The sequence below is a fragment of the Streptomyces flavotricini genome (genome assembly GCF_020639365.1).
In the GTDB taxonomy this organism is placed as follows: domain Bacteria; phylum Actinomycetota; class Actinomycetes; order Streptomycetales; family Streptomycetaceae; genus Streptomyces; species Streptomyces flavotricini.
Map to the genome: position 1 here is coordinate 3,576,035 of NZ_JAINUL010000001.1, position 55,484 is coordinate 3,631,518.

Sequence of the window (55,484 nt, forward strand, 5' to 3'; positions counted from 1 at the left end):
TCGCCCCGACCTCCTCCACCACGTTGTCCACGACCACGTCGATGGCGGCCATCCGGTCCACGACCCCCGAACCGCCGAGCGGCCCCTCCTCCGGCAGCATCACCGGGGTCCGGCCGGTGACCGCGAGCGGCTCCCACGAGGTCGACAGCATCATCGCCTCGCCCGCGTCGCGGAACACGTACCGCGTCCGCATCACCCGCTCCCCCGGCTCGATGCCGAGCCGTTTGGCGATATCCGCCGGCGCGGCCGCCTGCTCACTGCCGGACTCCCACGTGCCGCGCGCACCCGCCTCGGCCTGCTCCTGCCGGAACGGCGTCGACGGCCCGCCCGTGCGGTATCCGGAGCGGGCGACCCGCCTGGGCACGGGCTGCTCCCGCACGTACGTACCCGACCCGGAACGGCCCTCGACCAGCCCCTCCGCCATGAGGACCTTGCGCGCCTCCAGCGCCACGGTGTCGGAGACCCCGTACTCCTCGCGGATCCGGGCTTGCGAGGGGAGCCGGGCGTGCGGGGGCAGGGACCCATCGACGATCTTCCGTCGCAGATCCCCGGCGACGCGCAGATAGGCCGGCTGCTCACCGAAAGTCACTGGCCACTCCCATCAGCTTGACAGACAGCTACACCCTGGCAACCGACGGTTGTACATCGCAAGCGAAGGCCAGAGTTTCACCCGAAGTGATGAAGCCAGGTCACTGAAACCGGTTACCCCGCGTTACGGCGCGCTATCCTCGACGGCCGAGTCCTCAGGGTCGCCGTCCGAGCCGTCGGACTCCCCCGCCAGCCATTCCGGCACCGTCATCGAAAGCCCGTACGCCCCGCGCAGCACCTTCTCCGTCTCCACGGACTGCGCGGCCGAGGCCTCGTCCCACGCCGTCTGGAACTCCGCCGGCTTCGTCGCCCGCGCCGCCCGCTGCCACCCCGCGCGCGCCGCCTCGACCCCCTTGAGCTGCGCTCCGGCCGGCCCGGCCAGCTCCGGCCGCTCCCGCACCCCGTCCAGCAGCCCCGCCTCCACGCCCAACGCGCGGTCCACCGCGACGGCCCACTCCCGGTACCGCGGGAGCGCCTCGTCGATCTCCTCCTCCGGCTGGCCGCCCAGCGCCAGGTCGGCCTCGTTCATCACGCGCAGGAAGGACACCTGCTCCGGCGTCAGCATCGTGGCGTCCTTGCGGAGGCTGCCGCGGTGCTCCTGCTCCGCCGTGCCGATGACGCAGAGGAGCCGACGGTCGCCGCCGCTCCAGGACTCGGGCGTGGGCACGAAGTAGAACATCTCCGCGTACGGGGGCAGCGCCCAGGTGTCCATCGCGTACGCGTCCTGCGCCTTCCAGCACGCGTCCACGGCGGTCCGCCGCAGCTCGGGCGTGCCGGGGAAGGCGCCGCCCGCGAGCCGGGTCGAGGAGGTGACCTCCCCCTCGTGCGGCTCGGTGCACGCGGTCTTGTAGATGAACGGGCGCTCGGCGAGCAGGTCCCCGCCGGGGACGTTGAAGCACTCGCCCCGGCGCATCTCGTCCATGGCGGTCAACTCGCCCTCGACGTCCTCGTACTGCTCGACCGTGTCGAGCCGGCCGAAGAGCCGCTCGCCCACCCGGTCCGCGACGAGGACCAGGGCCGCGGTCATCGCGAGCGACACCACCAGTCCCGTGATCGCGAGCGCCCTGCCCCGCTCCCCCTTCCGGGCGATCTGGACGAGCGCCACGACGGCGAAGACGACGCCGAGCGGCGGCAGGCACAACAGCCCGACCAGCAGCGACGCGAGCGCGAAGCCGTTCAGCACCGGCTCCGCGGAGGCCTGCTGCGCGGGCGGAGGGAGCCAGTAGGGCGGCGGCGGGGTGCTCACGGGGCGAGGGCTCCATCACGGGAGGTGCACGAACGAATGCGCGAAATAGTACGCAGCGGGGGCGACCGTCGTAACGGTCGCCCCCGCGGTTTCCGTGCGTCACACGCGCCTCACATGTGCCTCAGAACTGCAGCGCCCAGGAGTCGATCTTCCCGGTGTCGACGTTGGCGTTGTCGTTCACGCGGAGCTTCCACACCCCGTTGGCGACCTCGGAAGAGGCGTTGACGGTGTACGTCTTGACGATGTTGTCCGCGCTGCCGCCGCTGCGGTTGTGCAGGTTGTAGACCGAGCCGTCAGGGGCGACCAGGTCGACCTTCAGGTCACCGATGTACGTGTGCTTGATGTCGACCGAGACGCTGAGCGCCGCCGGGGCGTTGCCCGCGACCCCGCTGACGGTGACCGGCGATTCGACGGTCGCGTTGTCGTTGACCGCGTAGTCGGCGGTGTTCTCGAAGCGCTTGCCCGGGTTCGGCGGGGTGGTGCCGCCGCCCACGTACAGCAGGCGGTTCGGGGAGCCGGAACCGGGACCGGTCACCACGTTCGGCGTGGCCGCCGCCACCAGGCCGTCGCGGACCTGCGCCGGGGTGCTCGCCGGGTTCTGGGAGAGGTACAGCGCCGCCGCGCCCACGACGTGCGGCGTGGCCATCGAGGTGCCCGAGATGGTGTTGGTGGCGGTGTCGCCGGTGCCCCACGAGGAGGTGATCGAGGAGCCGGGGGCGAAGATGTCAAGGATGGAGCCGTAGTTGGAGTAGCTGGCCTTCGCGTCGGTGCTGGTGGTGGCACCGACCGTGATGGCCTCGGCCACGCGCGCCGGGGACTTGCTGCTCGCGTCCGTGGACTCGTTGCCCGCGGCGACGCCGTACGTGATGCCGGAGGCTATGGAGTTGCGGACGGCGGTGTCGAGCGCGGAGTCGGCGCCGCCGCCGAGCGACATGTTCGCCACGGCCGGCTTGACGGCGTGCTGGGTCACCCAGTCGATGCCGGCGACGACCTGTTCCGTCGTACCGGAGCCGTTGTTGTCGAGGACGCGGACGCCGACGATCTTGGCCTTCTTGGCCACGCCGTACGAGTTGCCCGCGACGGTGCCGGCGACGTGCGTGCCGTGGCCGTGGCCGTCCTGGGCGGTGTTGTCGTTGTCGATGGCGTCGAAGCCGTAGGAGGCGCGCCCGCCGAACTCGGTGTGACTGATGCGGACGCCGGTGTCGATGATGTACGCGGTGACGCCCTCGCCGGCCTTGTCCGGGTAGGTGTAGCCGTTGTCGAGCGGGAGCGGGTGCTGGTCGATGCGGTCCAGGCCCCACGACGGCGGGCTGGGCTGGGTGCCCTGGGCGTCGTCGACGGTGAACGTGCGGTTCTGCACGACGGACTTGACCGCCGGGTCGGCGGCGAGCTTCCTGGCCTGGGCCTCGGAGACCGTGACGGAGTATCCGTTGAGGGCGGCGCTGTACGTACGGCCGATCGTGGCGCCGTACCGGCGGGCGACGGCCTTTCCGCTGTCGGCGGTGGACCGGGCGGCCGAGTCCTTCAGGGTCACGATGTAGCTCTCGGCGACCGCGCCGGGGGCTCCGGCGTTCTCGATGACGCCCTGGGTACCGGCATCGGCGGCGGAAGCGGGTAACGCGCCGGCCGCGCCCAGCGCGAGGGCGGCGACGGCGATCGCGCTGAGGCCGGCGATCTTCCGGCGGGTGTGACGCATCACGGACATGTGGGGGGTCCTCCTCGTCGGTGACATGAAGAGCGGCATCCGGGGCAGCGGGCGCAATGATGGGCATGCCCATGACAATGACACCCGTGTTCTGCCGGCTGCCGCTGCCGAAAGGTTGACGCACCCTCTCGCAATCCCACAAGAGGACAACGAACGCTTAACATCCGTGCCATACAACGGCCATGAACGAGCAAAGGCGCTCCGCACATGACGCACGCACTCCCCGGCTACGTCTGCCCCGAAGACGCCACGCGCGCCGACGCCCGGACGGCCCCCTGGTGCTGCCCGCTGTGCGGCGGGCCGTGGGATCTCGACTTCACCCCGGATCCGGCCAGTCCGCTCGAACCGGCCGCCGGGCCCAACTCGCTCTGGCGCTTCGGCTCCGCGCTGCCCCTGCCGGGGGCGTTCTCCGTGACGCTGTCGGAGGGGAACACTCCGCTGGTCCCGCTCGCGGAGCGCATTCACGCCAAGCTGGACTTCCTGATGCCGACCCTGTCGTTCAAGGACCGGGGCGCCGTGATGCTCGCGGAAGTGGCCCGGCGGCTGGCTCCGGAGCGGGTGGTCGCGGACAGCAGCGGGAACGCGGGGACGGCCGTGGCGGCGTACTGCGCGCGGGCCGGGCTGCGATGTGAAGTTTTCGTGCCCGAGGGCACCTCGGAGAAGAAGACGGAGCAGATGCGGGCGCACGGGGCGGCGGTCCGCGTCGTGCCGGGGGACCGGGAGGCCGCGGCGGTGGCGGCCCGGGAGGCCGCCGACCTCCCCGGGGTCTTCTACGCGAGCCACGTCTTCAACCCGTACTTCCTGCACGGGACGAAGACGTACGTGTACGAGGTGTGGGAGGAGCTCGGCGGCCGGCTCCCCGAAACCCTCGTCGTCCCCGTCGGCAACGGCACCCTGCTGCTGGGGGCCGCGCTGGCGGTGGGGGAGCTGGCCCGGCGCGGGGTGAAGCCGCCGGCCCTGATCGCGGTCCAGGCGGAGGCGGTGTCCCCGCTGGCCGCGGCCTTCGCCGCGGGCGCGCAGGACGCCGATCCGGTGGACCGGCGGCCCACCCTGGCCGAGGGGATCGCGATCGCGGCCCCGCCGCGGGCCCGCCAGATCCTGGCGGCGGTCCGCGCGTCCGGCGGCACCTTCCTGACCGTCCCGGACACGGCCCTGCGCGCGGCCCGGCAGGACCTCGCCCGGCGCGGCCTCTTCGTGGAGCCGACGGCGGCGGCGTGCTGGGCCGCGGTCGGCCCGCTGGCCCCCGCCGACCCCCTCCAGGGCCGTACGGCGGTCCTCCCCCTGTGCGGGGCGGGCCTCAAGTCCGGTCCCGTGTAGGCCGTGCCGCCGCCGCGATCCGGGTACGCGTCGGAAAATCGCCAGCCCGAGTCGGGCATGCTCTGATGAACTGGGCCGATGACCACCACCGTTGATCTCGCCCGCCGTTTCGCCGCACTGCACGCCCCCGCCGCGCCGCTGGCCCTGGCCAATGCCTGGGACGTCCTCAGCGCCCGGCTCGTCGAGGCCGCCGGCGCCCCCGCCGTCGCCACCACCAGCGCCGGGGTCGCCTGGTCCCTCGGCACGCCCGACGGGGACGCCCTGAGCCGGGACCGCGCCCTCGACCTCATCGCCCGGGTGGCCGCGGCCGTCTCCGTCCCGGTCACCGCCGACATCGAGGGCGGCTTCGGCGCCGACCCCGCCGGGGTCGGCGAGACCGTCACCGGGGTCATCGAGGCCGGCGCGGTCGGCATCAACATCGAGGACGGCACCCGGGCCCCCGCCGACCACGCGGAGCGGGTGGCCGCCGCCCGGGCCGCCGCCGACACCGCCGGCGTGCCGCTGTTCATCAACGCCCGCATCGACACGTTCCTCTTCGGCCTCGGCGAGGAGGACGAGCGCCTCGACGAGACGCTCGCCCGCGCCGCCGCGTGCCTGCGCGCGGGCGCCTCCGGCATCTTCGTCCCCGGCGTGAACGACGTGGCCACCGTCACCGAGCTGGTCAAGGGCATCGACGCCCCGCTCAACCTCCTCGTCGGCCCCGGCGCCCCGGCCGTCGCCGAGCTCGGCGCCCTCGGCGTCGCCCGCGTCAGCCTCGGGTCCGGAGTCGCGTCGGCCGCGTACGACGTGGTCCGCCGCGCCGCCGAGGAGCTGCTCGCCGGCGGTACGTACACCGCGCTCGACGGGGGCCTCCCCTACGGCGAGCTGAACGCCCTGCTCAAGGGCTGAGACGCCGGCACCGGGGGGGAAACCCGGGGAGCGTGGACGCCCCGACGAACCTAGGATCCCGTCATGCACACCTCGGAGACCGCCGGGAGCGGGCCGGCGCCCCGATCCGCACCCCGCGGGGTCGGCGGGGCCGTCTGGACCGCGCTCGCCCTCGTCTACGTCGTCTGGGGTTCCACGTACCTCGCCATCCGCGTGGTCGTCCGGACCATGCCGCCCTTCCTCTCCGCCGGAGCCCGCTTCATCACGGCCGGCCTGCTGCTGCTCTGCCTCGTCGCCTGGCGGTACGGGCCGGGCGCGCTCCGGGCCACCCGTACGCAGGCGGGCTCCGCGGTGCTGGTGGGCCTGCTGCTGGTGCTCGGCGGCAACGGACTCGTCGTCCTCGCCGAGACCTCGGTGCCGTCGGGCCTCGCCGCGCTGCTGATCGCCGCCGTGCCGATGTGGCTGGTGGTGCTGCGCAGCGCCACCGGGGACCGGCCGCCGCTGCGGACCCTCGGCGGCGTGCTGCTGGGCTTCGGCGGGCTCGCGGTGCTGACCGTCCCGGGCATCAGCGGCGAGGTGCGGCTCTCCGGGGTGGTGCTGGTGATCGTGGCGGCCGTGCTGTGGTCGCTCGGCTCGTTCTCCGCGTCGAAGCTCTCGCTGCCGGACAACCCGTTCGCGGGCAGTGGGTACCAGATGCTCGCGGGCGGGGCGGGCGGCATCGCCGTCGGCCTGCTGCGCGGCGAGCACCGCTCGCTGGACTGGGGCGCGTTCTCCACCGCCTCCTGGCTGGCGCTGGGCTACCTCGTCGTCTTCGGCTCGCTGATCGCCTTCACGGCGTACGTGTGGCTGCTGCAGGCGGCGCCGCTGTCGCTGGTGGCCACCTACGCGTACGTCAATCCGGTCGTCGCCGTCGCGCTGGGGGCGCTGATCCTCGACGAGGCCCTGACCGTGCCGATCCTGGTCGGCGGCGCGATCGTCGTGGTGGCGGTGTGCGTGATCGTCAGCACGGAACGCAGGCGGTGAGCGGGAAGGGCCGTGCGCGGAGGCGGGCAGTGGCCGGAGCCGCCCCGGGCCTCAGTCCCGCGCGGCCCGCTCGTACAGCGCCTTCGCCTTCTCGTCGAACAGGGCGGCCGTGGAGTCCACGTCCGTGTCCCCGCCGCTGAGCACCCCGATCAGCCGTCCCGGGTTCCCCGGACCGCCGCGGTCGGCGATCCACGGGCTGCCGCTGGTGCCCGACCAGAAGCCCGCGCAGCCGATGTAGAGCATCGCCGGGTCCTCCTGGTCGTGACTGGTCTGGGTGGTGCAGGAGACCGGCTTGTTCTGCGGGTTGCGGTCCGACTCGGGGTAGCCCACGACCGTGACCTCGCGTTCGTACCCGGAGGTCCAGTCCGGCTTCGGGGCCTCGTCGGCGCCGCCGACCGCCTGCTGCACGGTGCGGCCGTCCTCGTCCGGCGCGATGCTGAGGAAGGCGAAATCGGCGGTGTCCTCGCCCCATTTGGTCCACCGCTCGTCCACGTGGACCGCGCGGACCTTCCACACGCCCAGCGGCTGGCGTCCCCCGCCCTCTCCGGTGAAGGCGGGTGCGAAGGAGAGCTCGCCGATGGCCATGCCGTCGTGCGCGAGCGCTCCGGGCTCGCCGCCCTCGCCGGCGGGGGCCACGCAGTGCGCGGCGGTCGCGACGACGGTGCCCTTCGGGCTGTCGACGACGCTCGCCGTGCACCAGTGCTCGCCGTTCGCCATGAGCACGCCGACACCGGGGAAGGCGTGCACGGCGTTCAGGTCCTCGTCCGTCGCCTTGACGAAGCCGACGGCCAGGGCCGCCGCCACGGTGGCGGCGGCAGCGGCGAGGGCGCCCCGGACGAATGCTTTCATCGCACGGCGGGGTCGGGCGTCGGTGCCAGCATGACCTTGCTGATCCACTCCAGAGCGCCCTCCCTCATACCGCGGACGTACGACTTCCCATTGTGCTCACCATCCTGGATCACCTGGAGCGTGGTGTGCACGGGTCCCTTCCCGTAGTCCTTCATGAACTTCTCGGCCTTCTCGCGGCCGGTCTCCTTGGTGCCGATCTGGAAGTTGATGTAGACGTCCGGACCACCTTCCTTGATCAGCTTCTCGGCGAGCTTCTCGGGGTTGTTCTCGTCCATGGCCTGCGTGTTCCCCTTCCACAGCGGGGAATCGGGGACGATGTCGACCCCGCTCGCGATGGCCGCCTTGAAGCGGTCGGGGTACTTCAGGACGTGCTTGAACGCGCCGAATCCGCCCGCGGAGGAGCCCATGAAGGCCCAGCCGTCACGGGAGGTGAAGGTGCGGAAATTGGCCCTCGTGAAATCCGGGATGTCCTCGGCCATCCAGGTGCCCATCTTGGGCTCGCCGGGGATGTCGGAGGCGTCGAAGTGGTGCTTGGTGTCCGCGTTGTGCACCGGCATGATCAGGATGAAGGGCAGGCTGGTGCCCGCCTTCGCCCCGTCGCTCACGGCCTTCTCCAGCCCGAGGCCGGGGCCCGTGCCCCAGTAGTTCGTGGGGTAGCCCCTGCCGCCGGGCAGGGAGATCAGGACCGGGAAGGCGCTCTTGGCGTACTGCGGGTCGTCGTACTGCTTGGGGACCCACACCCACACGTCGCCCGTGAAACCGGACTTCGCGCCGGTCAGGGTCGTGCGGCCGATCTGCGTGCCGTCGGGCATCCGGTAGGTCCGGACGAACGAGGCCTTCGGCCCGGTCGGCATGCTCACCCCCGGCCGGATCTGCTCGGCCGCCGCCGCCGACTCCTGGACCTTCCCGAAGGAGACCGGATCCCCTATGTCCGAGAAGAGCCCGTACTTGTACGCTGCGGCGCCGCCCCCGGCGGCGAGTGTGAACGCCAGGGCTCCGCTGATCAGAAGCCTGCGGCGCTTGGGACGGCGGCGGCCCGTGGTCTGCGGGCCTTCCCCGGTCATGAGGTCGCCGTCACCCTGAAGCTGGTCATGCTGCACGGATTTGTCCCGTTCCTTCTCCGGCGCTCCCGAAGAGCGCGGGTCGGACCGATCGGTCCCCCTTCACCCCTTACAGAGGTGTCAACGATCGGATGGGTTGCCTGGGACCGGTGGGACGTGGTGCGTGCCACGCCGGTCCGCGGCTCCGTGCGTACGGGCCGGTCAGCCGGGCACGGGGCCGGGCTGCCGGGGGGCGGGGCGGCCGGCCGGGGCGCGGCGGTCAGCCCGTGGCGGGCTGCGGCGCCTTCAGGACCTTGCTGATCCACTCCAGGGAGCCTTCCTTCATGCCCCGGACGTAGTGCCAGCCGTTGTGCTCGCCGTTCTGGATGTCGCGGATGGTCATCTTCACGGGGCCCTTGCCGTACGACTGCTGGAACTTGACCATCCGCTCCCTCCCGGACTCCTTGGTGCCGATCTGGAAGTTGATGAAGACCTCGGGGCCGCCCGTGTCGATCAGCTTCTGCGCGAGCCGCTCGGGGTTGTTCGCGTCCATCTCCGCCTGGTGGCCCTTCCAGAGCGGTGAGTCGGGCACGATCTCGCCGCCGCTGGCGATCACGGCCTTGAACCGGTCCGGGTACTGCAGGACGGTCTTCATGCCGACGAAGGCGCCCGAGGAGGAGCCCATGAAGGCCCAGCCGTCGCGGGACTTGTACGTACGGAAGTTGGCCTTGGCGAAGGCGGGTACGTCCTCGGCGATCCAGGTGCCCATCTTGGGCTGGCCGGGGATGTCGGCGCCGTCGTAGTAGTACTTGCTGTCCGGGTTGAGCACCGGCATGACCACGATGAACGGCAGGCTGGTGCCGGCCCGGACGCCCTCGCCGATGGCCTTCTGGAGGCCGAGGCTGCGGTCGGACCAGTAGTTGCTCGGGAAGCCGTTGCCGCCCGGAAGCGCGATGAGCACCGGGAAGGCGCTCTTCTCGTACTCCGCCTCGCCGTACTCCTTCGGAGTCCAGACCCAGACGTCGCCCTCGAACCCCGACTTCGCGCCCGCGAGACGGGCCTTGGCGATGACCGTGCCGTCGTCCAGCTCGGCGGTCTGCCTGAAGTCGGACCTCGGACCGGTCGGCAGCAGTACGTCCGGATCACCGCCGGGCGAGGCGGAGGGCGACGGCGCACCCGGGGAGGGCTCGCCCGCGCCGGGTGCGGCCGGGGCGGACGCGGGGGCCGGGGCCTTGCCGAAGCTCACGGACCCACCGCTGCCGGAGAACCAGTCGAGCTTCCAGGCGGCGGAGCCGGCGCCGCCGAACAGGAGCGCGAAGGCCACGGCGGCGGATATCCACCTCGCGCGGCGGGAGCGTCTGGCGGGCGGGGACTGGTGCACGAACGTGGCTCCGAACGGTCATCGCTGCCCCGGGCGGGACAGAGCGGCTGGGTACTGCGTCGGGTCTGATGCGCGGATCAGACCTCACCTCTGGGCGTCGAGCACCTCGGCGCACCGCCCGAGCAGGCCGATCAGCTGCTCCCGCTCCTGCGCCGAGAACGCGGCGGCGAGCGCCCGCTCCACCCGTACGGCACCGGCGTCGGCGAGCTCCATCGCGGCCCGGCCCTCTTCCGTGAGCCGGGTCTCGAGCACGTTGCGGTGCCATTCGTGCGGGGTCCGCTCGATGAGCCCGCGCTCCTGGAGGTTCTTCAGCACGGTGTTCATCGTCGGCGGGGTCACCCCGCACAGGCGGGCGAGCGCGGCGGCCGAGATCCCGGGCTTCTCGGAGAGCCAGAGCAGGGCGGCGTACTGCGGAACCGTTACCGCGGCCGGCTTGAGCGCGGCGTTCTTGGCCGCGAGGAGCGCCTGTTCGGCGCGCTTGACGTGCGAGCCGATGCGCTCCCCGGGAGGCATGGAGGTCATTGCTGCATCCTAAGGCCCTTGCATGCATTAGAGCTCTAACATATCTTCGTGCTCACCCAGATGAAAGAGGACACCTGCCGTGCTGAAGAAGCTCCTGCCCGCGACGCTCCTGACCCTGACCACGGCTCTCACGCTGGGAGCGATCCCGGCGGCGCACGCCTCGCAGGCGACCCCGGCCGCCGCAGCGGCCGCAGCGGCCGTACCGTCCGCGTCACCCGCGTCACCGGCCGGCGGCCTGATCTCCACCGCGTTCACCCTCCCCGGCGAGAAGGCCTACCCCGAGGGCATCGCCACCGACCCGCGCACCCACACCGTGTACGTGGGCTCGTACGCCGACGGCACCGTCTACCGGGCCCGCCCCGGGCAGCGCACCGCCGAGGTGTTCCTGCCCGCGGGCACCGACGGGCGCCACACGGCGAACGGACTGCGCGTGGACGCCCGCGGCCGCCTGTGGGTGACCGACTCCACGGCCGGGGTCGCCGTCTACGACACCGCGTCCGGGCGCCGCCTGGCCCACTTCGAAGTCGCCGGGAACGGCCCCCTGTTCGTCAACGACCTGACCATCACCCCGGACGGCACCGCCTACCTGACGGACAGCGTGCGCTCGGTGATCTACCGGGTCACCCCGGACTTGCTCGCGGCCGGCTCGGGCGCGCTGTACCCGGCGTACGACCTCAGCGGGCACCTCACCCCGTCACCGGCGGGCAGCTTCGCCCTCAACGGCATCGTCTCGGACCCGGCGGGCCGCTTCCTGCTGGCCGTGGACATGACCGCGGGCGACCTCCACCGCATCGACCTGCGCACCGGCGCGATCTCCCGCGTCGCCCTCCGGGGCGGGGACCTCACCCACGCCGACGGCCTCGACCTGGCGCCCGACGGCACCCTGAGGGTGGCCCACAACACCACGAACACCCTGACCCGGTGGCACGTCAGCCCCGATGGCACCCGGGCCCGGCTGACCCGTACGATCACGGACCCGTCGCTGCAGATCCCGACCACGCTGAGCCACACCCCGGGCCGCACGCTCGTGGTCCGCTCCCAGTTCGACAAGGGCGGCCCGATGGGCCCGGGCACGCCGACGGCCTTCACGATCGCCTCGGTCCGCGGGCTGTGACGCACCGCTCGCACGGCGGGCTTCAGCCGGCGGCGCCCAAGCGGGCCTGTTCCTCCTCGACGATGCGCCGGGCCAGCGAGGTGTCCGAGACGTCGACCGCCTCCGGCGCCGACTCCGCCACCGCGCTGCGCCGGGCGTACGCGTCGAAGAGCCGGGCCTTGCGGTCCAGTACCTCCAGCATCCGCTGGTCCACCCCGTCGGTGGCGAGCAGCCGGTGCACCCGTACCGCGCGCACCTGGCCCATCCGGTGCGCGCGGGCCACGGCCTGCGCCTCCGTGGTCGGCTTGGCCTGCGGCTCGCACAGGATCACCACCGACGCGGCCTGGAGGTTGATCCCGATGCCGCCCGCCTCGATCTGCGCGAGCAGCACGGCGTGCCCGGCCGCCTCGCCGAACCCGTCGACGAGCCGCTGGCGGCGGGCCGGCGACACGCTTCCGGAGATCGGCCCGAAGAGCAGGCCGCTGCCGCCGCCGCCCGCCGACGGCTGCCGGCCGAGCGCCTCCTCGACCGCCCCGAGCACCTCGCGGAAGGCGGAGAACACCACGACCTTCAGCCCGTTGGCGGCGGCGTCCGCCACCAGCTCGCGCAGCCGCGCCAGCTTCGCCGACTTCTCCGGCCTCGCGTACGCGGCCCTGCGCATCGCCATGAAATTGCCGGCCCGCACCGCCACCCGGTAGGCCTCCCGGTCGGCCGCGCTCAGCTCCTCCCATTCGTCGGTCCACTGGATCCCGGGCAGCTCGGCGAGTACGTCGCGCTGGTTGCGCCGCAGGTACGCGGGCGCCACGGCCCTGCGGAACGCCTTGGATCCGGCCACCGCGTCGAGCTCACCGGTCCCGGGGGCCACGTCGGGCCGCAGGATCCGTACGAGACTGCGGAACTCCGCGACCCGGTTCTCCATCGGGGTGCCGGTGAGGAAGAGGACGTGCGTGCAGCGCCCGGCCCAGGCGGCGACCGCGAGCGAGCGCTGCGCCCGCGGGTTCTTGACCTGGTGCGCCTCGTCCACGACGAGCATCCCCAGCTCCTCGGCGGCCGGCTCGGGGAATCCGGTCAGCGCCTGGAAGGTGGTCACGGCCACCCCTCCCTCCCCCCGCCAGTCCGCGAAAGCGTCGTGGCGGCCGGGGCCGTGCAGGGCGACCGCGCGCAGGGTGCTGCGCGCCTCGATCTCGCGGGTCCAGTTGATCAGGACGCCGGCCGGGCAGACCACGAGGAAGTGGCGGTGCCCCTGCGCCGCGAGGTGCGCGAGGGCGGCGAGTGCCTGGATCGTCTTGCCCAGTCCCATCTCGTCGCCGAGGATCACCCGCCGCTGGGCGAGGGCGAAGCGGGCGCCGAAGGACTGGTACCCGCGCAGCGAGACGCGGCGGTGCGTGCCGTCGAGGGCCTGGGCGCGGACGCGTTCGGCCAGCGCCTCGGGCAGGAACCCCTGGGCGGCGGCCGGGTCGGCGCCGCCGCCGGGCCGCTCGGTGACCTCCGCGAGCAGGCCGTAGTACTCGGCGGAGCGCAGCTCGAAGTCGACCCAGGCCGCCGCCTCGTCGGCGGCCGCGCGCAGCAGGTCGACCGAGGCCTGCCCGAGCAGGACGGGGACGCCGTCGGCGGCGGCCCGCCCGGTCCGCCGGCCGATCTCGGTGAGGGCGGCGAGGGCCCGTTCGCGCCGCTCCCGCCCCGCGAACCAGCCCCGAAGCCGTCCGGCGGCGGGTGCGGCGTCGGCGAGCAGCGGTCCGAGCCCGGCGTCCAGGGCGGTGGCGGCCTCGACGGCCCGGCGGGCTTCGGGGCCGGCCTCGACGAGCGGGTACAGGGCGGCGACCAGGGCGGTGGTCCGGGGCTCGGGACGGTCCACGTCGAGGTGCACGGCCACGGTCTCCCCGACGGCCTCGGCGAGCTGCCGCGCCGCGCCGAGCGCCTGGTCGGCGGTCTGCTGCCCGATCCCGGGGATCTGGCGCAGCCGGTGGCGGCCCGCGTCCAGGACCCGCTGCACGGTGTCGAACCCGGCCGCCTCGATGGCGGCCACGGCGGCCGGCCGCAGGCGCCCCTCGGTGACGTGGGCGAGCCGGTCGGCGGGGATCCGCAGCAGCTCGGAGCGGGCCAGGTCGGCGTGGATCGGAGCCCAGGCCTCCCGTACGGCGTCGACGGCCCGCCGGTGGTCGGTCAGCAGCGCACCGGCCGCGGCGTGCAGCCGCTCGCCCGCGCCGATCGCCTCGGCCACCGCCCTGCGCCGCATGCCCCTCACCCCCCGACTGCTCCCGACCGCGCCGGGTAACGACTGCAGGCAACCTACCCCCGGCGGCGGGGTCGGCCGCGCCCCGCGGGCGGCGGGCGGGAGAGCGCGGACGGGAGCGGGAGCGGGGAGAGGAGCAGAATGAAGGGGTGTTTCCGCACGAACCCGAATCAATCCATTCGGGGAGGCCGAACGTATCCACTGACGTGCAGAGAATGGGCCTCCCGCTCGGGCGTGCGCCGGACGAAGCGTTGCTGTCGGGCCTTGCGACGGGTGATCCCGAGATCGCCGTCGCGTTCGTGCGCCGCTTCCAGCGCACGGTCTTCGGCGTGGCCATCGCCGTGGTGGGCGACGCCCAGCTCGCCGAGGACATCGCACAGCAGACGTTCGAGCGGGCGTGGCGGCACGCACAGGTCTACGACTCGCGCCGGGGGTCCGTACGGACCTGGCTCACGGCGATCGCGCACCACCTGGCGATCGACGCGGTCCGGGCCCGCCGGGCCAATCCGGTCGCCCCGGAGGATCTGGACGCCCTCCTCGACATCGTGACGCAGACGCCCGAGCAGCACGCCGTCGCGGCCGAGACCTCGGCCGGCGTACGGGCGGCGGTGGCCACCCTGCCCCGGGAGCAGGCCCGCGCCCTGGTGATGGCGGGCATCTACGGGTTGACCGCGCAGCAGATCGCCGACATGGAACACGTCCCGCTGGGGACGGCCAAGACGCGGATCCGCACTGCGATGCACAAGCTCCGCAGGACCCTGGGGGCCGAGGAGAGCCTGCGATGAGCGAGATGACCTGCGAGCAGCTGAGGGAACTCGACGCCGAGCTGGCGCTGGGCATCCTTCCGGCCCGGGAGCGCGCCCGTGCGGTCGCCCACCTGGACCAGTGCCCCGGCTGCCGGGAGCACATCGAGCAGCTGGCGCTGGTCGGCGACGACCTGCTGGGGCTGCTCCCGGGAACGGAGCCCCCGGTCGGCTTCGAGAGCCGGGTCACGGCCCTCCTCCAGCCGCCGGCTCCGGACCCCGCCCCGGCGCCGGCGCCGGCTCCCGCGGCCCGGCGGTGGCTCCTGCGGCCCCGGCTCCTGCGGCCCCGGGTCGCGGCCGCGGCGGCCGCCCTGGCCGTGGCGTGCGGCTTCGGCGGCTGGGCGGCGGGCACGGCCATCCAGGCCTCGGCGCCGCCCCCGTCCCCGACGGCCCGCGCGAACGCCCAGCTGCTCCAGGCCGCGCTGGTCACCGGCGGCCGGGAGGTGGGCCGGGTGTTCGCCCACCCGGGCGCGCGGGGCTGGGTGTACATGTCGGTGGACCTGGAGAAGCCGATGCCCGAGATCAGCTGCGTCCTCGACCACAAGGACGGCACGATGACCCGGCTGGGCACGTTCTCGCTCCAGGACGGCTACGGCTACTGGGTCGCGACGACCGACGTGAACGCCACCACCCTCGCCGGCGCCCGCCTCCTCACCCCGGAAGGCTCGGTCCTCGCCTCGGCCCACTTCGCCTGAGGGCCTTCCCCTCCGCGTGTCACAGACCCGTCATTTCCCACCCGGCGGGTCCCCGTCGCGACGAGCATGGCCGGATGCGCACACACCACACCGCCGTCCTCCTCACCACCGCCGGACTTCTCGCCCTCACGGCCTGCCAGGACCTGGCGGCCTCCGGCGGCACGCCGGCTCCGCCCGCCTCGTCGGGCTTATCCGCCTCCTCCAAGGCCCCCGGCTCCGCGGCGAAGACCGCCACCGTTCCTCAGCTCGTGGGGAAGGGGCTCCAGAGCGCGCAGGACGAGTCCCAGGCTGCGGGGTTCGCCCTGCTGAAGTCGCACGACGCGCTCGGCCGCGGCCGGCTCCAGGCCGTGGACCGGAACTGGAAGGTCTGCTCGCAGAGCCCTGCCGCCGGCGCGACCGTCCCGACCGGCACGACGCTCGACTTCGGCGCGGTGAAGCTCGAAGAGAGCTGTCCGGCTGCGGACCCGGGGCCGCAGCCGGAAGCGGGCGGGACCATGCCGGACTTCGCCGGCAAGTCCATGAAGGTCGCCCGTGCCGCACTGCCGTCGAACACGAGCATCACCGTCAAGGACGCGGCCCAGAGCCGGATGGTGGTCCAGGAATCGAACTGGAAGGTGTGCTCGCAGGATCCGAAGGCGGGTACCCGGCTGGCCGGTCAGCCTGTTGCGTTCACCGTGGTCAAGTTCGCGGAGACCTGCCCCTGAGCCCTGCCCCTGGGACCGAGCCCTGCCCCTGGGACCTCCCCCCGGGCCCACCGGCCCCCTGACCGACCGCTCAGGTGACGGTGAGGGTCAGGGTGGCCGGGGTGGTGGTCGGGCGGGGGACGGTGATGCGGGTGGTGCCCGGGCGGACCGCGCGGAGCTCCCATTCGCGGTGGCCCGAGCCCGTCACGTTGCTGACGCGGATCAGCAGCACCGCATCGCCCCGGGCGGTGGGCTGCGGGCCGCCTTCCGGGAGGGGCAGGCGCAGGCGGGCCGTCTGCCCGACCGCGAGCCGCCCCGCGAAGCCGTCGTCGGCCCCGGTGAGTACGCGGCCCTGCGCCGGGGTCGGCGCGCCGGCCGCCGTGGCGCTCGTGCCGCCGCTGACGCCCGGGGCGCGCGTACCGCCCGCCGGTTCACCCGTACCGCCCGTGCCGTCCGTACCGCCCCTGCCGCCCGACTCGTGCGTCCCCTTCTCCGGCGGACGCGCCCGGCCGCCCCCGCACCCCGTGAAGAGGGCGAGGGCGGCGAGGCACACCAGGCGGCGGTCAGCCACCGTCACGCACGTTGAAGCGCAGCAGTACGTCGGCCTGCTTCAGCAGCTGGTCCCGCGTCGACGCGGGGTCGTTGTAGACCGCCTCGGCGTTGGCCACCGCCGCCCCGAAGGTCGAGTCCGTCTTCCAGTCGCCGTTGGTGTCGACGGGCGTGGACAGGTCGTACGACCCGTTCGCGAAGTTGAGCCACGCCGCGAGCAGCTGCTGCGAGATCAGCGGCCTCGGCTGCGGCGATCCCGAGCTGAGGATCGCGTACGCCTGGGCGTCGGTCAGCGGTCCGTACACGGCGCTCATGAACGAGGCCACGCCGAGCAGGCAGGCCCGCTGCGCCGCCGTGAAGTGCTTCGGCGAGGGCCCGCCGAACTCCTTCATCCAGTAGGCCTGGTTGTGCGCCCGCTCCGTGTTGCCGGTGGTGATGACGGAGGCCGTGTCGGAGGCGGAGCCGCCGTCGTCGTCCGTGCTGGTGAACGTCAGCGTGGACAGGCACGCGGCCGGGTACGCGTGGGACTTCGCCGCCGTCACGTCGCGCGGCTGGATCGAGGGGCTCGGATCCGGGTCGGTGGCCGGCGGGTTCACCAGCGAGACCAGGTCGTCCGAGGTTCCGTCGCCCCAGAGCCATTTCAGGGTCAGGTCGTCACTGCCCGGGTCGGCCGACGCACCGGTCACGGCGACCGGCGTGCCGGCGTGGGCGATGAAGGCCTTCTGCCCGTTGTACGTGGTCTGCCCGTCGCCGGAGATCGCCGCGGTCGGGTCGGTGTTGGCGATCGTCGCGTCGACCGTCCGGCAGGTGCCGGTGTCGTCGTCCCTGCCGCAGACCTCGATGGGGAAGGTCCCGTCGTCCCCGTACGTGTGCTCCGCCGTGAAGCTCAGCGTCGCGTCGGGGCGGTCGTTCTCCGGTGTGCCGGTGAGCTCCTGCGGGCCCGCTCCGTCCTTCCAGTCGACGGTGGCGGTCAGCGGGTCGAGCCAGCCCGGGTCGCTGATCTTGCCCGTGAGGGTGATCGGGCCGTTCTCCCCGGCCGGGGTGACCGGCTGGAGCGTCACGACCGGTGCGGCGTTCGCGACGGTGACCGTCGTCGAGTCGGTGTCGGTGTTGCCGGCGGCGTCGGTCACCTTCAGCCCGACGGTGGAGACGCCGTCCTGGCCCACCGCGCTGAAAGCGGTGGTGACCCCGGTGGCGTCGTCGTACTGGCCGTCGTTGTCGAGGTCCCAGGCGTACGAGGTCAGGTTCCCGGCCGACGGAGCGGTCCCTTTGGTGGAGCCGGCCGCGCTGAGCGTGACGTCCCTGCCCTCGTTCGTCGTGTACGGACCGCCCGCCTTCGCGGTCGGCAGGCAGGCGGCGGGGACGGTCTCGTCGGCGGTCACGGTGTTCTGGTCGGCGCTGGACGCGGCGTTCGCGCCCATGCCCCGGCCGGCGAAGACCCGCCACAGGAGGCACTGGTCGGCGCCCGCGTTGCCGGCCATGTCGGCGGCGAGGATGCCGTCGCGCGCGTCGAGGTAGCTCGGCGTGGTGACGGTGCTCTTCATGCCGTCGATGACGAGCTGCTGGGTGAACGCGACGCCCTTCGCCTCGCGGATGTCGTACATCGTCGCGGCCCAGATCTCGCCGTTGCGGTGCACGCCGCGGGCGGGGTTGAAGGTGCCCCACTTCTCGGTGGACGTGTCGTAGGCCTGCGAGCGGATGCCGGTGGCGGTGTTGCCGGTGACGTACTCGCCGACCGTCGCGTCGCCCCACTTGAGGAAGGAGATCGTGTCGCTCCAGCCCTCCCCGAGGGCGCCGGTCTGGGAGCCGTCGCCGAGGTTGCCGCCGCCGACGAGGCGGCTGGACACGCCGTGTCCGTACTCGTGCGCGATCACGTCGCCGTCGAGCGAGCCGTCGCGGTACGGCCGGCCCGGCGGCTGCCACATGTACATCTGCATGCGCGGGCTGGAGCCGTCCCCGGGGGTGCCGAAGTTGGCGTTGTTCGTGCAGCGGATCTTGTTCGGCGGGGTGGCGTCGTCGAGGCAGCCGAGGTCCCAGCCGTCCTGCGCCTCGGCCAGGACGGGGTCGTTGCCCGAGCCGCCGCGGCCGAAGTTGTTCACCTGGAAGTTGCGCGACGCCTCGTCGAAACCGAGGTCGTAGAGGTAGTCGTGCATCACGTTGGTGTAGTAGAAGAGCTGCGTGATGACCGGGTTGACGTCGGCGTCGAGGTTGGCCTGCGTGGCGCTGGCGTTGGTGCGCCAGGTGTCGTTGAACGTGTAGTCGAAGTGCTGGTGGTTCGGGTCGCCGCTCGCCGGGGACTGCGGGCGCAGCGCGTCGTTCCCGGTGTCCGGCACCAGGTTGTCGCCGTCCTCGTCCCGGTACGCGTTGGCGTTGTTGCCCTGCGTCAGCCGGTCCGCGACCCAGGAGCCGTCGCGGCCGGTGAACGGTGTGACGGTGCGGGTGGCGCCGCTGATGTCGGGGTGCTGGGCGGTGAAGACGGTGCCTTCGGGGCCGGCGTGGTGGTACCGGCTCTGGCGGCTCAGGACGCGGCCGTCGGCGGCGTCGACCACCGTCTCGTACCAGGACGTGCCCGAGACCTCGATGTCGGTGAGCCAGGCGGGGCGCAGCTCGCGGCCGGAGTCGGTAGGGAACCAGACCAGTTCGGCGGTCACGTCGTTGGGCTTCGTGAGCCGCTTGGCGTAGACGTTCTTGAACTTCTGCCGGCCCTTGTCGCGGTTGTCGGTGCCGGCCAGCGCGTGCTGGGGCTCCGCGCCCTGGGCCTCGGCCGCCTGGTCGAGGGCCTGCTTGGCCGTCAGCTCGACGTTGCCGGCCGGCTCGGCGGTCACGACGGCGCCCCCGAGGATGACGAGGCGGCCGCGCTTGTCGACGGTGGCGGTGAGGAGCGCGCCGTGGACGCGCATCCCGTCGATGCTCTGGCCGATCGTCACCTGCCGCGCCCCGTTGTGCTCGGTGGGGTACGAGGAGACGACGACGAGCGCCTCGGCCTGCTCGGCGGTGAGCCCGAACTCCCCGCGGTGGTCGCGTACGTAGGCGAGCGCGACGTGCTCGGGAGCCTGCTTGGACGGCGGGGTCAGGTACCCCCCGGAGTTGAAGATCATCCGGGCGTGCCCGGTGGCGGGGTCGCGCCGTACGGTGGGATCGGCGGGATCCGCGGCGCCCGGGGGCGCGGCGGCGGCCAGTCCGGGGGCGAGGGCCAGCAACAGGCCGGTGGTGGTCACCGCGGTCCACAACCGCGTGCGGAATCGCCATCTGGTCACGGCCTGAGCCTCCCGAGCGCCCACGCTCCCCCCGGGTCTGCTGTCGAGACCGCGTGCGCTCCGTGACCCTACTCACCAAGATCCACCCGTCAACGAGCCCCGCCGCCCACCCGCCCAGCCCAACCCCATCGCCCGCACCCCGGTCCGTGCCCCTTCCGGGCCCCGGCTCCGGGGCGGCTCACGAGCCCTCCACGACCCCCTCGGCTTCCACACCGGCCTGCGCAAACACGGGTCTTCCGGGTCACCCTCCAGCGCCCAGTGCCCTTCGAGATCAGCCTGGACATCAACGAGCTCACACCGCCCCGAAACAGCTGAAAAGTCAGCGCGGGAATGCAAGCGCGAGCGAGGGGTCACTGCGGATTCCCGCCGCTGCGTACCGGCATCGTGTACACATGGGACACTCGGTACGCTTGTGCACATGACGCAGCCACTGCCCATGGAGTCCATCCGCGATGTCCGTGCGCATCTGGCCGAGGTCGTGGAGCGAGCCGATCGGGACGACGTGCCCACCGTCATCACTCGCCGCGGCAAGCAGGTCGCCGCGATCGTCTCCATCGAGGTGCTGCGCAAGTACCAGGAGTGGGAAGAGCGCGAGATCAACCGGATCATCGACGAGCGCATGGCCAACCCCGCGCCCGGCGTCCCGATCGAGGACGTCATGAGGGAGACGCTGGCACGCGGTGAGTGAGTACCGAACCGTCTTCCGCCCCGAGGCACAGGCCGAGCTCAGGAAAATCCCTCGCGGCATGGCGCTGCGCATCCTGGCCGAGCTGACCGAGCTGGAGACAGACCCTCTCGGATTCGACACCACCGCGCTCGTGTCGCGGCCCGACCGCCGGCGCCTACGGTTCGGCGACTACCGCCTCGTCTACACGATCGGCAACGGAGAACTGCTGGTCTGGGTCGTTCAGGTGGGACACCGGTCCACCGTTTACGAGACCTGAGCGCCGCTGACCCACGTCAGAGAATCCGGCACCCACCCAGCACGGTGACGACGAAGGGGCCGGACTCGACAGAGTCCGGCCCCTTCTGACCTGCACGCTCGCCACGTCAGCGACGTGGCGCCAATTCATCCGCTCAGACGTTGAAGCGGAACGCATAGCGCAACGCTCCCACCTGCGGAAACGTGGTTTTTGGCGGGCCGAGTCAGCACAGAATCAGCACGGGAGTACAACCGTTACGCCGGATCGCCATCGTCACTCAACGGCGCCATAGGGATCTCAGGGAGGGCGCGTTCCACCAAGTCGGGAACGTCAGCGTCCGACCGGCGCTCCGAGTCCTGCCATTCAACACTCCGCTGAATCTGCTGACTCAACTCGTCAAGCGACCGCGCCTGCCGCCCCAGCGCTTTCACGGTCTCCCCAAAGTGTTTGGCGACCTGATGCGCGCTCCACTCCACAGAGTCGGTCTCAAGGGCGCTATCCCTAAGGGCATCAAGATCCACTGTGTAGGTCAGCGTGCCCACACGGCCGAAGGGGCCGTCCGCGTCAACCTGGAACTCGTACACCTTGGGCAGTTCCGAGGAGAAGAGTTGATGGCCTACATCCATGACGAAGGGAATGCGGCGCTTGGGGGGAAGGGTTGCGATGCGCCGACCAACAGCACGGTTGAGGGTCTCGGCCCGCTCGGCACCCAGAGTGGTCTGGAGCGGAGGACTCACCGAGATGCGCACGTTGCGGGCCAGCGTCTGGCCGATGTTCTCGATCACCAGCACAAGCAATGACGAACCAGGGATGCGGGGCCTGATGTCGACGATGACGTACGGTTCCGCCTGCTCGCGTTGGGCCCTCTCCGTGAGGGCGTTGGCCTCGGCAACCGCCCTCGCCTGGCGCCGGTTGTAGACGAGAGACCAGAACGCGGCCGTCGTGGAGAAGATGAGAGCCGCCACGGAAATGACCACCGTGGCGATCTGAACCGATGAGTCGCTCATGACCGGATGCTAGGCAGGTGGCTGATTGCAGCGTGGAAAGTTGCCGAAAATCATCCGGCTGAGATCGTCTGCTCCCCAGCCTGAGCTGCTGACCGCTACCGTGAAGCCATGACCGAACTGCCCGACTGGATGCGCCCGCCGCGCGCGGAAGGCTGGTTCGCGGAGGACTTGGACCGCCTCCCGGAAGCACCGCGCCACACCGAGCTGATCGACGGAGCCCTCGTATTCATGATGTCGCCCCAGCGCTGGTGGCACGGAGAGATCGTCACCGACCTCACGTTGGCTCTCAGGGCGCAGGCCCCAGCGGGCTTCAGGGTCGGCCGGGAGATGACCATCCGCCTCGATGCCCGGAACCGCCCGGAACCGGACCTCGTGGTGACCACGGCCCCGTACGACCCTGACTGCACCTGGTTCGCTCCCGAAGATGTCCAGCTCGTCGTCGAGGTCGTCTCGCCGGAATCCGCCCACCGCGACCGGACCGTCAAGCTTCGCAAGTACGCCGAGGCCGGCATCCGGCACTACTGGTGCATCGAGGACGAGGACACCGTCCCCGCCGTGCACGTCTACGAGCTCGACGAGCCGACCAGCTCGTACGCGCCGGCAGGAATCTTCCGCCACACGCTCCAGCGATCCCTGCCGTTCGAGATCAGCCTCGATCTGGACAAGCTGGCACCGGGCCAGTCAGCCTGACACCGCGATTCCAAGTCAGCACCAAGTCAGCACGGGAATACAGAAGGGATCGGACTCAACGGAGCCCGACCCCCCTGGCCTGCACGTTTGACTAACTAGCTAACGCACAGTATGGACGCCGCTACACGTTGAAGCGGAACTCGACCACGTCGCCGTCCTGCATGACGTAGTCCTTGCCCTCCATGCGGGCCTTGCCCTTGGCGCGGGCTTCGGGGACCGAGCCGCATTCGACCAGGTCCGCGAAGGAGATGACCTCGGCCTTGATGAAGCCGCGCTGGAAGTCGGTGTGGATCACGCCGGCCGCCTCCGGGGCCGTGGCGCCCTGCTTGATCGTCCAGGCGCGGGTTTCCTTCGGGCCGGCCGTCAGGTAGGTCTGCAGGCCCAGGGTGGCGAAGCCGACACGGCCGAGGGTGGCGAGACCCGGCTCGTCCTGGCCGACCGACTGGAGGAGCTCCAGGGCCTCCTCGTCGTCCAGCTCCGAGAGGTCCTGCTCCAGCTTGGCGTTCAGGAAGATCGCCTCCGCCGGGGCGACCAGGGCCGACTGCTCCGCCTTGAACGCATCGTCCGTCAGCTCGTCCTCGTCCACGTTGAAGACGTAGAGGAAGGGCTTCGTGGTCAGCAGGTGCAGCTCGTGGAGGAGGTCGCCCTGCTCCGTGCCCTTCGTGATCCCGTGCGAGAAGAGCGTGTCGCCCGCCTCGAGGATCTTCTGGGCCTTCTCGACCGCCGCCAGGACCGCGACCTTGTCCTTCTGGAGGCGGGACTCCTTCGTCAGGCGCGGCACCGCCTTCTCGATGGACTGCAGGTCGGCGAGGATCAGCTCGGTGTTGATCGTCTCGATGTCGTCCTTCGGCGAGACCTTGCCGTCGACGTGCACGACGTTCTCGTCCTTGAAGGCGCGGATGACCTGGCAGATCGCGTCCGACTCACGGATGTTCGCGAGGAACTTGTTGCCCAGGCCCTCGCCCTCCGAAGCCCCGCGCACGATGCCCGCGATGTCGACGAAGTCGACCGTCGCCGGCAGGACCCGCTGCGAGCCGAAGATGCCGGCGAGGACGGCCAGACGCGAGTCCGGGACACCGACGACGCCGACGTTCGGCTCGATGGTGGCGAACGGGTAGTTGGCCGCCAGCACGTCGTTCTTGGTCAGGGCGTTGAACAGGGTCGACTTGCCGACATTCGGCAGGCCGACGATTCCGATCGTGAGCGACACGTTGGCGACTTCCCGTAGCTGGAGGGGGCGGCGGCCCGGGAGTGGGCCACCGGACAGTTTACTTTCCGATGAGTGGCAGTCGTTGTACGCGTGTCCCCACACCGATACCGCGCTCGGCCCGCCTAGCGTGGTGGCGTGGAGCACTACAGGACGCGTTCGGTGGATCACCCGCAGCGACAGCAGCCGGAGCGGCAGCAGCCGCGCCGCCCGGCCCCGCCCATCGGCGGCGTGCCCGCCCAGGGCGGCCGCCCGCGGCCCGCGCCCGCCCGGCGGCTGCCGCGGCCCCGGCTGACCGGGCTCGGCGGCGGACTGTTCGCCTGCGTCGCGATGACCCTGGCCGCCGGGATCGCCTGGCTGCTCTTCGGCGGCTCGCTGCTCGCGTACGGGCTGCTCTTCCTGCCCGTCTCGGCCGCCACCGCCCTCTGGGTGCGCCCGGCCGACCTGATCACCGCGCCGATCTCCGCGCCGATCGCCTTCGCCGTCGGGGTCTGGCCCCTCTCCGGCGGCTCCGGCGGCTTCGGCGCGGAGGTCATGGGCATCGTGTCCGCCCTGGCCCTGCACGCGGGCTGGCTGTACGGGGGGACCCTCGTCTCCGCGCTGATCGTCGTCGTACGGAAGGCCGTGCAGATCTCGCGACGCAGGCTCCCCCGCCGGACCGCCTGACCCGCCGGACCGGCCGACCCGCGAGAGCGCCCGACCCGCCGCCCCGTCCTAACCCGCCGAGCCGCGCGCCGCCATCGCCGCGCCCACGATGCCCGCGTTGTTCTGGAGCTTCGCCGGGACGATCTCGGCCCGTACGTCCTCGATCAGCGGAAGGAACTTCTCCGGCTTGCGGCTGACGCCGCCACCGATGATGAAGAGGTCCGGGGAGAAGAGCATCTCCACGTGCTCCAGGTACCGCTGCACCCGGTGGGCCCAGCGCTCCCAGGTCAGGTCCCCGTCCTCCTTGGCCTTGACCGACGCCCGCTTCTCCGCGTCGTGGCCCTTCAGCTCCAGGTGGCCGAGCTCCGTGTTCGGCACGAGCCGGCCGTCCGTGAACAGCGCGCTGCCGATGCCCGTGCCGAGCGTCAGCATGATCACCGTCCCGCCGCGGCCCTTGCCCGCGCCGTACGTCATCTCCGCGATCCCGGCCGCGTCCGCGTCGTTGAGCACCGTGACCGGCTGTCCCCCGAGCCGCTGCGAGAGCAGGGTGGCCGTGTCGACGCCGATCCAGCCCTTGTCCATGTTGGCCGCCGTACGGGTGACCCCGCCGGTGACCACCCCCGGGAACGTCACCCCGACGGGGCCGTCCCAGCCGAAGTGGCGCACCACCTCGACGACGCAGCCGGCCACCCCGTCGGGGGTGGCCGGCTGCGGTGTCAGTACCTTGTGGCGCTCCTGCGCCAGCTCGCCACGGTCCAGGTCCGCGGGAGCGCCCTTGATCCCGGAACCACCGATGTCCACGCCGAAGATCTGCATGGGATCACCGTACGAAACGAAGCGGGCTACTTCTCGGCGACCAGCGAGGCCGCTTCCGCGCGCAGGTCGCGGCGCAGCTCCTTCGGCAGCGAGAAGACGATCGACTCCTCGGCGGTCTTGACGATCTCCACGTCCGCGTAGCCGCGCGCGGCGAGCCACTCCAGGACCTCCTCGACCAGTACCTCGGGTACCGAGGCGCCCGAGGTCAGGCCCACCGTGGTGACGCCCTCCAGCCAGGCCTCGTCGATCTCGCTCGCGAAGTCCACGAGGTGCGCGGCCCGCGCGCCGGCGTCCTTGGCGACCTCGACGAGGCGGATCGAGTTCGAGGAGTTCTTCGAGCCGACGACGATGACCAGGTCGGAGTCGGCGCCCATCACCTTCACCGCCGCCTGCCGGTTCGAGGTGGCGTAGCAGATGTCGTCGCTCGGCGGCGAGACCAGCAGCGGGAACTTGGTCTTCAGCGCGTCGACCGTCTCCATGGTCTCGTCGACCGAGAGCGTGGTCTGCGACAGCCAGACGACCTTCGACTCGTCGCGGACGGTGACCTTCTCCACGTCGTGCGGGCCGTCGACGATCGTGATGTGGTCCGGTGCCTCGCCCGAGGTGCCGATGACCTCCTCGTGGCCCTCGTGGCCGATGAGGAGGATGTCGAAGTCCTCGTTCGCGTACCGGATGGCCTCCTTGTGCACCTTGGTGACCAGGGGGCACGTCGCGTCGATCGTCGCGAGCTTGCCGCGCGCCGCCTCCTCGTGCACCACCGGGGCCACGCCGTGCGCGGAGAACATCACGATGGAGCCCTCGGGCACCTCCTCCGTCCGCTCGACGAAGATGGCGCCCTTCTTCTCCAGCGTCTGGACGACGTACTTGTTGTGCACGATCTCGTGGCGGACGTAGACCGGCGCACCGTACTGCTCGAGGGCCTTCTCGACGGCGATCACGGCTCGGTCCACGCCCGCGCAGTAGCCGCGCGGGGCGGCGAGCAGGACGCGTCGGGAAGCGGGAACAGGGGCGGCAGCAGTCATGCGGTCCATCGTACGGGGGTCTCCAGGAGGCCGGGCGTCGCCCGTTCGGCACAGACTGGGGCGAACGTACGAACCGACCGCCCCCCGGAGGAATGATGGCGTCCGTGACGGACCCCGGTACGGCGCCGAAGGCGGCCCTCCGACGGAGCCTCGGATTCCGCGATCTGGTCGTGTACGGGCTCCTCTTCATCGCCCCCATGGCCCCGGTCGGGGTCTTCGGCACGCTCGACGCGAAATCGCACGGTGCCGTCGCGCTCGTCTACCTCTGTGCGACGGTCGCGATGGCGTTCACGGCCTTCTCGTACGCGCAGATGGTCCAGGTGGCCCCGCAGGCCGGCTCCGTCTTCACGTACGCCCGCAAGGGGCTCGGCGAGGGTGCCGGGCTGATCGCCGGCTGGATGGCGATGCTCGACTACCTGCTGATCCCGGCGGTCGCGTACCTCTTCTCCGGGATCGCGATGAACGCGCTGGTCCCGGAGGTTTCGCGGTGGGTGTGGACCGCGCTGGCGGTGCTGGTGACCACCGGGCTGAACCTGTGGGGCGTGCGGGCGGCCGCGCGCGTCGGCTTCGCGGTGCTGGCGATGGAGATCGCGGTCTTGCTGGTGTTCGTGGTGGCCGCGGTGACGGTGCTGGTCCGGGACGGGTCGCAGCGCGGCTGGCTGTCGCCGCTGACCGGGGACGGGGCGCCGGGCTTCTCCCCGGCGGCCGTGCTGGGCGCGGTGTCGGTGGCGGTCCTCTCGTACCTCGGCTTCGACGCGATCGCCTCGTTCGCCGAGGAGGTGACGGGGGGCTCGGCGCGGGTGGCGCGGGCGGTGCTGTTCTGTCTGGCGCTGGCCGGGGTGCTGTTCGTCGTGCAGAGCTACCTGGCGGCGCTGCTGATGCCGGTGTCCTCGGCGCAGCTGGCGGCCGATCCGGCGCAGCAGGGTCCTGCCTTCTACACCGCGGTGGAGTCCTCGGTCGGGAACTGGCTGCACGATCTGGTCGCGGTCAGCAAGGCGATCGGGGCGGCCTTCGCGGCGCTGGCGGGGCAGGCGGCGGCGGGCCGGCTGGTGTTCGCGATGGCCCGCGAGCGGCGGCTGCCGGGGGCTCTGGCGCGCACCTCGGACGGGACCCCGCGGCCGGCGCTGCTGGTGGCGGCGACGATCACGCTGGTCGCGGCGGTGTGGGCGGCGCGCCGCGACGACGGGCTCGACCAGCTGGTCTCCGTGGTGGACGTGGGAGCGCTGGTGGCGTTCACGCTGCTGCACGCTTCGGTGGTGGGCTGGTTCGTGGTGCGGCGCGGGGCGGGCCCGCCGAACTGGTGGAAGCACCTGGTGATGCCGGTGCTGGGGGCGGCGGTGACGATCGCGGTGATCGTCGAGGCGGCCTGGACGGCGCAGCTGGTGGGCGCGGTCTGGCTGGCCGCGGGACTGGGGGTCCTGGCCGTCCAGGGGACCCGGCGGGACGGGGCCGGGGGCACGTCCGAAGGCTGAGGCGGCGCCCGTCGCCGCGGGCCGGGGGCGGGTCCGAGCGCCGGGGCGGCGCCCGTCGCCGCGGGGCCGGCCGGCTCCCGACACCACCGCCGGCCCCTGAGACGGTGTCAGTGTGGCTGTCGGCGCGGGCGGATAGCCTGCGCACATGGGTCTGAATACGTCGGCTGACGCGCCGCTGCCGGTCGGTCAGGTGTCCCGGCTCATCGGGGGCTGGATCGACCGGCTGGGCCAGGTGTGGGTGGAAGGGCAGATCACGCAGCTCTCGCGGCGGCCGGGGGCGGGGGTGGTCTTCCTGACGCTGCGCGACCCGTCGCACGACATCTCGCTCAGCGTCACCTGCTACCGCCAGGTCTTCGACGAGGTCGCGGACGCGGTGACGGAGGGCGCGCGGGTCGTCGTCCTGGCCAAGCCGGAGTGGTACGCCCCGCGCGGGCAGCTGTCGCTGCGGGCGACCGAGATACGGCCCGTCGGCATCGGCGAGCTGCTCGCCCGGCTGGAGAAGCTCAAGCGCTCGCTGGCCGCCGAGGGGCTGTTCGCGCTGGACCGCAAGAAGCCGCTGCCCTTCCTGCCGCAGCTGATCGGACTGGTGGTCGGGCGGGCCTCGGCGGCCGAGCGCGACGTGCTGGAGAACGCCCGGCGGCGCTGGCCCGCGGTCCGCTTCGAGGTGCGGAACGTGGCGGTCCAGGGAGTGAACGCGGTGCCCCAGGTGATCCGGGCGGTCAAGGAGCTGGACGCCCTGGACGAGGTCGACGTGATCATCGTGGCCCGTGGCGGCGGCAGCGTGGAGGACCTGCTGCCGTTCTCCGACGAGGAGGTCGTACGGACGGTCGCGGCGGCCCGTACGCCCGTGGTCTCGGCGATCGGGCACGAGCCGGACTCCCCGCTGCTGGACCTGGTCGCGGACCTGAGGGCCTCCACGCCCACGGACGCGGCGAAGAAGGTGGTCCCGGACGTGGGCGAGGAGCTGGAGCGGGTACGCCAGCTGCAGGGCCGGGGGCTGCGGGCGGTGCGCGGGCTGCTCGACCGGGAGGAGCGGGGGCTCACGCACGCGCTGGCCCGGCCGGTTTTCGTCCATCCCCAGCGGATGGTGGAGACCCGCGAGGCCGAGCTGGAGGCCCTGCTGGGGCGCACCCGGCGGACGCTGGGGCACCTGCTGGACCGGGCCGATTCGGAGCTGGCGCACACGCTGGCCCGGGTGGTGGCGCTGTCCCCGGCGGCGACGCTGGAGCGCGGGTACGCCGTACTGCAGCGGGCGGACGGGCACGTGGTGCGCTCGCCGGAGGAGGTCTCGGGGGACGAGGTGCTGCGGGCGCGGGTGGCGGAAGGCGAGTTCTCCGTACGGGTCGCGGGGCCGGACGCCGGGTGAACCGGCCGCGGCCCAGGAGCACGGAACATATTCGATGCACTGCACACATAAGGCGGAACGGGAATGACTGAAACCGATACCTCGTTGGGGTACGAGCAGGCCCGGGACGAGCTCATCGAGGTCGTCCGCAAGCTGGAGGCCGGCGGGACGTCGCTCGAGGACTCCCTCGCGCTCTGGGAGCGCGGCGAAGAGCTCGCGCAGGTCTGCCGGCACTGGCTGGAGGGCGCCCGCGCCCGGCTCGACTCGGCGCTGGCGGCCCGCGAGGCGGGGGCCGGCGAGGCCGGCGGCGCCCGCGAGGGCGGCGGGGGTGACGAGCGGGACGCCTGATCGGGCGGTCAAACGTGACGTGAGTCATCTTCCAGCAGATTTAGTTGAAAATTCTACAACTTCCGGCTTAGAGTCGAGGCATCGCTTCACCCCCGCATGTATGGAAGAAGGCTTTCCGATGTCTCTCGTTCTCGACGCCGCCGCTCAGGACCTGCTGTTCCGCGAGGCCCGCACCGCCAACTCGTTCTCCGACGAGCCGGTGACCGAGGAGCAGGTCCAGGCGATCTACGACCTGGTGAAGTTCGGCCCCACCGCCTTCAACGGCACCCCGCTGCGCATCACCCTGGTCCGCTCCCCCGAGGCCCGCGAGCGCCTCGTGAAGCACATGGCCGAGGGCAACCAGGCCAAGACCGCCGCCGCGCCGCTCGTCGCGATCCTCTCCGCGGACAACGAGTTCCACGAGGAGCTGCCGCGCCTGCTGCCGCACTTCCCGCCGGCCAAGGACATGTTCTTCTCCGAGCGCCCGGTGCGTGAGCAGTCCGCGCTGGTGAACGGCGCCCTGCAGGCCGCCTACTTCATCGTGGGCGTCCGCGCCGCCGGCCTGGCCGCGGGTCCGATGACCGGCGCCGACCTCGCCGGCATCCAGAAGGAGTTCCTGGACGCCGACCACACCCCGATCATGGTCGTCAACATCGGCAAGCCGGGCGCCGACGCCTGGTTCGACCGCTCCCCGCGCCTGGGCTTCGACGAGGTCATCACCACCGTCTGAGTCGGCCGCGTACGCAGAAGGCCGCTCCCCGGGATTCCGGGGAGCGGCCTTCTCGCATGCACCTGCTCAGATCACCGCCGGGTCACTGCTGGGCACCCTGCTTGGGGTCCTGCTTGAACTCCAGCGCCGCCGCCATCGCGCCCAGGTCCTCGAAGGAGGCGGTGCCGGTCACGACCGTGGCGTACCCCTGCTCCTGCCGGACGAGGGCGTCGTACTTCTCGCCCTCCCAGCGCTCCCAGACCAGGTCGCCGATCTGCTGCGTCTGCCCGGTGGCCTTCGCCTGCTGGGTGATGCCGGCCAGGTGCTTGGCCGAGGCGTCACTGGACTGCTCGATCGCGACGTACTGGTCCTTCGGGTCCAGGAAGCCCAGGTGCCAGGCGTTCGCGGCCTTGCGGTCGTACCTGACCGAGGTCGCGCGCCACTCCTTCGGGAGTCCCGCGGGCGCGGCCACCGGATACGGCGCGGCGCGGCGCGCGGTGATCGTCTCCACCCGGTAGTCGACCACGTGTGTCGGATCGGCCTTCTCGTCATGTGGGACGAAGATGTAGATCCCCGCTACGACGATGCCGATCACCGCCAGCGACCGGACCATGTCCCAGACCGTCTGCTTGCCCTTCATACCTGCCACGCCACCATCGTCCCCCATGACCGGGAGTGATCTCCGCCGGGGTGGGGCGCGGCGGCCCCCCGGGTCCGCGTGCGCTCCGCAAGACGCCCGCTCACGCCAACCGCGTGACCGATATACCGCTCATACGTGACCCGGCCTGCTCAATTTGTCGACGTACCGATAGAGTTCCAGCACCCTCACTTCCCGGCCGTCGCCGTACAGAAAGGTGCGCTCCGATGACCGAGCACAACCTGCCGCCCCAGCTCGAAGTCTCTCCGGAGGCCCCCGACCGCAACCTCGCCCTGGAACTCGTCCGGGTGACCGAGGCCGCCGCCATGGCCGCGGGCCGGTGGGTCGGGCGCGGCGACAAGCTCGGCGCCGACGGCGCCGCGGTCAACGCGATGCGGACCCTGATCTCCACCGTCTCGATGAACGGCGTCGTCGTCATCGGCGAGGGCGAGAAGGACGAAGCCCCGATGCTGTTCAACGGCGAGCGGGTCGGCGACGGCACCGGCGCCGAGGTCGACATCGCGGTCGACCCGATCGACGGCACCACTCTGAACGCCAAGGGCATGCCGAACGCCATCGCCGTCCTGGCCGCCGCCGACCGCGGCACCATGTTCGACCCGTCCGCGGTCTTCTACATGGAGAAGCTGGTCACCGGCCCCGAGGCCGCCGACTTCGTCGACATCAACGCCCCGGTCTCCGTCAACATCCGCCGCGTCGCCAAGGCCAAGAACATGGCCGTGGAAGACGTCACCGTGATCATCCTGGACCGCCCGCGCCACGAGGGCATCGTCAAGGAGATCCGCGAGACCGGTGCCCGGATCAAGTTCATCTCGGACGGCGACGTCGCGGGCTCGGTCATGGCGGTGCGCGAGGGCACCGGCGTGGACCTGCTCCTCGGCATCGGCGGCACCCCCGAGGGCATCATCTCGGCCTGCGCCATCAAGTGCCTCGGCGGCACCATCCAGGGCAAGCTGTGGCCCAAGGACGAGGCCGAGCGCCAGAAGGCCATCGACGCCGGCCACGACCTGGACCGCGTCCTGCACACGAACGACCTGGTCTCCGGCGACAACGTGTTCTTCGTCGCCACCGGCATCACGGACGGCGAGCTGCTGCGCGGCGTCCACTACCGCTCGGAGACCGCGACCACGTCCTCGCTGGTCATGCGCTCGAAGTCGGGCACGATCCGGCAGATCGACTCGACGCACCGCCTGTCGAAGCTGCGCGCGTACAGCGCGATCGACTTCGACCGCGCCCAGTAGGAGCCCGCGAACAGGGCAGCGGGCTGCCGGGACGGCGAGAGGGGCGCAACCGCGTGCGGCGGTTGCGCCCCTCTCGCTTGCCCGCGTACGGGACTCAGCCCGCGGCGGCTATCGGACCGGCTCCCGGCGCCTGGCGCAGCTCCGCCGCGCGGCGCCTGCGGCGGGCCAGCACCACGCGTCGCTCGGCGGCGGTGAGCCCGCCCCACACCCCGTACGGTTCGGGCTGGAGCAGGGCGTGCTCGCGGCACGCCACCATCACCGGACAGCGCGCGCAGACGCGCTTCGCGGCCTCCTCGCGGGAGAGCCGGGCCGCCGTCGGCTCCTTGGAGGGGGCGAAGAACAGCCCCGCCTCGTCCCGGCGGCACACCGCCTCCGCGTGCCATGGGCCGTCATCTTCCCTCGCCGGCACCCGCGGCTTCGGTACGGCGGCCGGACGGGCTTGAAGGCTCGGTACGGCGGCTACCTGCAGGGACTGATGCGGCGGATGCGGCACGGCCTACTCCTGACGACGTATACGCAAGCGAGAGACGATGCACCTGTCCCTACCCGCTGTGCGCGCCCCTATGCACTGCGTGGAGCAAGGGCGCCGCCCCGTCGAACTTCGACCGAAACGCGACGCCGGAGCACGTCTTCGCACGCCCGCGCACGCCCGCGCGCGGCGGCCGGGCTCACTCCTGACGGGCGCCGCGGCGCGCGTCCGGCGGCGCCCAGTCGGGCCGGCGGCCGAGGTACGCGAGCAGCGCGGCGACCGGGTCGGCGGCGGCGTCGGGCGCCGGCAGCAGCGCCGGGCCGTACGCGAACCCGCGCAGGGGCTCCGCGAGGGCCTCCGCCGCCGGGCGCAGGGCCGCGGCGAGGGCCGGGGTCAGCGGGGAGGGCAGGCCGGTGGCGACGGCGATGTCCCAGGCGTGGACGGCGGCGTCGAGGGCGGCCGCGCCGACCGCGATCTCGGCGGGGACGGTGAACGGGGGCAGCGGTACGGCGACCTCCGCCGTACCCGGCGCGACACCGGCGAAGGCCTCCGCGGCGGCGTCGAGGGCCGGCGCCAGCAGCTGCGCGGGGGCGGCGGCCAGGACACCGGAGGGCGCGAAGGGGTCCTCGGCCGGGCCGAGGCCGCCGGTGAGGCGGGCGGCGTAGCCGAGCTGGTCGCCGGCCGCGTGCTGCAGCACTTGGCTGACGTTCCACCGTTCGCACGGCGTCGGGCGGTCCCAGCCGTCGGAGGGCACTGCGTCGACGACGGAGCGCAGCGCCGCGTGCGCGGCGTCGAGCAAGTCCCACTTGGATGCGGTCATGGGGCCGATCCTAGGACGGACTTCGGCCAAGTCAGCTGAAATCCCGGCCAGTTGACTCGAATGCGGGCCGGGATCCGGGAGCGGGGCCGTGGTCGGGAGCGGGTGCCGTGACCGGGGCCGGGAGCGGGTGCCGGGGCCGGGTTATCCCTGGAGGCGCTTGCGCAGCTTGAGGGCCAGGTCCACGAGGCGGGCGCCGAGCTTCGGGCGGGCCTCGATGTTGCCCAGCAGGGCGAAACCGCGGATGATCACGACCGGCGCGCTCGGGTCGGTGGTGTCGGCGCGGCCCTCCCCGTGCACCTCGAAGTTTCCCAGGACCCCGCTGCCGTAGCCGCGCAGGGTCACGTTCTCCGGGACGGTGATCTCGACGTTCCCCAGCACGCTCGTCACGTCGATCTCGGTGACCTGCTGCTCGAAGACGGCCTCGGTGAGGTCGATGGTGACGTCGCCGAGGACCGCCACCACGCGGGTGTGCGCGCCGGGGCGCCAGCGGCCCTTGCGGGTGGAGCTGCTGCACACGGCGACCACGGCCTCCGAGACCGCGGCCCGGCCGTCGGCGGCCGCCGGCGGGGCCGGGGCCGCGTACTGCCCGTACACGGGCGCCGCCGCGGGACCGCCGGGCGCCGGGAGGTCCCGTACGAGGACCTCCAGCTCCCCGACGGTCTTCACGGCGTACAGCGAATCCAGCCGCTCGGAGTGCTCGTCTGCGGTCAGCCGGCCCTCGGCGAGGGCGTCGGCCAGGATGTGCGCGATCCGGTCGCGGTCGGCATCGGAGGCCCGCAGGTCGGCGGGCGCGGCAGGCTTCTTTTCCAGGTCCACGTCAGCCAGCATAGCGATACGCGATAGATCGCGATAGTCGTCGGCAGTTGACAGTGAGCCTTACCTCACAGACGAACCCCGGTACGGAGGTCATACGCTGGATAGCCGCGCTGCCAAATGGTCGCCAGCGCCGTCTGCCGAGTGAGGAATGACTGCCGTCATGCCAGAGTTTGCGTACACCGACCTGCTGCCCCTGGGCGAGGACACCACCCCCTACCGGCTGGTGACCTCGGAGGGCGTCTCGACGTTCGAGGCCGACGGCCGTACGTTCCTCAAGGTCGAGCCCGAGGCGCTGCGCAAGCTCGCCGAAGAGGCCATCCATGACATCCAGCACTTCCTGCGCCCCGCGCACCTCGCGCAGCTGCGCCGGATCATCGACGACCCGGAGGCCTCGTCGAACGACAAGTTCGTCGCGCTCGACCTCCTGAAGAACGCGAACATCGCGGCGGCCGGCGTCCTGCCGATGTGCCAGGACACGGGCACGGCGATCGTGATGGGCAAGCGCGGCCAGAACGTGCTGACGGAGGGCGGGGACGAGGCGGCGCTGTCGCGCGGCATCTACGACGCGTACACGCGCCTGAACCTGCGCTACTCGCAGATGGCCCCGCTCACCATGTGGGAGGAGAAGAACACCGGCTCGAACCTGCCCGCGCAGATCGAGCTGTACGCGGCCGACGGCGGCGCGTACAAGTTCCTCTTCATGGCCAAGGGCGGCGGCTCGGCCAACAAGTCCTTCCTCTACCAGGAGACGAAGGCGGTCCTCAACGAGGCCTCCATGATGAAGTTCCTGGAGGAGAAGATCCGTTCGCTGGGCACCGCGGCCTGCCCGCCGTACCACCTCGCGATCGTGGTCGGCGGCACGTCGGCGGAGCACGCGCTCAAGACGGCGAAGTACGCCTCGGCCCACTACCTGGACGAGCTGCCCACCGAGGGTTCCCCGCTGGGCCACGGCTTCCGGGACCTCGACCTGGAGCAGCAGGTCTTCGAGCTGACCCAGAAGATCGGCATCGGCGCGCAGTTCGGCGGCAAGTACTTCTGCCACGACGTGCGCGTCGTCCGCCTGCCGCGCCACGGCGCCTCGCTGCCGGTGGCCATCGCGGTCTCGTGCTCGGCGGACCGCCAGGCCACCGCGAAGATCACCGCGGAGGGCGTCTTCCTGGAGCAGCTGGAGCGCGACCCGGCCCGCTTCCTCCCGGAGACGACGGACGAGCACCTGGACGCGTCGGCGGACGTGGTCGAGATCGACCTGAACCAGCCGATGGACGACATCCTCGCGGAGCTGACCAAGCACCCGGTGAAGACCCGCCTCTCGCTGACGGGCCCGCTGGTGGTGGCGCGCGACATCGCGCACGCCAAGATCAAGGAGCTGCTGGACTCGGGTGCCGGGATGCCGCAGTACCTGAAGGACCACCCGGTCTACTACGCCGGCCCGGCGAAGACCCCCGAGGGCTACGCCTCGGGCTCCTTCGGCCCGACCACGGCCGGCCGCATGGACTCGTACGTCGAGCAGTTCCAGGCGGCGGGCGGCTCGAAGGTCATGCTGGCCAAGGGCAACCGCTCGCAGCAGGTGACGGACGCGTGCGGCACGCACGGCGGCTTCTACCTCGGCTCGATCGGCGGCCCGGCGGCGCGCCTGGCGCAGGACTGCATCAAGAAGGTCGAGGTCCTGGAGTACGAGGAGCTCGGCATGGAGGCGGTCTGGAAGATCGAGGTCGAGGACTTCCCGGCGTTCATCGTCGTGGACGACAAGGGCAACGACTTCTTCCAGAACCCGGCCCCGGCCCCCACCTTCACCCACATCCCGGTCCGCGGCCCGGGCCTGGCGTAACCGCACCCGCCCCCGGAGGAGAGCCCCTGGCCCCGCCAGGGGCTCTCGCCGCTCCGGCGCACCGGCCCACCCGGAGTCGGCGTGGGGGCGCGTGCGCCGGAACGCCGGAGCACTCTCACCCGAGCGTGCCGCGCAGCAGGGCCGCCTCGACCGGGGTGGCCTCGAAGCCGTGCGTGCGGGCGTGGACGAGCTCCGGGAGCGAGAGGGCCATCAGCTCGCGGAGGGGCTTAAGGGGAATGCCGTGCGGGCCGCCGACCTCCAGGCGCACCGTCCCCTCGCGGGCCACGATCTCCTCGCGGACGTATTCCGGAGCCGGTCCCCAGCCGCCCTCGCACGCCTGCGTCCTGGACACCGGGCAGTAGTGCTGCCACTCCCAGCGCAGGCGGCCGTCGGCGATGCGCTGCCAGGACTCGTCCTGGCAGGACGAGCACGGCTCGCAGGAGTGAGTCACCAGGTGTTCGGCCATGCGGGCAGCATGCTGCACCGGGGTGGTTGCCGCATGCGGATAACGTCTGGGGCATGAGTTCACTCGCCACCGCCCGCGATGTGCGGGTCATCGCCCATCGCGGGGCCTCGCACGAGCACCCCGAGCACACCCTCGCCGCCTATCGGCAGGCCATCGACGACGGCGCCGACGCGCTGGAGTGCGACGTACGGCTGAGTGCCGACGGGCGGCTCGTGTGCGTGCACGACCGGCGGGTGGAGCGGACCTCCGACGGGCGCGGGATCGTCTCCGCCATGACGTACGAGGAGCTGGCCGGCCTCGACTTCGGCGGCTGGAAGGGCGAGGCGCACCGCGGGGCGCAGGTGCTGCTCTTCGAGGACCTGCTCAAGGAGGCGCTGGCCGCCGACCGGCCCGTCGGGCTGGCCGTCGAGACCAAGCACCCCACCCGCGCCGGCGGCCGCCTGGAGACCGAGCTCGTACGGGTCCTCAGGGAGCACGGGCTCGCCGACGGCTCCGACGGCCGCGTCGAGGTGATGAGCTTCTCCCGCAACGCCCTGGTCCGGCTGAACCGGCTGGCCCCCGGGCTGCCCGCCGTGTACCTGATCGAGCGGGCGGTGCGGCCGCCGAGGCCGCCCTTCGCCGGGCACGCCGGTCCCGGCATCGACCTGCTGCGCAAGGACCCGGGGCTGGTGGCGCGGCTCAAGGCCAAGGGGCTGCGCGTGCGCGTCTGGACGGTCGACGAGCCGGAGGACGTCGAGCTGTGCCTGCGGCTGGGTGTGGACACATTGATCACCAACCGGCCGCGTGAGGTGCGGGAGTACCTGCGCGGCCGGTAGCCGGCAGCCGGTGAGCCCGGACGGGAACACCCGGCCGGCCGTGCCGGCCGGGTGCGGGGGGTTACGCGAAGCGCTGCGCCGCCGCGCCGTTGCAGGTCTGCAGGCGCAGTTGGTCGTGGGCGGCGGCCACGGTCAGGCACATGCCCGGGGCGGCCGCGGGGCGCAGGGTGGCGCCGTCGCGGACCCACTGCTGGTTCGCGCCGCCGTGGCAGTTCCAGATGATCAGGCCGGTGCCCGCGCCGTAGTTGGCACCCGGGGCGTCCAGACAGCGGTCGTGGGTGAGCTCGACGTGGACGGACTTCCTGGTGGTGTCGTACCACCAGCCCTGGTTGCGGCCGCCGTGGCAGTCCCAGCCGATGACCTTGGTCTCGTTGGCGCTGGAGCCGCCGTTGGCGTCGAGGCAGTTGCCGGTCGCCTCGTTCTTCAGCGGCGCGTAGAGGGCGTCCCAGGACCCGGCCTGCAGGACGGGGGTTCCGGTGCTCGCCGGGTCGGCGCAGGAGGCCTCGCGCAGGCCGGAGTCGTAGAGCTGGGTCAGGCAGGACGCGAACGCGCCGTGGCCCCGGTAGTTGGGGTGGAAGGACTGGCGGGCGGTGTTCTCGTCCCACGGGAAGTGGTCCCCGAGGTCCAGGTAGAGCCCGCGGGCCCAGGTGTCCTCCATGCACACCTCGTGGCCCTGGAAGAGCCGCGAGTTGTCCAGGTACGTGGCCCCCGAGGCCAGCGCCGCCGCGCGCATGCCCTTCTCGAAGGTGGGCACCGCGTAGTTGCGGCCCCAGGCGGCGTCGGAGTCGTAGCCGGCGCAGCCTCCGGGGAGCTTGCCCGGGAAGTTCGGGTTGTCGTAGAAGTCGGGGCCGATGGGGCTCGGGTAGCCCATCACGACGAGCTTGTAGTCGGAGTCCGCGTAGCCCGCGTCGCGCATGACCGTCTTGAGGTCGGCGACCGTCGCCTCGACCTTGGGCTTCAGGCCGTCCACGCGCGCCTGCCAGCCCGGCCCGTACTTGGGCTCGCAGGTGCCCTGGCTGAGCACCCAGCGGGTCACGCAGTCGGTCATGACCGGGCCGAACTGCAGGTCGTCGTTGGCGCCGGCGACGAGCAGCACCATCTTGATCTTCGTATTGCGCGCCTTGACGGCCAGGCTGTCGCTCTGCACCAGCTCGTCGGCGTACTGCTTGCTGCCGCCGATCCGGATGTTGCCGGTGTAGCCGCCGGAGCACGCGACGTTGAAGGTCAGGTCGGCCGGGATGCCGGTGCGGTGGATCGCGGAGTCCGGCGAGCGGTGGCACTGGTTGTTCGGGGTGTTGGTCGCCGGGTCGTAGTTGCCCACGCCCTCGCCCGAAATCTCGCTGTCTCCGAGCGAGATCAAGCCGGTCTTGCGCTCGTTCATCGGGCGGATCGCCGCGTCACCGTAGATCTTGACGGCCTCCGCCGCGCGGACGGCCTCCAGTTCGGGCGAGAGCGGGGTGGCTGCCGCCGCGGGGGCGCTCGCCGCCTGGGCCATGGGGGTGATGGCGGTGACGCCCCCGAGGGCGGCCGCGATCGCCGCGGCGGCGGCAAAGGTAGATCTGAGCGCGGGTCTCGTACCTACACGTGTCATGAACGTCTCCCCTGTCGGTGTTACCCACGGTATTTACTGGCCGGTAGGGGACTTGGGAACACTTCGAACAAGACAATTGCTCAACTTTTTGAGGAGGCAATCAAGATGACGAAAGATCAGCAGTCCCCGGGGCCGGCGGGCGGGTACCGCGTCGAGCACGACTCGATGGGCGAGGTGCGGGTGCCCGCGCACGCCAAGTGGCGGGCCCAGACCCAGCGCGCGGTGGAGAACTTCCCCCTCTCCGGGCAGCGTCTGGAGCGCGCCCACATCGAGGCGCTCGCCCTCGTCAAGGCCGCGGCCGCCGCGGTGAACGCGAAGCTGGGGGTGGTGGACCAGGACACCGCCGACGCGATCCGGTCCGCCGCCTCCGAGGTGGCCGAGGGCCGCTGGGACGAGCACTTCCCGGTCGACGTGTTCCAGACCGGGTCCGGGACTTCGTCCAACATGAACACCAACGAGGTCATCGCGACCCTGGCCGGCGAGCGGCTCGGCCGCGAGGTCCACCCCAACGACCACGTCAACGCCTCGCAGAGCTCCAACGACGTGTTCCCGTCGTCCATCCACATCGCCGCGACCGCCGCCGTCACCCGCGAGCTGATCCCGGCCCTGGAGCACCTCGCCGCCGCCCTGGAACGCAAGGCCGCCGAGTTCGCCGAGGTGGTCAAGGCGGGCCGGACCCACCTGATGGACGCCACCCCGGTGACCCTGGGCCAGGAGTTCGGCGGGTACGCCGCCCAGGTGCGTTACGGCGTCGAGCGGCTGCGCGCGGCCCTGCCCCGGCTGGCCGAACTGCCGCTGGGCGGGACCGCCGTGGGCACCGGGATCAACACTCCGCCCGGATTCTCCGCCGCCGTGATCGCCGAGGTCGCCGCCGCGACCGGGCTGCCGCTGACCGAGGCGCGCAACCACTTCGAGGCCCAGGGGGCGCGGGACGCGCTGGTGGAGACCTCGGGAGTGCTCCGTACGATCGCCGTCTCCCTGACCAAGGTCTCCAACGATCTGCGCTGGATGGCCTCGGGACCGCGCACGGGATTGGCCGAAATCAATCTGCCCGACCTCCAGCCGGGCTCGTCGATCATGCCCGGGAAGGTCAATCCGGTGGTCCCGGAGGCCGTACTGATGGTCGCCGCACAGGTGACGGGGAACGACACGACCGTCGCCGTGGCGGGCGCGGCGGGCAATTTCGAGCTCAATGTGATGCTCCCGGTGATGGCCAAGAACCTCCTGGAATCGATCCGGCTGCTGGGCAACGCGAGCCGCCTGCTGGCCGACCGCACGGTCGACGGGATCACCGCGAACGTGGCGCGGGCCAGGGAGTTCGCCGAGTCCTCCCCCTCCGTGGTGACCCCGCTGAACCGGTACATCGGCTACGAGGAGGCGGCCAAGGTCGCCAAGAGGGCCCTCGCCGAACGGAAGACGATCAGGGAGGTCGTGCTGGAGTCCGGGTACGTCGACCGCGGCGACCTGACACTGGAACAGCTGGACGAGGCCCTCGACGTCCTGCGTATGACCCGGCCCTGAAAACGTTTCCGGACAGGGGCCGGATTCGGTCGTTTCCCGTCCCCGCGCACCTCCGTGACCTGCACCGCAGCGGGCGCGGGGGCCCCCGCCCTAAGATCTGCGCATGACAGGTACCGGAGGCCGCGGGGGCGGCGACGCGCAGGGCACCCGCTGGCGGCCGGGTGAGCAGATCCTCTGGCGCTACCGCGACCACGCCCCGGGCCTGAAGGGCGCGGTCCACATCTGCCGCCCGGTGACGGTGGTGCAGGACACCGCCGAACTGCTGGCCGTGTGGATGGCCCCCGGCACCGAGTGCGTCAAGCCGGTGCTGGCCGACGGCACCTCCGTGCACGAGGAGCCGCTCGCCACCCGGTACACCGCGCCGCGCACCACCGTACGGTCGCGCTGGTTCGGGGCCGGCGTGCTGAAGCTGGCCCGGCCCGGGGACCCGTGGTCGGTGTGGCTGTTCTGGGACCACGGCTGGCGGTTCAAGAGCTGGTACGTGAACCTCGAGGAGCCGCGCGCCCGGTGGTCCGGCGGGGTCGATTCCGTGGACCACTTCCTGGACATCTCCGTCTACCCCGACCGTACGTGGAAGTGGCGCGACGAGGACGAGTTCGCCCAGGCCCAGCGGGCCGGTCTGATGGACGCCGAACAGGCCCGCCGGGTGCAGGTCGCGGGGCGGGCGGCGGTGGACGTGATCAAGGCCTGGGGGTCGCCTTTCCGCGACGGCTGGCAGGGCTGGCGGCCGGATCCCGCCTGGGGAGTTCCGGCCCTGCCCGAGGACTGGGACCGCACTCCGGCGCATATGACCTCATGAGACCCTTGATGCGCCCCCGGGGTTCAACCGTAAGATCTCCCTCCGCAGGTCGCGCGCGGGAGGCGCGCTGAGCCCCGAAGGCGTAAATGTCGTGCCGTACGCGGGACTTGACCGGAGGTCAAAGCAGAGCGAGAGGTAACGAGCGGGACGCGGAACCGCGGTGCGATGGTGTCCCCGCCGCTGAGCGGGTATACCGCGACTGACCGAGTTGAGTGCAGCGCACATCGAGCGCAAACGGACGGAATTCCACGCGTGACGGAGTACCCCACCTCGCAGGAGGGCCCACCGCCTGCCGCGGCCGCCGCGACACCGGCCCCGGGCGGCCCCGGCATGCCCGCCGCCTCCGGCGGCTGTTCGGACGAGCTGGGCCACGGCAAGGCCCCCGTCCCGGCCGCCGAGGCCGTACGCGGCTCGGCCGTGCCCGGCGACGACCCCGTCCGCTCGGACGTCCCACGCCCGCGCGGCGAGGGCGTACCCGCCGCTCCCCAGGCCGGCAAGCCCCGCCCGGCGCGCGGCCGCGCACGGGGCACGGCGGCATCGGGGGCACGGCGGCATCGGGCGCCTCCGGCCGCCGCGGCCGTGACGCCGAGGCGGCCCGCAGCGCCGTACGCGACGCGGCGGCGGCGGGCGGTTCGGCAGGCGGGTCGGCGGGCGGTTCCCGGCGGCGCGACGGGGAGGCGGCACGCAACGCCGCCCACGGCGAGGACCCGGCCGAGCTCTCCACCGGCCGGCCCCACGAGGCCCGCGGCGGAGCCCCGGACGGCCCGGCGGTGATACCGGACGCATCCCGCCCCCGCGAGGGCGGAGCCCCCGGCGGCGAGCCGGGCGCCGAAGGCGGCGCGGACGCGGCCGTCGGCGGGGTGTACGAGGGCCAGGGCGGCGCGGACCCGGCCGCGCCGGACGGCGCGGCCGTCGCGGGGACGCAGGGGCCCGACGGGGTGGCCCGGCGGGAAGGGGACCGGCTGCGGTTCGTCGGGGCGGCGACCCGGCGCATCGCCCGCGGCATCGACCTCGACGAGATCGTCCTCGGCCTGTGCCGGGCGACCGTGCCGACCTTCTCGGACGCCATCCTCGTCTACCTGCGCGACCCCCTCCCCGTGGGCGACGAGCGTCCCGTCGGCCCGGTCGTTTTAAGGCTGCGCCGCACCGACCGGCTCCGGCCGATCGACGATCTGACGGGAGCGGGAGCGGGAGCAGGAGCGGGAACCGAGGGCGCCGGGGCGGCGGGGGCCGCCGGCGAGCTCGACTTCAGCCAGCTGCCGCTGGTCGGCCCGCAGGGTGACCTGCCCGCGGCCGAGCTCTGCGAGATCCGCCCCGGCGGCGCCCTCGCCGAGGTGCTGCGCGGCGTACGGCCCGTCTTCGGGTCCGCCGCCGGGGCCAAGGACGCGCTGCCGGAGCTACTCGGCTCGGAGCACCCGATTCCGCGCGGCCAGCGGGCCATCCTCGCGCCGCTGCGCGGCCGCCGCCGCGTCATCGGCTCGGCGGTGTTCCTGCGCAGCCCCGAGCGGCCCGCGTTCGAGCAGAACGACCTCCTGGTCGCCGCCCAGCTGGCCACGCACACCGCGCTCGGCATCGACAAGGCGGTCCTGTACGGCCGTGAGGCGTACATCGCCGACGAGTTGCAGCGCACCATGCTGCCCGACAGCCTTCCGCAGCCCACCGGGGTCCGGCTGGCCTCCCGGTACCTGCCCGCCGCCGAGACGGCCCGGGTCGGCGGCGACTGGTACGACGCGATACCGCTGCCCGGCAGCCGGGTCGCGCTCGTCGTCGGCGACGTGATGGGCCACTCCATGACCTCCGCCGCGATCATGGGCCAGCTCCGCACCACCGCCCAGACGCTGGCGCAGCTGGACCTGCCGCCCGCCGAGGTCCTGCACCACCTGGACGAGCAGGCGCAGCGCCTCGGCTCCGACCGGATGGCCACCTGCCTGTACGCGGTCTACGACCCCGTCTCGCACCGGATCACCATCGCCAACGCCGGCCACCCGCCGCCCGTGCTCCTGCACCTGGGCGGCCGGGCCGAGGTGCTCCGCGTACCCCCCGGCGCCCCCATCGGCGTCGGCGGCGTGGACTTCGAGGCGGTGGAGCTGGACGCGCCCGCCGGGGCCACCCTGCTGCTGTACACCGACGGGCTGGTCGAATCCCGGCTGCGCGACGTGTGGACCGGCATCGAGCAGCTCCGCGAGCGCCTGGCCACCACCGCGCAGCTGACGGGCCTGGACCACCCGCCGCCGCTGGAGGCGCTCTGCGACGACGTCCTCGACATGCTCGGCCCGGGCGACCGGGACGACGACATCGCGCTGCTCGCGGCCCGCTTCGACGGGATCGCGCCCAGCGACGTCGCGTACTGGTTCCTGGACCCGGAGGAGACCGCTCCGGGCCGGGCCCGCCGGTTCGCCCGCCGCGCGCTGACCCGGTGGGGCCTGGAGGAGCTCCAGGACTCACTGGAGCTGCTGGTCAGCGAAGTGGTCACCAACGCCGTGCGGTACGCCGAACGGCCCGTGACCCTGCGCCTGCTGCGGACGGACGTACTGCGCTGCGAGGTCGGCGACGACTCCCCGCAGCTGCCGCGCCAGCGCCGGGCCCGGGAGACCGACGAGGGCGGCCGCGGGCTGTTCCTGGTCAACCGGATGGCCCGCCGCTGGGGCGCCACCCGGCTGAGCAGCGGAAAGGTCGTCTGGTTCGAACTCCCGCTGCCGGGAGCGCCGGACCGTCGCTGACCCCGTCGGAACACCGCCGCCCCGCAGCGTGGACGCTGCGGGGCGGCGGTGCGTTCAGGCCCGTACGGGCGCCGCGGACGGGCGCTACGGGATCGTGATCGGCGGGCTCTTGGTCGGGTCCGCGCTCTTGGTCGGGTCCACGGTCTTCGACGGCGAGACGGGCGCCGACGGCGTGCCCTTGGTCGGGTCCGCGCTCTTGGTCGGGTCCACGGTCTTCGACGGCGAGACGGGCGCCGACGGCGTGCCGGCGGACGAGGAGCTCGACGAAGAGGGGGAGCTGCTGCGGCTCGGCGCCTGCGAGGCGCCCATCTTCGCCTCGGAGAGGTCGAACTCCGCGGTGTCCACGCCCTTGAGCGCGGCCAGCGTGTACGCCTTCCAGATCTCGGCCGGGAAGCTGGAACCACCCGCTCGGCCACCGCCCGCGGTACCGGTCAGGGTGACCTGCTTGGCCGTTCCGGGCTCTTCACCGAACATCGCGACGACGGTGACGAGTTCCGGCGTGTACGCGGTGAACCACGCGGCCACGTTGGACTCGGTGGTACCGGTCTTGCCGGCGGCCTCGTACGCGGAGCTCTTCACGGCCTTGCCGGAACCGTCCTGGACGACGCCGGTGAGCACCTTGGTGACCGTGTCGGCGGTCTCACGGGTGATGGCCTGGCCGCCCACGGACTCGACCGGCTTGAAGGCGCGGTCGGCGTGCTTGGCGCCCTTGATGATCGTCGGGGTGACCTTCTTGCCGTGGTTGTCGAAGGTGGCGTAGACGCCGGCCATCTCCAGGGTGTTGGCGCTCATCGTGCCGAGCGACATGGCGGGCTTGTCGGCCGGCCAGCCGTCGCGGTCCTTCATGCCGAGCGCCAGCGCCGTCTTCTTCACCGCCGGCGGGCCCACGTCCACGATCATCTGGGCGTACACCGAGTTCACGGAGGAGTTGGTGGCCGCCTGGACGGTGAGGAGGGGGTCGCCGTAGTTCGCGTTGTCCTGGTTCTGCGGGGCGAAGGGGGTGTCGCTGCCGACGACCGGGCGCTTGCTGGTGCCGTCGTAGAGCGCGTTGGGCGTGATCGGCTTGCCGTCGTGCGTGGTGGACTTGTTCTCCAGCGCGGAGGCGAGCACGACCGGTTTGAAGGTCGAGCCGGGCTGGAAGTCCTGGCGCAGCGCGTTGCTCGCCCAGTGGTCGGAGAGCCCGGTGCCGCCGTACATCGCGACGATCGCTCCGGTCTTCGGGTCCACGGAGGTGGCGCCGGCCTGCACGCTCGCGTCGACGGGCCGGTCCTTGCGGTCGAGCTTGGACTCCAGCTCGTCCTGGACGGCCTTCTCCAGCGCGGCCTGCTTCTTCGGGTCGATGTTGAGGGTGATCTCCCAGCCGCCGGCCTGCAGCTCCTGGGTGGTCATGTTGGTCTGCCGCCGCAGTTCCGCGTCCGCGGCCTGCTTCAGGTAGCCCTTCTGGCCCTCCATGCCGGGGGCGGCCTTGGGCTTGATCGGCATCGGAAGCTGGAGCTGCTTGCGCTTCTCCGGGTCGAGCGCCTTCATCTCGACCATGTTGTCGAGCACGCCGTTGAAGCGGATCTTGACCAGGCGCGTGCCGTTCGGGCCCGCGGTCGCCAGGTCGTAGTCGCTGGGCGCCTGGAGGACGGCCGCGAGGTACGCGCCCTGCTCCAGGGTCAGCTTGTCGACGTCGACGCCGTAGTAGGCCTGGGCCGCGGCCTGGATGCCGTACGCGCCGCGCCCGAAGTAACTGGTGTTCAGGTAGCCCGCGAGGATGTCCGGCTTCTCCATGCGCTGGTCGACCTTGAGGGAGATCACCAGCTCCTTGAGCTTGCGGGTCGCGGTCTGGTCCTGGTTCAGGTAGAAGTTCTTGACGTACTGCTGGGTGATCGTCGATCCGCCGGCCTTGCCCTTGCCGGTGACCGTGTTGAACAGGCCGCGGCCGATGCCGAGGAAGTCGACGCCCTGGTCCTGGTAGAAGGACTTGTTCTCGATCGCGATGAAGCCGGTCTGGACGTCCTTGGGGACCCGGCTGAGCGGCACGATCTCGCGGTTCATCTTGCCGTCGCGCGCCATGATCGAGCCGTCCGCGTACTTGTAGACGTTGCTCTGCTTGATGGCGTCGGCGTTCGGGTCCGGCTCGTCCACGTAGAAGTAGAGGGCGACGAGTGCGCCCATGCCGAGCAGGATGATCCCGAAGAAGGCCCCCAGGATCTTCTTCCATGTGAAGAAGCGACGTATGCCGGTCCGCTTGCCGGCTCGGCCCTTCCCGGTGGCGCGCCCGCGCGGCGCCCGTCGCGCACTGCGCTGCTGCGCCTTACGCGCTTCTGCTCGGCCCATCGCTCCCGCTCCGCTCGATTTCCCCCCCGACGTCAGCTCAGAAAGCTAACACCGCAGGTTGTGACAAAGGTTGGCCAACCTTGGCCAATACCGGTCAATTCGGACGTGAGAATCAGCACCCACATCAAGGGAACCGACGCGCGGCGGGCCCGTAGGGTTGCGGCGGCCCCAAAAAGTGATATCACTTTGCTAAGCGGCCCGACCGGCCGCGATCGAGCAAATGGGGGCAGATCATGACGAATACTGCGACCACCAGGGGCGACGTACGGGAGTTCACGGCCCGTAGCGTGGGTGGTGGACTGGCCTTGCTGCTGGGGCTGTTGGGGGTGGCGGCCGGTGCCGGACTGATCGCCCTCGGCGCCACCGCCGAGGCCTCGGCGGCGCACGTGTCCCTGATCGTGCTCGGCGTCCTCCTGATAGCCGCCTCGGCCTTCGCGATGGGCGGGCTGAACACGGTGGCTCCGGGCGAGGCCCGCGTGGTCCAGCTCTTCGGCCGCTACCGCGGGACGGTCCGCACGGACGGCCTGCGCTGGGTCAACCCGCTGACCTCGCGGGAGAAGATCTCCACCCGGGTCCGCAACCACGAGACGGCCGTCCTGAAGGTCAACGACGCGTACGGCAACCCGATCGAGCTGGCGGCCGTCGTGGTGTGGCGGGTGGAGGACACCGCGCGGGCGACGTTCGAGGTGGAGGACTTCACGCAGTTCGTCGAGACCCAGACCGAGGCGGCGGTCCGGCACATCGCGATCGAGTACCCGTACGACGCGCACGACGAGGGCGGACTCTCGCTGCGCGGCAACGCCGAGGAGATCACCGAGAAGCTGGCGCTCGAACTGCACGCGCGGGTGGAGGCGGCCGGCGTCCGGATCATCGAGTCCCGCTTCACGCATCTCGCGTACGCTCCGGAGATCGCCTCCGCGATGCTGCAGCGACAGCAGGCGGGCGCGGTCGTGGCGGCCCGCAAGCAGATCGTGGAAGGGGCGGTGGGCATGGTCGAACTGGCCCTGACCCGACTGGCGGAGCAGGACATCGTGGACCTGGACCCGGAGCGCAAGGCCGCCATGGTGTCGAACCTGATGGTGGTCCTGTGCGGTGACCGGGCCGCCCAGCCGGTCGTCAACACGGGCACGCTCTACCAGTGAGCCCCGCCGGCGAGCCGCAGGAGCCCGGAACGGGCGAGGGCCGGGACCGGGCTCCCGCGCGGGCGGGGCGGCAGGCGCGCAAGCAGGTACTGCTGCGGCTCGACCCGCAGGTGTACGACGCCCTCGCCCGCTGGGCCGGCGAGGAGCTGCGCAGCGCCAACGCGCAGATCGAGTTCCTGCTGCGGCGGGCCCTGTCCGAGGCCGGCCGCCTCCCGGGCGGCGCCGCCCCGATCCCGCCGCGCGGCCGCCCCCGCGTCCCGCCCGAGGCCTGAGGCGTCTGGACCGAGAACCGAGGCGTGGGGCCCGAGGCGTCACGCCTCGGGCCCCACGCCTGAGGCCAGGCCTGACACCCGCACCCCAGGCCCCACACCCCACACCCCAGCCGATCAGGACCGAAGTCCCGGAGAGCGGCCGGTCCGGCAGGCCGGAAGTCCTCGGCGCCCCGGCGAGGTCTCCGGCGGCCAGGGCCAGCGCGTCGCCGTCGCCCGCGCCCTCGTCACCGGCCCGCGGGTCCTCTTCGCGGACGAGCCCACCGGCGCCCTCGACTCCCTCGACGGCGAGCTCGCGTACGCCCGTTCCCGACCCGGCCCGCCCTATTCGGCCGGCCACACCGGGAGCGGGCGCACGGCTTCGCGCAGGGCGCCCGCGATGGCCCGGAACTCCTCCTGGCGGGCCGTGCCCGTCCGCATGGCCAGCGCGATCCGCCGCGAGGGAGCCGGCTCGGCGAAGTACCCGGTGGCCAGGTACTCGTTGCGGGCGGTCTCCAGCCGCAGCGCGGTGCGCGGCAGCAGCGTCACGCCCAGCCCCCCGGCGACCAGCTGTACGAGGGTGGACAGTCCGGCCGCGGTCGTGGTGACGGCCGCACCGTCGGGGCGCCCCGCCTCGCGGCAGATGTCCAGGGCCTGGTCGCGCAGGCAGTGCCCCTCGTCGAGCAACAGCAGCTGCAGGCCGCGCAGTTCCTCGCGCGGGATGTCCCGGCGTCCGGCGAGCGGGTGCTCCCGCGGCGCGAGGAGGACGAAGTCCTCGTCGAAGACGGGCAGTTCGGTGACACCGGGGACGCCGAGCGGCACCGCGAGCAGCAGCAGGTCGAGCCGCCCGCCGGCCAGCCCCTCCAGCAGGGAGGAGGTCTGCTCCTCGTGCACCTGGAGGTCCATCCGCGGGTAGCGGCGGTGGAACAGACCGAGCACGGTCGGCAGCAGGTACGGGGCCACCGTGGGGATCACCCCGAGCCGCAGGACCCCGGTGAAGGGGGCCCGTACGGCCTCGGCCTCCTCCAGCAGACCGCCCATGGCGTCGAGTACCACCCGGGCCCGGGCCGCGATCCGCTCGCCCGCCGGGGAGAGCAGCACCTTGCGGGTGGTGCGCTCCAGCAGCTGGACGCCGAGGGCCTCCTCCAGCGCGGAGACGGCTCCCGAGAGCGCGGGCTGGCTCATCCCGATGGCCGCGGCGGCGTCCCGGAAGTGCAGGTGTTCGGCGACGGCCGCGAACGCGCGCAGCTGCGCGAGCGTCGCCTGCTTGGCGCCCCTGTTGCCGACGGCCACTGACAGGTACCTCCGATCACCCGTCACCAGACTAGCTCCGGCGGCCGCCCTCCGATCCCTGCCCTGCGGGCCGTCCCGCCCCGCGTGAGAGTGGACGTAGGGCAGGAAAGCCCCGGTCACGGCCTCCGCCCGGGAGGCAACCATGAGGAACAAGCTCCTTCGCATCGCCGCTCTCATCCCGCTGGCGGCCTCGCCGCTGGTCCTGGGCCCGACGGTGCCGGCCCACCCCGCGGCGGCGGCGCCCGCGGCCGGCACCTGCCACGTCACGAACGGCTGTGCCCCACCGCCGAACACCTGGGCGATCAACGGCAGCGGCTTCACCGGGGACACCGTCGCGGTCAAGGGCGACAACGGCTGCAGCAAGCCTGCCGCCAAGGTCACCAACGGCAGCGTCCGCGAGGGCGCCGTACCCCAGGGCCACTACCCGGTCGGGGGCGTCACGCGCACGGGCGGGAAGGACCCCGTCGACGCCGGCACGGGTACGGACGGGTGCGGACGCGAAGGCCCAGTACGCCAAGGGCTTCCAGAAGGGGTTCCAGACGATCCGGGGAAGCTGCAGCGCCAAGCCGCCGCAGACCCTGGGCGAGATCGACCCCAACTGGCAGAAGGGCTGCGACAACGGCGCGGCGCTGGCCGCCAAGTCGTTCTGCGGCGACAAGACGGACGGACAGACCGGCACCCCCGAGTACGACAAGGGCCACAAGCTCGGCTACGACACCACCAAGGCCACCTGCCAGACCGCTCCGCCGGAGACCGCCGTGGCACCCGACCCCGAATGGATCCGCGGCTACAACGAGGGCGCCGCGAAGGCTTCGGGCGAGTTCTGCACGTAGGTGCCACCTGAAGATCGCCGGAGATCACCCTCCGTCGCTCTTTGTCCGTACCGACACATTGATAGGGAAGCCTGATCAGCACGACCACCCTTTGCGATTTCCGCGATCAATGCTGCCTGTGCCAGCATGTGAGACACGTCCAACCCCTCAGGGAAAGCCCCAAAAGGGACTACTTTCCCTTCCCGCAAGGAGAGCACGTGCTCACTGTCGGTGACAAGTTCCCCACCTACGATCTGACCGCTTGCGTCTCGCTCGAAGCCGGCAGCGAGTTCGCCCAGATCGACCACAAGACCTACGAGGGCAAGTGGCGCGTGGTGTTCTTCTGGCCGAAGGACTTCACCTTCGTCTGCCCGACCGAGATCGCCGCCTTCGGCAAGCTGAACGAGGAGTTCCAGGACCGCGACGCCCAGATCCTCGGCGTCTCCGGCGACTCCGAGTTCGTCCACCACGCCTGGCGCAAGGACCACGCCGACCTGCGTGACCTGCCCTTCCCGATGCTGGCCGACTCCAAGCACGAGCTCATGCAGGCCTGTGGCGTGCAGGGCGAGGACGGCTTCGCGCAGCGCGCCGTGTTCATCGTCGACCAGAACAACGAGATCCAGTTCACGATGGTGACCGCCGGTTCCGTGGGCCGTAACCCGAAGGAGGTCCTGCGGGTCCTCGACGCCCTGCAGACCGACGAGCTGTGCCCCTGCAACTGGAACAAGGGCGAGGGCACCCTGGACGCCGGCGCGCTGCTGGCCGGTGAGTGACGGATGTCCCTCGACTCCCTCAAGTCCGCCATACCGGACTTCGCCAAGGACCTGAAGCTGAACCTCGGCTCGGTCATCGGCAACCAGGACACCCTCTCGCAGCAGCAGCTGTGGGGCACCGTCCTGTCCTGCGCGATCGCCGCCCGCTCCCCGCGCGTCCTGCGCGAGCTGGAGCCGGAGGCGAAGGCGGCGCTGTCGCCCGAGGCGTACACGGCCGCCAAGTCCGCGGCCGCGATCATGGCGATGAACAACGTCTTCTACCGCACCCGCCACCTGCTCTCCGACCCGGAGTACGGCACGCTGCGCGCGGGCCTGCGGATGAACGTCATCGGCAACCCGGGCGTGGAGAAGGTCGACTTCGAGCTGTGGTCGCTCGCCGTATCGGCGATCAACGGCTGCGGCCAGTGCCTGGACTCGCACGAGCAGGTCCTGCGCAAGGCCGGCGTCGACCGCGAGACGGTCCAGGAGGCCTTCAAGATCGCCTCGGTGATCCAGGCCGTCGCGGTCACCCTCGACGCCGAGGCCGCCCTCGCCGCCGAGTAGTACCCCTTCGTGCGGACGACCGCACGGACTCCAGGGCCCCCGCAGCCGTTCCCGGCCGCGGGGGCCCTGCCGTTCACTTGCGCAGGCTCGCCATCAGGGCGCGCATGTCCTCGACCATCGCCGCCTTGATCGCGTCCGTGTCCGGCTCGGAGCCCGCGCCCGGCCCGAACCACTGGACGTGGAGCGTGAACACCGCACCGCCGTCGAGCACCTGGAGCCGGTGTCGGCCGCCGCCGGCCATCGAATGGAACTCCGCCCGGCCGGGGAGTCCGGACACCTGCTCCGCCGGACCGTCGACGCCCGCGAAGAGGTCCCGGCCGGTCCCGGCTCCCGTGCCGAACTCGGCCCGGGGATCCGTCTTCTTGTGCAGCTCGACCAGCACCTGCACCTGGTAGTAGACGGCTTCCTTCTCGGTGTACTCCCCGTGGTAGGTGCAGTACGACCAGTCCAGCGCGGGATGTTCCCCGTGCCCCGGGAGACCGCTGCCGGGCTTCACCTCGGTCTTGGCGAGCGCGGCCATGGGCCGGCCCTCGCAGAGGTCCTCGACGTGCCGGTACGCGATCCGCGGCCCGTCGGAGCTGAAACGATCCTGCGCCACCAGGAAGCCCGCCCAGACGGCCGAGGCCACAACCGCCCCGCCGAGCGCCCACAGCCAGGCCCTGCGGGGCCCCCCTACGCGCTCGCGCGGGAACCCGGGCTCCTCGGCGGCCGTCGGCGTCCGGTGGGTGTCCCACTCCCCCTCGAGCTCAGGCTCGCCGATCACTTCCGGCCTCCCGGGCTGCCTGCTCGAACGCGGTCGAGCCGTGCGGACCCGGGCCGATGGCGGCGGCGCCGTGCAGGAGCTGTTCCCGGGAGTAGGCCCTGAGGTAGACGACCACCGTGTTGGTGACGGCGACCAGCGGGACCGCGACCACCGCTCCGCCGATGCCCGCGACCATGCCGCCCGCGGCCACCGACAGCACCACCGCGAGCGGGTGCACCCGTACCGCCCGGCCCAGGATGAAGGGCTGCAGCACGTGCCCCTCGATCTGCTGCACGGCCAGTACGACGGCCAGCACCATCAGCGCGGTCCACGGCCCCTGGGTCACCAGGGCGACCACCACCGCGAGGGCGCCGGAGACCACCGCGCCGACGAGCGGGATGAACGCGAACAGGAAGATGAAGACGGCCAGCGGCACCGCCATCGGCACCTTGAGGAAGTAGATGCCGAGGCCGATGAAGATGGCGTCGATCAGCGCGACGAGCACCGTGCCGCGCACGTACGCCGTCAGCGTGCGCCAGGCGCGCGGACCGGCGCCCGCGACGCCGGGGCGGGCGGCGGCCGGGACCAGGCCCTGCACCCAGGTCCAGATCCGCTTGCCGTCGTAGAGCAGGAACAACGTCGAGAACATCGCGAGCAGGATGCCCGTGAGCACCTCGACGAGGACCGTCACGCCCTGGAGGCCGGCGGAGGTGATCTGCTCGGTGTTGGTGCCGATGGTCTCGCTGAGGTTCTTCGCGATGTCGTTGATCTGCTTCTCGGTCACGTGGAACGGACTGTCCAGTGCCCAGAGTTTGAGCTCGTTGATGCCGTCCCGGACCCGGGCGGAGAGGTCGTCGAGGTTCTCCATGACCTGCCAGACCACGAACCAGCCGACCAGCCCGATGACCACGAACCCGAGGATCGCGGTGACGGCGGTGGCGAGCCCGCGCGGCAGGCCGAGGCGGCGCAGCCGGACCACGAAGGGCTGGAGCAGGGCGGTGACGAGCAGGGCCGCGGCGAAGGCGAGGACGACCAGGCGGACTTCGCTGATCACCTTCATGACGACCCAGAGCATCCCCGCGAGCAGCAGGAGCCGCCAGCTGACCTCGGCGGCGACCCGCATGCCCCACGGGACGACGCTCACCGGGTCGGGGCGGCCGTGCAGGGCGGCCGGGTGCGGGGTGTGGCCGGGGTGCCCGGCCGACGTCTCGGGAGCGGGGGCCGGGGCCGCCGGGGTCACCGCGCCGACGCCCGCGCCCGCGCTCGTACCCACGCCCGAAGGGGCGGCGCCGGAAGTGCCGACCGGGACCGCTGCCGCGCCGATGCTCTCCGCCTCGACCTCGGCACGCCGCGCCTGCAGCCGCGCCTCCACGCGGCTCAGCCTGTTCCCGAGCCGGCCCAGCCAGCCTGCCCTCTTCGCCATGTCTTTCCCTTCCCCCGCCCGTGGACACACCTCGAAAGACCGTACAACGCGAGAAGCCCCGCACCGTAGGACGGTGCGGGGCTCTTCGAGGTTGAGCGGAGGCGGGCTCTAGTACCAGCCGTTGGCCTGGTGGAAGCTCCAGGCCGCGCACGGGCTGTGGTACCGCTCGTTCATGTAGTTGAGGCCCCACTGGATCTGGGTGGCCGGGTTGGTCCGCCAGTCGTCGGCGACCGAGGACATCTTCGAACCCGGGAGCGCCTGGACCAGACCGTACGCGCCCGAGGACGAGTTCACGGCCTTGTAGTTCCAGGTGGACTCCTCGTTGATGATGTTCGAGAAGCACTGGAACTGACCGGCCGGGACGATCTGCCGGGCGATGTCCTTGACCTGGGCGACCGTGTAGGAGCTCTGGACGGCGAAGTCACCGGCGCTGCGGGCCGCGGAGCGGGAGGCGATCTGCTCCTTCTCCTCGCGGTCCTTCTTCGCCTTCTCGTCGGCTGCCTTCTGCGCCTCGGCCTTCTTGGACTTGGCGTCCTCGGCGGCCTGGATGCGAGCGGCTTCCTCGGCGACACGCTTGGCGTCGGTGTCGGCGCCCTGGGCGATGGCGTCGGCCTGCTGCGTCAGGGACGCGTTCTGGACCTGCGCCTGCTCGCCGACCGGGATGTCGGCCAGGAGGGTCGCCCCGGACGCGGTGGTCTCGAGGTCGTTCGAGGCGGGGTCGCCAGTGGCAACGCCCACGACTGCGCCAACGGTGGTGACCGCGGTGGCCGAAGCCACTGCGAATCCCCGGACCGAGATCCGGCTCACACGGTGTCCTTCCAGCAGCGTCCGCAGTGACCGGGCGGGCGCAATAGTGCCCCTCGACACTGGCCTCCGTGGTGCTGTGATCACTGGAAGCGCGGGCCCGTGGGCAACTCCCTTGCGGGGGCTGCCGCGTGATGACTCGGGCGGCATACGGCGAACGGCTCTGGAGTTGTGGTGCTGCGCGTACCTCCCTTAGGGACAACGGGAGATACAGGAGTGCCGTATGCGGGGCCTGACGGAAAACAGACTCTGCCGGACCCCGACGCCGCAAGGCAATTCTCCAATGCGTGTGAAAGGTCACACCTGGCATGTTGCCGTTGGTTTCCTCAAAGGGCTGTGCAGCGCGACGCCGCCCGGCTAGGCTCTCGGGCCTTTGCCGGGCGGCGCCAACTCACTTTCCCGCTATGGGGGTTTTGCCCCTCATCGCACCTACAGCGATTCGAGCATCTCGGTCACCAGCGCGGCGATCGGCGAGCGCTCGGAGCGGTTGAGCGTGACGTGCGCGAAGAGCGGATGCCCCTTCAGCTTCTCAACGACGGCGACCACTCCGTCGTACCGGCCGACCCGCAGATTGTCCCGCTGGGCGACGTCGTGGGTCAGGACGACCCGCGAATTCGCACCGATCCGGGACAGAACGGTCAGCAGGACATTGCGCTCCAGCGACTGCGCCTCGTCCACGATCACGAAGGCGTCGTGCAGCGAGCGCCCGCGGATGTGCGTGAGCGGCAGGACCTCCAGCATCCCCCGGTTCAGCACCTCCTCGATGACCTCGCGCCCGGCCACCGCCGAGAGGGTGTCGAAGACCGCCTGCGCCCAGGGGCTCATCTTCTCGGAGGCGTCCCCGGGCAGGTAGCCGAGGTCCTGGCCGCCCACCGCGTACAGCGGCCGGAAGACCATCACCTTCTGGTGCTGCCTGCGCTCCAGCACCGCCTCCAGGCCCGCGCACAGCGCCAGCGCCGACTTTCCGGTGCCGGCCCGCCCGCCCATGGAGATGATGCCGATCTCCGGGTCGAGCAGGAGGTCCAGGGCGATGCGCTGCTCGGCGCTGCGGCCGTGCAGTCCGAAGGCCTCGCGGTCGCCCCGTACGAGCCTCACGTTGCCGTCCGCCGTGACCCGGCCCAGGGCCTTGCCGCGTTCGGACTGGAGGACCAGTCCGGTGTGGACGGGCAGTTCGGCCGCCTCCGGTACGTACAGCCGCTCCTCGGAGTAGAGCAGGTCGACCTGCTCCCCGGACAGCGCGAGCTCGCTCATGCCGGTCCAGCCGGCATCGGTGATCGCGAGCTCCGCCCGGTACTCCTCGGCGAGCAGGCCCACGGAGGAGGCCTTGATGCGCAGCGGGAGATCCTTCGAGACGACCGTGACGTCGTAGCCCTCGGCCTGGAGATTGCGGGCGACCGCGAGGATCCGCGAGTCGTTGTCCCCCAGTCGGAAGCCGGCCGGCAGGACACCGGGGTCGGAGTGGTTGAGCTCGACACGGAGGGTGCCGCCGAGATCGCCCAACGGGATGGGGGCGTCGAGGCGACCGTAGCGAACCCGGAAGTCGTCGAGCAGGCGCAGGGCCTGACGGGCGAAGTAGCCGAGTTCGGGATGGTGCCTCTTTGCCTCCAGCTCGGTGATCACCACGATC

General features: G+C 71.9%; 51 protein-coding genes and 2 pseudogenes (2 of these 53 running past the window's edge). 27 read left to right on the top strand and 26 right to left on the bottom strand.

The genetic code is table 11. The annotated features are described in order from the left end of the window. From K7B10_RS15910 to K7B10_RS15920, 3 genes are all read right to left on the bottom strand, one after another. Positions 1–589 carry the 5' portion of a GntR family transcriptional regulator gene (locus tag K7B10_RS15910; RefSeq protein WP_229336668.1) on the bottom strand. Its footprint begins 164 nt before the window's first position, so the window shows 589 of its 753 coding nt (coding positions 1–589); it begins with the start codon at positions 587–589; the stop codon falls past the left edge of the window. Between the two features lie 123 nt (positions 590–712). Further along, the gene (locus tag K7B10_RS15915; protein WP_229336669.1) at positions 713–1,834 is read right to left on the bottom strand and encodes a DUF4190 domain-containing protein; all 1,122 of its coding nucleotides are present in this window, start codon (positions 1,832–1,834) and stop codon (positions 713–715) included. A 121-nt stretch (positions 1,835–1,955) separates the two neighbouring features. After that, positions 1,956–3,539, bottom strand: coding sequence for a S8 family peptidase (locus K7B10_RS15920; RefSeq protein ID WP_229336670.1), 1,584 nt, complete (start codon positions 3,537–3,539; stop codon positions 1,956–1,958). A 207-nt stretch (positions 3,540–3,746) separates the two neighbouring features. On the opposite strand from K7B10_RS15920, the gene K7B10_RS15925 reads away from it, so the two are divergent. From K7B10_RS15925 to K7B10_RS15935, 3 genes are all read left to right on the top strand, one after another. Beyond that, entirely contained in the window at positions 3,747–4,856 is a 1,110-nt protein-coding gene (locus K7B10_RS15925; RefSeq protein ID WP_229336671.1) for a threonine synthase, read from the top strand. A 78-nt stretch (positions 4,857–4,934) separates the two neighbouring features. Next, on the top strand, positions 4,935–5,744 hold the full coding sequence (locus tag K7B10_RS15930; RefSeq protein ID WP_229336672.1) for an isocitrate lyase/PEP mutase family protein: 810 nt from the start codon (positions 4,935–4,937) through the stop codon (positions 5,742–5,744). A gap of 63 nt (positions 5,745–5,807) precedes the next feature. Further along, the gene (locus K7B10_RS15935; protein ID WP_229336673.1) at positions 5,808–6,746 is read left to right on the top strand and encodes an EamA family transporter; all 939 of its coding nucleotides are present in this window, start codon (positions 5,808–5,810) and stop codon (positions 6,744–6,746) included. Between the two features lie 51 nt (positions 6,747–6,797). On the opposite strand, the gene K7B10_RS15940 is transcribed toward K7B10_RS15935, so the two are convergent. The 4 genes from K7B10_RS15940 to K7B10_RS15955 all read right to left on the bottom strand — a co-directional run bounded on the left by K7B10_RS15940 (position 6,798) and on the right by K7B10_RS15955 (position 10,538). Beyond that, complete coding sequence (locus tag K7B10_RS15940) at positions 6,798–7,595, bottom strand: trypsin-like serine peptidase (protein WP_229336674.1); 798 nt, start codon at positions 7,593–7,595, stop codon at positions 6,798–6,800. Further along, entirely contained in the window at positions 7,592–8,695 is a 1,104-nt protein-coding gene (locus tag K7B10_RS15945; RefSeq protein WP_229336675.1) for an alpha/beta hydrolase, read from the bottom strand. Before K7B10_RS15945 ends, K7B10_RS15940 begins: the two co-directional genes overlap by 4 nt. A gap of 220 nt (positions 8,696–8,915) precedes the next feature. Continuing rightward, positions 8,916–9,959 (bottom strand): alpha/beta hydrolase, encoded by a 1,044-nt coding sequence (locus K7B10_RS15950; RefSeq protein ID WP_308284588.1) that lies wholly within the window; start codon positions 9,957–9,959, stop codon positions 8,916–8,918. Positions 9,960–10,100: 141 nt separating this feature from the next. After that, a complete protein-coding gene (locus K7B10_RS15955; protein WP_229336677.1) occupies positions 10,101–10,538 on the bottom strand; it encodes a MarR family winged helix-turn-helix transcriptional regulator in 438 nt (145 codons plus the stop codon). Positions 10,539–10,617: 79 nt separating this feature from the next. On the opposite strand from K7B10_RS15955, the gene K7B10_RS15960 reads away from it, so the two are divergent. Then, complete coding sequence (locus K7B10_RS15960) at positions 10,618–11,652, top strand: SMP-30/gluconolactonase/LRE family protein (RefSeq protein ID WP_229336678.1); 1,035 nt, start codon at positions 10,618–10,620, stop codon at positions 11,650–11,652. Positions 11,653–11,674: 22 nt separating this feature from the next. Here K7B10_RS15960 and K7B10_RS15965 read toward each other — a convergent pair whose 3' ends face one another. Next, positions 11,675–13,867 carry a DEAD/DEAH box helicase gene (locus K7B10_RS15965; protein ID WP_229336679.1) on the bottom strand — a complete coding sequence of 731 codons (2,193 nt, stop codon included), beginning with the start codon at positions 13,865–13,867 and terminating at the stop codon, positions 11,675–11,677. Between the two features lie 212 nt (positions 13,868–14,079). Between K7B10_RS15965 and K7B10_RS15970 the strand changes: the two genes are divergently transcribed. The 3 genes from K7B10_RS15970 (at position 14,080) to K7B10_RS15980 (ending at position 16,066) form a co-directional block, all read left to right on the top strand. Then, complete coding sequence (locus K7B10_RS15970; RefSeq protein WP_229336680.1) at positions 14,080–14,649, top strand: RNA polymerase sigma factor; 570 nt, start codon at positions 14,080–14,082, stop codon at positions 14,647–14,649. Further along, on the top strand, positions 14,646–15,362 hold the full coding sequence (locus K7B10_RS15975; protein WP_229336681.1) for an anti-sigma factor family protein: 717 nt from the start codon (positions 14,646–14,648) through the stop codon (positions 15,360–15,362). Before K7B10_RS15970 ends, K7B10_RS15975 begins: the two co-directional genes overlap by 4 nt. A 74-nt stretch (positions 15,363–15,436) precedes the next feature. Continuing rightward, a complete protein-coding gene (locus tag K7B10_RS15980) occupies positions 15,437–16,066 on the top strand; it encodes a PASTA domain-containing protein (protein ID WP_229336682.1) in 630 nt (209 codons plus the stop codon). A gap of 70 nt (positions 16,067–16,136) precedes the next feature. On the opposite strand, the gene K7B10_RS15985 is transcribed toward K7B10_RS15980, so the two are convergent. Continuing rightward, positions 16,137–16,616: a hypothetical protein gene (locus K7B10_RS15985; RefSeq protein ID WP_229336683.1), complete on the bottom strand. Its 480-nt coding sequence runs from the start codon at positions 16,614–16,616 to the stop codon at positions 16,137–16,139. Beyond that, positions 16,609–19,851 carry a M36 family metallopeptidase gene (locus K7B10_RS15990; RefSeq protein WP_229336684.1) on the bottom strand — a complete coding sequence of 1,081 codons (3,243 nt, stop codon included), beginning with the start codon at positions 19,849–19,851 and terminating at the stop codon, positions 16,609–16,611. Before K7B10_RS15990 ends, K7B10_RS15985 begins: the two co-directional genes overlap by 8 nt. Positions 19,852–20,269: 418 nt before the next feature. On the opposite strand from K7B10_RS15990, the gene K7B10_RS15995 reads away from it, so the two are divergent. Beyond that, complete coding sequence (locus K7B10_RS15995; RefSeq protein ID WP_229336685.1) at positions 20,270–20,539, top strand: type II toxin-antitoxin system Phd/YefM family antitoxin; 270 nt, start codon at positions 20,270–20,272, stop codon at positions 20,537–20,539. Beyond that, on the top strand, positions 20,532–20,795 hold the full coding sequence (locus K7B10_RS16000) for a type II toxin-antitoxin system RelE family toxin (protein ID WP_229336686.1): 264 nt from the start codon (positions 20,532–20,534) through the stop codon (positions 20,793–20,795). Before K7B10_RS15995 ends, K7B10_RS16000 begins: the two co-directional genes overlap by 8 nt. A gap of 233 nt (positions 20,796–21,028) precedes the next feature. Here K7B10_RS16000 and K7B10_RS16005 read toward each other — a convergent pair whose 3' ends face one another. After that, positions 21,029–21,781, bottom strand: coding sequence for a DUF8453 domain-containing protein (locus tag K7B10_RS16005; protein ID WP_229336687.1), 753 nt, complete (start codon positions 21,779–21,781; stop codon positions 21,029–21,031). Between the two features lie 108 nt (positions 21,782–21,889). Between K7B10_RS16005 and K7B10_RS16010 the strand changes: the two genes are divergently transcribed. After that, complete coding sequence (locus K7B10_RS16010; protein WP_229336688.1) at positions 21,890–22,471, top strand: Uma2 family endonuclease; 582 nt, start codon at positions 21,890–21,892, stop codon at positions 22,469–22,471. A gap of 121 nt (positions 22,472–22,592) precedes the next feature. Here K7B10_RS16010 and ychF read toward each other — a convergent pair whose 3' ends face one another. After that, positions 22,593–23,681: a redox-regulated ATPase YchF gene (gene ychF, locus K7B10_RS16015; RefSeq protein ID WP_229336689.1), complete on the bottom strand. Its 1,089-nt coding sequence runs from the start codon at positions 23,679–23,681 to the stop codon at positions 22,593–22,595. Between the two features lie 135 nt (positions 23,682–23,816). Between ychF and K7B10_RS16020 the strand changes: the two genes are divergently transcribed. Beyond that, positions 23,817–24,344 (top strand): DUF6542 domain-containing protein, encoded by a 528-nt coding sequence (locus tag K7B10_RS16020; protein WP_308284589.1) that lies wholly within the window; start codon positions 23,817–23,819, stop codon positions 24,342–24,344. A 48-nt stretch (positions 24,345–24,392) separates the two neighbouring features. Here the strand turns inward: K7B10_RS16020 and ppgK are convergent, their stop codons facing one another. Both ppgK and K7B10_RS16030 read right to left on the bottom strand, forming a co-directional pair. Beyond that, complete coding sequence (gene ppgK / locus K7B10_RS16025) at positions 24,393–25,139, bottom strand: polyphosphate--glucose phosphotransferase (RefSeq protein ID WP_229336690.1); 747 nt, start codon at positions 25,137–25,139, stop codon at positions 24,393–24,395. A 26-nt stretch (positions 25,140–25,165) separates the two neighbouring features. Beyond that, positions 25,166–26,170 carry a 4-hydroxy-3-methylbut-2-enyl diphosphate reductase gene (locus K7B10_RS16030; RefSeq protein ID WP_229336691.1) on the bottom strand — a complete coding sequence of 335 codons (1,005 nt, stop codon included), beginning with the start codon at positions 26,168–26,170 and terminating at the stop codon, positions 25,166–25,168. Positions 26,171–26,256: 86 nt separating this feature from the next. Here K7B10_RS16030 and K7B10_RS16035 point away from each other — a divergent pair, with 86 nt between their 5' ends. From K7B10_RS16035 to K7B10_RS16050, 4 genes are all read left to right on the top strand, one after another. After that, complete coding sequence (locus K7B10_RS16035) at positions 26,257–27,633, top strand: APC family permease (RefSeq protein ID WP_229345114.1); 1,377 nt, start codon at positions 26,257–26,259, stop codon at positions 27,631–27,633. A gap of 145 nt (positions 27,634–27,778) precedes the next feature. Continuing rightward, positions 27,779–28,999 carry an exodeoxyribonuclease VII large subunit gene (gene xseA, locus K7B10_RS16040; protein WP_229336692.1) on the top strand — a complete coding sequence of 407 codons (1,221 nt, stop codon included), beginning with the start codon at positions 27,779–27,781 and terminating at the stop codon, positions 28,997–28,999. 63 nt (positions 29,000–29,062) lie between these two features. Next, positions 29,063–29,326 carry an exodeoxyribonuclease VII small subunit gene (locus tag K7B10_RS16045; protein WP_229336693.1) on the top strand — a complete coding sequence of 88 codons (264 nt, stop codon included), beginning with the start codon at positions 29,063–29,065 and terminating at the stop codon, positions 29,324–29,326. A 118-nt stretch (positions 29,327–29,444) separates the two neighbouring features. Continuing rightward, a complete protein-coding gene (locus K7B10_RS16050) occupies positions 29,445–30,035 on the top strand; it encodes a malonic semialdehyde reductase (protein ID WP_229336694.1) in 591 nt (196 codons plus the stop codon). An 82-nt stretch (positions 30,036–30,117) separates the two neighbouring features. On the opposite strand, the gene K7B10_RS16055 is transcribed toward K7B10_RS16050, so the two are convergent. Further along, complete coding sequence (locus tag K7B10_RS16055) at positions 30,118–30,654, bottom strand: DUF4245 domain-containing protein (protein WP_229345116.1); 537 nt, start codon at positions 30,652–30,654, stop codon at positions 30,118–30,120. Positions 30,655–30,878: 224 nt separating this feature from the next. Between K7B10_RS16055 and glpX the strand changes: the two genes are divergently transcribed. After that, positions 30,879–31,910, top strand: a complete 1,032-nt coding sequence (gene glpX / locus K7B10_RS16060) for a class II fructose-bisphosphatase (RefSeq protein ID WP_030159594.1) — start codon at positions 30,879–30,881, stop codon at positions 31,908–31,910. 94 nt (positions 31,911–32,004) lie between these two features. On the opposite strand, the gene K7B10_RS16065 is transcribed toward glpX, so the two are convergent. The 3 genes from K7B10_RS16065 to K7B10_RS16075 form a co-directional block, all read right to left on the bottom strand. Next, positions 32,005–32,403 (bottom strand): WhiB family transcriptional regulator, encoded by a 399-nt coding sequence (locus tag K7B10_RS16065; protein ID WP_078622249.1) that lies wholly within the window; start codon positions 32,401–32,403, stop codon positions 32,005–32,007. 175 nt (positions 32,404–32,578) lie between these two features. After that, the gene (locus tag K7B10_RS16070; protein WP_229336695.1) at positions 32,579–33,199 is read right to left on the bottom strand and encodes a TIGR03086 family metal-binding protein; all 621 of its coding nucleotides are present in this window, start codon (positions 33,197–33,199) and stop codon (positions 32,579–32,581) included. A gap of 141 nt (positions 33,200–33,340) precedes the next feature. Then, the gene (locus K7B10_RS16075; protein WP_372481421.1) at positions 33,341–34,015 is read right to left on the bottom strand and encodes a DUF1707 SHOCT-like domain-containing protein; all 675 of its coding nucleotides are present in this window, start codon (positions 34,013–34,015) and stop codon (positions 33,341–33,343) included. Positions 34,016–34,175: 160 nt separating this feature from the next. On the opposite strand from K7B10_RS16075, the gene K7B10_RS16080 reads away from it, so the two are divergent. Further along, positions 34,176–35,843, top strand: a complete 1,668-nt coding sequence (locus tag K7B10_RS16080; RefSeq protein ID WP_229336697.1) for a fumarate hydratase — start codon at positions 34,176–34,178, stop codon at positions 35,841–35,843. 115 nt (positions 35,844–35,958) lie between these two features. Here K7B10_RS16080 and K7B10_RS16085 read toward each other — a convergent pair whose 3' ends face one another. Then, positions 35,959–36,309, bottom strand: coding sequence for a hypothetical protein (locus K7B10_RS16085; RefSeq protein WP_229336698.1), 351 nt, complete (start codon positions 36,307–36,309; stop codon positions 35,959–35,961). Positions 36,310–36,362: 53 nt separating this feature from the next. On the opposite strand from K7B10_RS16085, the gene K7B10_RS16090 reads away from it, so the two are divergent. After that, on the top strand, positions 36,363–37,124 hold the full coding sequence (locus K7B10_RS16090) for a glycerophosphodiester phosphodiesterase (RefSeq protein WP_229336699.1): 762 nt from the start codon (positions 36,363–36,365) through the stop codon (positions 37,122–37,124). 61 nt (positions 37,125–37,185) lie between these two features. Here the strand turns inward: K7B10_RS16090 and K7B10_RS16095 are convergent, their stop codons facing one another. Then, positions 37,186–38,715 (bottom strand): ricin-type beta-trefoil lectin domain protein, encoded by a 1,530-nt coding sequence (locus tag K7B10_RS16095; protein WP_229336700.1) that lies wholly within the window; start codon positions 38,713–38,715, stop codon positions 37,186–37,188. 105 nt (positions 38,716–38,820) lie between these two features. On the opposite strand from K7B10_RS16095, the gene K7B10_RS16100 reads away from it, so the two are divergent. The 3 genes from K7B10_RS16100 (at position 38,821) to K7B10_RS16110 (ending at position 43,755) form a co-directional block, all read left to right on the top strand. Continuing rightward, complete coding sequence (locus K7B10_RS16100) at positions 38,821–40,236, top strand: class II fumarate hydratase (protein ID WP_229336701.1); 1,416 nt, start codon at positions 38,821–38,823, stop codon at positions 40,234–40,236. Between the two features lie 103 nt (positions 40,237–40,339). Then, positions 40,340–41,035, top strand: a complete 696-nt coding sequence (fomD, locus tag K7B10_RS16105) for a cytidylyl-2-hydroxypropylphosphonate hydrolase (RefSeq protein ID WP_229336702.1) — start codon at positions 40,340–40,342, stop codon at positions 41,033–41,035. 860 nt (positions 41,036–41,895) lie between these two features. Then, positions 41,896–43,755: a SpoIIE family protein phosphatase gene (locus K7B10_RS16110; protein ID WP_372481553.1), complete on the top strand. Its 1,860-nt coding sequence runs from the start codon at positions 41,896–41,898 to the stop codon at positions 43,753–43,755. An 84-nt stretch (positions 43,756–43,839) separates the two neighbouring features. On the opposite strand, the gene K7B10_RS16115 is transcribed toward K7B10_RS16110, so the two are convergent. Then, positions 43,840–46,077, bottom strand: a complete 2,238-nt coding sequence (locus K7B10_RS16115; protein WP_229336704.1) for a transglycosylase domain-containing protein — start codon at positions 46,075–46,077, stop codon at positions 43,840–43,842. A gap of 233 nt (positions 46,078–46,310) precedes the next feature. Here K7B10_RS16115 and K7B10_RS16120 point away from each other — a divergent pair, with 233 nt between their 5' ends. The 3 genes and pseudogenes from K7B10_RS16120 to K7B10_RS16130 form a co-directional block, all read left to right on the top strand. Beyond that, positions 46,311–47,219 (top strand): SPFH domain-containing protein, encoded by a 909-nt coding sequence (locus tag K7B10_RS16120; protein WP_229336705.1) that lies wholly within the window; start codon positions 46,311–46,313, stop codon positions 47,217–47,219. Then, a complete protein-coding gene (locus K7B10_RS16125) occupies positions 47,216–47,491 on the top strand; it encodes a type II toxin-antitoxin system antitoxin (protein WP_229336706.1) in 276 nt (91 codons plus the stop codon). Before K7B10_RS16120 ends, K7B10_RS16125 begins: the two co-directional genes overlap by 4 nt. Before the next feature lie 163 nt (positions 47,492–47,654). Continuing rightward, a pseudogene (locus K7B10_RS16130) lies at positions 47,655–47,780 on the top strand (ATP-binding cassette domain-containing protein); the annotation flags it as partial. 35 nt (positions 47,781–47,815) lie between these two features. On the opposite strand, the pseudogene K7B10_RS16135 reads toward K7B10_RS16130, so the two are convergent. Then, positions 47,816–48,766 (bottom strand): annotated as a pseudogene (locus tag K7B10_RS16135) (hydrogen peroxide-inducible genes activator); the annotation flags it as partial. 269 nt (positions 48,767–49,035) lie between these two features. On the opposite strand from K7B10_RS16135, the gene K7B10_RS16140 reads away from it, so the two are divergent. From K7B10_RS16140 to K7B10_RS16150, 3 genes are all read left to right on the top strand, one after another. Further along, the gene (locus K7B10_RS16140) at positions 49,036–49,593 is read left to right on the top strand and encodes a hypothetical protein (RefSeq protein WP_229336707.1); all 558 of its coding nucleotides are present in this window, start codon (positions 49,036–49,038) and stop codon (positions 49,591–49,593) included. A 197-nt stretch (positions 49,594–49,790) separates the two neighbouring features. Then, positions 49,791–50,345: a peroxiredoxin gene (locus K7B10_RS16145; protein ID WP_030159560.1), complete on the top strand. Its 555-nt coding sequence runs from the start codon at positions 49,791–49,793 to the stop codon at positions 50,343–50,345. A gap of 3 nt (positions 50,346–50,348) precedes the next feature. After that, positions 50,349–50,888, top strand: a complete 540-nt coding sequence (locus K7B10_RS16150) for an alkyl hydroperoxide reductase (RefSeq protein ID WP_229336708.1) — start codon at positions 50,349–50,351, stop codon at positions 50,886–50,888. 73 nt (positions 50,889–50,961) lie between these two features. Here K7B10_RS16150 and K7B10_RS16155 read toward each other — a convergent pair whose 3' ends face one another. The 4 genes from K7B10_RS16155 to phoH2 all read right to left on the bottom strand — a co-directional run. Then, complete coding sequence (locus tag K7B10_RS16155) at positions 50,962–51,651, bottom strand: hypothetical protein (RefSeq protein WP_229336709.1); 690 nt, start codon at positions 51,649–51,651, stop codon at positions 50,962–50,964. Beyond that, positions 51,635–53,053 (bottom strand): AI-2E family transporter, encoded by a 1,419-nt coding sequence (locus K7B10_RS16160; RefSeq protein WP_229336710.1) that lies wholly within the window; start codon positions 53,051–53,053, stop codon positions 51,635–51,637. Before K7B10_RS16160 ends, K7B10_RS16155 begins: the two co-directional genes overlap by 17 nt. A gap of 108 nt (positions 53,054–53,161) precedes the next feature. After that, positions 53,162–53,860: an aggregation-promoting factor C-terminal-like domain-containing protein gene (locus K7B10_RS16165; protein ID WP_030867379.1), complete on the bottom strand. Its 699-nt coding sequence runs from the start codon at positions 53,858–53,860 to the stop codon at positions 53,162–53,164. Between the two features lie 426 nt (positions 53,861–54,286). Beyond that, a protein-coding gene (phoH2, locus tag K7B10_RS16170) for an RNA 5'-3' helicase PhoH2 (protein ID WP_229336711.1) crosses the window boundary here: on the bottom strand, positions 54,287–55,484 show its 3' portion. Its footprint extends 119 nt past the window's final position; only the last 1,198 of its 1,317 coding nucleotides appear in the window; its start codon lies beyond the right edge, outside the window; it ends in the stop codon at positions 54,287–54,289.

Excerpts from the sequence above, each read along its gene's own strand:
- K7B10_RS15920 (WP_229336670.1), bottom strand. The coding sequence starts at position 3,539 with ATGTCCGTGATGCGTCACACCCGCCGGAAGATCGCCGGCCTCAGCGCG.
- K7B10_RS15925 (WP_229336671.1), top strand. The coding sequence starts at position 3,747 with ATGACGCACGCACTCCCCGGCTACGTCTGCCCCGAAGACGCCACGCGC.
- K7B10_RS15930 (WP_229336672.1), top strand. The coding sequence starts at position 4,935 with ATGACCACCACCGTTGATCTCGCCCGCCGTTTCGCCGCACTGCACGCC.
- K7B10_RS15935 (WP_229336673.1), top strand. The coding sequence starts at position 5,808 with ATGCACACCTCGGAGACCGCCGGGAGCGGGCCGGCGCCCCGATCCGCA.
- K7B10_RS15940 (WP_229336674.1), bottom strand. The coding sequence starts at position 7,595 with ATGAAAGCATTCGTCCGGGGCGCCCTCGCCGCTGCCGCCGCCACCGTG.
- K7B10_RS15955 (WP_229336677.1), bottom strand. The coding sequence starts at position 10,538 with ATGACCTCCATGCCTCCCGGGGAGCGCATCGGCTCGCACGTCAAGCGC.
- K7B10_RS15965 (WP_229336679.1), bottom strand. The coding sequence starts at position 13,867 with ATGCGGCGCAGGGCGGTGGCCGAGGCGATCGGCGCGGGCGAGCGGCTG.
- K7B10_RS15970 (WP_229336680.1), top strand. The coding sequence starts at position 14,080 with ATGGGCCTCCCGCTCGGGCGTGCGCCGGACGAAGCGTTGCTGTCGGGC.
- K7B10_RS15975 (WP_229336681.1), top strand. The coding sequence starts at position 14,646 with ATGAGCGAGATGACCTGCGAGCAGCTGAGGGAACTCGACGCCGAGCTG.
- K7B10_RS15980 (WP_229336682.1), top strand. The coding sequence starts at position 15,437 with ATGCGCACACACCACACCGCCGTCCTCCTCACCACCGCCGGACTTCTC.
- K7B10_RS15995 (WP_229336685.1), top strand. The coding sequence starts at position 20,270 with ATGACGCAGCCACTGCCCATGGAGTCCATCCGCGATGTCCGTGCGCAT.
- K7B10_RS16005 (WP_229336687.1), bottom strand. The coding sequence starts at position 21,781 with ATGAGCGACTCATCGGTTCAGATCGCCACGGTGGTCATTTCCGTGGCG.
- K7B10_RS16010 (WP_229336688.1), top strand. The coding sequence starts at position 21,890 with ATGACCGAACTGCCCGACTGGATGCGCCCGCCGCGCGCGGAAGGCTGG.
- ppgK (WP_229336690.1), bottom strand. The coding sequence starts at position 25,139 with ATGCAGATCTTCGGCGTGGACATCGGTGGTTCCGGGATCAAGGGCGCT.
- K7B10_RS16030 (WP_229336691.1), bottom strand. The coding sequence starts at position 26,170 with ATGGACCGCATGACTGCTGCCGCCCCTGTTCCCGCTTCCCGACGCGTC.
- K7B10_RS16035 (WP_229345114.1), top strand. The coding sequence starts at position 26,257 with ATGGCGTCCGTGACGGACCCCGGTACGGCGCCGAAGGCGGCCCTCCGA.
- xseA (WP_229336692.1), top strand. The coding sequence starts at position 27,779 with ATGGGTCTGAATACGTCGGCTGACGCGCCGCTGCCGGTCGGTCAGGTG.
- K7B10_RS16045 (WP_229336693.1), top strand. The coding sequence starts at position 29,063 with ATGACTGAAACCGATACCTCGTTGGGGTACGAGCAGGCCCGGGACGAG.
- K7B10_RS16050 (WP_229336694.1), top strand. The coding sequence starts at position 29,445 with ATGTCTCTCGTTCTCGACGCCGCCGCTCAGGACCTGCTGTTCCGCGAG.
- K7B10_RS16055 (WP_229345116.1), bottom strand. The coding sequence starts at position 30,654 with ATGAAGGGCAAGCAGACGGTCTGGGACATGGTCCGGTCGCTGGCGGTG.
- glpX (WP_030159594.1), top strand. The coding sequence starts at position 30,879 with ATGACCGAGCACAACCTGCCGCCCCAGCTCGAAGTCTCTCCGGAGGCC.
- K7B10_RS16070 (WP_229336695.1), bottom strand. The coding sequence starts at position 33,199 with ATGACCGCATCCAAGTGGGACTTGCTCGACGCCGCGCACGCGGCGCTG.
- K7B10_RS16080 (WP_229336697.1), top strand. The coding sequence starts at position 34,176 with ATGCCAGAGTTTGCGTACACCGACCTGCTGCCCCTGGGCGAGGACACC.
- K7B10_RS16085 (WP_229336698.1), bottom strand. The coding sequence starts at position 36,309 with ATGGCCGAACACCTGGTGACTCACTCCTGCGAGCCGTGCTCGTCCTGC.
- K7B10_RS16090 (WP_229336699.1), top strand. The coding sequence starts at position 36,363 with ATGAGTTCACTCGCCACCGCCCGCGATGTGCGGGTCATCGCCCATCGC.
- K7B10_RS16095 (WP_229336700.1), bottom strand. The coding sequence starts at position 38,715 with ATGACACGTGTAGGTACGAGACCCGCGCTCAGATCTACCTTTGCCGCC.
- K7B10_RS16100 (WP_229336701.1), top strand. The coding sequence starts at position 38,821 with ATGACGAAAGATCAGCAGTCCCCGGGGCCGGCGGGCGGGTACCGCGTC.
- fomD (WP_229336702.1), top strand. The coding sequence starts at position 40,340 with ATGACAGGTACCGGAGGCCGCGGGGGCGGCGACGCGCAGGGCACCCGC.
- K7B10_RS16115 (WP_229336704.1), bottom strand. The coding sequence starts at position 46,077 with ATGGGCCGAGCAGAAGCGCGTAAGGCGCAGCAGCGCAGTGCGCGACGG.
- K7B10_RS16120 (WP_229336705.1), top strand. The coding sequence starts at position 46,311 with ATGACGAATACTGCGACCACCAGGGGCGACGTACGGGAGTTCACGGCC.
- K7B10_RS16150 (WP_229336708.1), top strand. The coding sequence starts at position 50,349 with ATGTCCCTCGACTCCCTCAAGTCCGCCATACCGGACTTCGCCAAGGAC.
- K7B10_RS16160 (WP_229336710.1), bottom strand. The coding sequence starts at position 53,053 with ATGGCGAAGAGGGCAGGCTGGCTGGGCCGGCTCGGGAACAGGCTGAGC.